The organism is Streptomyces sp. NPDC016851 (genome assembly GCF_055562795.1).
The window spans coordinates 54,906-109,976 of sequence record NZ_JBVHEP010000028.1; the positions used below are offsets into that span (position 1 = coordinate 54,906).

Below are 55,071 nucleotides of genomic sequence, written 5' to 3' on the forward strand. Positions count from 1 at the left end.
GCCACCACCGAGATCCCCGTCCACCTGCTGTTCCGCGACGACCCCGACCCGGCGCCGGTACCGCTGAAGCCGGCGGTCGTCGCCCGCCGGCAGGGCACGGGGGAGCAGCCGCGCCTCGGACGCCCGGCGGCCGCGGCACCGCGCCCGGCGCCGCAGGTCGACCCCGACCTGGCGGAGCGGCCCGCGCGGGTACTGCCCGGGGCGGCGGGTGTGCTGGCCGGGGCCTGCGGGGCCGCCGGGTGCGCGGTCACCTCCTGGTGGGCGGGGCTGCTCCCGCCGCTCGTGCTGGAGGCGCTGCGGCTGCCCGCGCAGGCCGGGGCCGGGCTCGGTCCCGCGCAGTGGGCGGCGTACGCGGGGGCCGGGGCGCTCGGGCTGTTCGGGTTCGGCGGGCTGGCCCGGGGCCGGACCGGGCGGGCCTGGGTGCTGGATCTGTTCGGCCGCTACCGGGGGACCGTCCGGCGCTCGGGTCTGCTGTGGGTCAACCCGCTGCTGCTGCGCCGCCGGGTGGACGTACGGCTGCGGCACTGGCGCAGCGAGCCGGTGCCGGCCGCCGACGCGAGCGGGGTCGCGCTGCGGGTGGTCGTCCTGGTGGTGTGGCGGGTGCGGGACACCGCGCGGGCCACGCTGGGTGTCGAGGACCACGAGACGTATCTGCGCGAGTGCGTCGAGGCGGCGCTGGCGCGGGTGCCGGTGGAGATGCCCGGTGGGACCAAGGGCGCGACGGACGCGGCGGCCGAGGCGCTGACCCGGCTGGTGGCGGCCGACGCGGCGCCGGTCGGCCTGGAGGTGTTCTCGGTGCAGCCGCTCCGGGTGGAGTACGCCCCCGAGGTCGCCGCGGCGATGCACCGCCGCCGCATCGCCGCGCTGGACGCCCAGCACCGGGCGAGCGTGCTCACCTCGGTCGTGGACTCGGTGGAGGACACGGTGACCCGGCTGACCATGCGGGGGCTGGTCGAACTCGACGACTACGAGCGGAAGGCGCTGGTGAAGGACCTCACGGTGGCGTTCTGCGCGGGCCGGGGAGAAACAGCTCCGTGATTGGTATGGACATGTTCAACTGACGTCCTTACTCTCAGACTTGGTCTAGACCTACCTGCACAGCTCACTGCACCTCCCCCACGTTCTCCAGGAGCGGCAGCATGCGCACTAGGACCAAGTTGTCCGCAGCCGCGGTGGGACTGGCCACGACCGGAGCCCTCGTACTCTCCTCCGGCGGCGCCAGCGGCCACGGCTACACCGACCTCCCCGTCAGCCGGCAGAAGCTCTGCCAGAACGGCACCGTGACCAACTGCGGTCCGATCCAATGGGAACCGCAGAGCGTCGAGGGCCCGAAGGGCTTCCCGGCCTCCGGCCCGGCCGACGGACAGATATGCAACGCCGGCCTCGGCCAGTTCAGCCAGCTCAGCGCACCGCGCACGCCGTCCGGCGGGGCCTGGCCCACCACCAGGGTGACGGGCGGCCAGACCTACACGTTCCGCTGGCAGTTCACGGCCATGCACGCCACGACCGACTTCAAGTACTACATCACCAAGCCGGGCTGGAACCAGAACCACAACCTGGCCCGGTCCGACCTCAACCTCACGCCGTTCTTCACCGTGCCGTACAACGGCCAGCGGCCCCCGTCCACGCTCTCCCACAGCGGCAGGCTGCCGTCCGGGCTGAGCGGCCACCACGTCATCCTGGCGGTGTGGACGATCGCCGACACGGGCAACGCCTTCTACGCGTGCTCGGACGTGACCTTCTGAACCTTCTGAGGTTCCCTTGAGTCACCGGTGCGGCCGGCGTGGGTAGGTTCCTCCCACGCCGGCCGATCGGGGCCGGCGCATCGACCTCGGGGGATGCGCGATGGACGTGATCTTCTACGTCGTGCCCGGCCTGATCACGGCCGGGGCGCTCTTCATGGCCTACCGGATCGTGTGGCGCTGGCTCCAGATCCGGGGTGCCTGGAACAGCGGACTGACGGCCGAGGGCCGGTGCCTGCGCGCGTACGCGACGGTCGGCGGCGGGCACGGCGACACATCCGTGCGGACAGCGCTCCATCACGTGTACGAGTTCATCACACGCGACGGCCGGGTCATCCGGTTCGAGGAGGAGGGCGGCCGAGGGACGATCGTCGAGGGCGACTACGTCACGGTCTACTACAGCGACGGCCGGCAGGTCGTGGCCACGGCGCAGCCGCCGAGCCGGGCGAAGCACACGGTGGCCGCCTTCGGCATCCTGGCGTTCCTCGGTGTGATCGTCGTCTTCTGCGCCGGTTTCGTCGTCACGTACGTCCAGATCTTCGGCCCGTACGGCGACTTCCTCTTCAGCGGCGGCAGCGGGACGAGCCCGATGCCGTGACCCTCCACATCTGACGGTCCGTCAGCTAACCTGCGCGCCCATGGACACCAGGGCGGCGGCGGGTACGGTCGCGAAACTCATGGCCGAGCGGTGGGGCGATCACCGGCCGGGACTGTGGTGCGGGGAAGAGGTCCTGACCCACCACGAGGTGGCGTCCGGAGCGGCGGCCCGGGCGGCCCTGCTCGCCGACCTGCTGCCGCCGGACGCCGAGCCCCACCTCGGGGTGCTCCTCGACAACACCCCCGAGTTCCCCCTGTGGCTGGGCGCGGCGGCCCTGGCCGGGGCGGCGGTCGCCGGTGTGAACCCCACCCGCAGGGGCGCCGAACTCGCCCGCGACATCCTGCACACCGAGTGCCGCGTCCTGGTCACCGAGCGGACCCACCTGCCGCTGCTCAGGGGCCTGGACCTGCCCGGCACCCGCCTGCTGGTGACGGACACCGAGGAGTACACCGACCTCCTGGCCCCCTACGCCGGCGCACACCCGGACGCCTCCCGCGCCACCCCGCGCGACCGCTTCCTCCTCTACTTCACCTCCGGCTCGACCGGCGCGCCCAAGGCCGCCCTCTGCTCCCAGGGCCGCCTGGTGGCCGCCGGGCGCTCCCTGGCCGGTCAGTTCGCCCTGGGGCCGCAGGACGTGCACTACCTCTGCATGCCCCTGTTCCACGGCAACGCGGTGATCGCCGGCTGGGCACCGGCACTCGTCACCGGGGCGGGTGTGGCCCTGCGCCGGCGCTTCTCGGCGTCCCGCTTCCTGCCGGACGTGCGCCGATACGGGGCGACGTACTTCACGTATGTCGGCCGGGCGATCCAGTACGTCCTGGCCACCGAGCCGCGCTCCGATGACCGTGACCATCCCCTCCGCCTGGGCTTCGGCACGGAGGCGGGTGCGGTGGACGCGGCGGCCTTCGAGCGGCGGTTCGGGGTGCGGCTGGTGGAGGGATACGGCTCCTCGGAGGGCGGGGCGGCGGTGCAGTGGTCGCCGGGGACACCGCCGGGCGCGGTCGGCCGGGCGGCACCCGGGCTCGTCGTCCTCGACCCGGAGAGCCGCAAGGAGTGCCCGCCGGCCCGCTTCGACGCGTCGGGGCGGCTGCTCAACGGGGACGAGGCGATCGGCGAACTGGTCAACCAGGGGCCCAGCCCCTTCGAGGGCTACTGGCGCAATGCGGCGGCGGAGGCGGAGCGGACCAGGGACGGCTGGTACTGGACGGGCGACCTCTTCTACCGGGACGCCGACGGCTACCTCTACTTCGCCGGCCGCACCGACGACCGCCTCCGCGTCGACGGGGAGAACCTGGCCGCCGCGATGATCGAGAACATCCTCGCCCGGTACGAGGGCGCCGCCGCCGTGGCCGTGTACGCGGTGCCGGATCCGGTGACCGGGGACCAGGTGATGGCGACGATCGCCGGGACCTTCGACCCGGAGGCGTTCGCGCGGTTCCTGCTCGTCCAGCCCGACCTGGGGACGAAGATGGCGCCCCGGTTCGTGCGGGTGGTGGGGCGGATGCCGGTGACGGCCACGAACAAGATCCATCGGGCGGCGTTGCGGAAGGAGGGCCCGCGGTGCCCGGACCCGGTGTGGTGGCGGCCGCCGGGGGAGCGTGCGTACCGCCTGCTGACCAGGGAGGATCTCGAACACGCCGAAGGGCCTCCCGCTCCCACGAGAGGCCCTTCACCGGTGCGCCGCCAGGGACTCGAACCCCGGACCCGCTGATTAAGAGTCAGCTGCTCTAACCAACTGAGCTAGCGGCGCATGACTCCCGCCGACCGCGTTCCGCATGGCGCGTTCTCGCGGCGGCGACGGAGAAAATAATACCCGGTCCTTCGGGGTGCTTCCGACCACCCGGAGCAGGAGCTAGATCGCCATCGAGAGCAGGACCGGTGCCGCGTTGCGGTTGAGGGCGTCCGCGGCCTGGCGGAGCCGGTGGGCGTGCTCGACCGGGAGGGACAGGGCCAGGCAGCCGACGGAGGAGCCGGCCGTGACGGGGACGGCCGCGCAGACCGTGCCGACCGCGTACTCCTGGAGGTCCAGGACGGGCACGGTGGGCGGCTGGGACTCCAGCCGGGAGAGCAGCAGCCGGTCGCTGGTGATGGTGCGCGAGGTGAGGCGGGCCATCTTGTGCCGGGCGAGGTGGTCGCGGCGGCCGGCGTGGTCGAGCTGGGTGAGCAGGCTCTTGCCGATCGCGGTGGCGTGGGCCGAGGAGCGGAAGTCGACCCACTCGTTGACCTTGGGCGTGGCCGGGCTGTCGGCGTACTGGGTGACGCTGATCTCGCCGTCGACGTACCGGCTCATGTAGACGGCGGCGCCGACCGAGTCGCGCAGCCGGTCGAGGGTGTGCTGGAGCTTGTCGCGCAGGGCCTGCTCACGGTGCTGGGCGGAGCCGAGGCGGGCCAGCGTCTCGCCCGTGACGTACGCGCCGTCGGCGATCTGCTCGACGTAGCCCTCGCGGCGCAGCATGCGCAGCAGCGCGGTCAGCCGCTCCGGTCCGATGCCGGTGTACCGGGCGAGCTCGGCGTCGGTGACTCCGGTGGAACTCCGCGCCACGGTCTCCAGGACGCGCAGGGCTTCCTGGGCCGCGTGGTACGGGGTGGTCGGCGGCTCGTGCTTCAGCGCCACGGTGGTCTCCCCCTGCGCTTGCTGTTAGGGCCGTAATCCGGTCAGTGAACCTCTTCCAGGTTAACCGGCAAACACCCTGCGGAGAGCGGGGGTTGACAAGATTCCCGGGCCTCCGGACTGGGGCATCGACCCTCTGGCATATGCCAGGAGCATGCCCCAGCCTTGAGGTCCGGACGTTCTGCCTGGTCACGCGGTGTAGTCAGAGCACTGCGCTGAGAAACTCCCGCGTGCGGTCGTTCTCCGGCTCGCTGAAGATCTTCTCCGGCGGACCCGACTCGATGACCCGGCCCGAGTCGAACATCAGCACCTGGTCGGAGATGTCCCGGGCGAAGTTCATCTCGTGGGTCACACAGAGCATCGTGATGTCCGTGGAACGGGCGATGTCCCGCAGCACGTCCAGGACGCCCGCGACCAGCTCCGGGTCGAGCGCGGAGGTCACCTCGTCCAGGAGCAGCACCTGCGGCCGCATCGCCAGCGCCCGGGCGATCGCCACCCGCTGCTGCTGCCCGCCGGACAGCTGCGCCGGGTGCGCGTCGCACTTGTCGGACAGGCCGACCATCTCCAGCAGGCCCTTGGCCCGCTCCACGGCCTCGTCCTTGGACATGCCGAGGACGGTGACCGGTGCCTCGGTGATGTTCCGCAGCACCGTCATGTTCGGGAACAGGTTGAACTGCTGGAAGACCATCCCGATCTTCTTGCGGACCTCCCGCACCTCCTTGTCGGAGGCCGGGAACAGCTTCTGCCCGTCGACCGTGATCGTGCCCTCGTCGGGCTTGAGCAAGGTCATCAGCAGCCGCAGGATCGTGGTCTTGCCGGACCCGGACGGCCCGATGAGGGTGACGTGCTTGCCGGCGTCGACGGAGAAGTCCAGGTGGTCCAGGACGGTGTTGCTCCCGAACCGCTTGGTGACCTGCTCCAGCCGGATCAGTTCGCCGGTGCTCCTGGCGGGGTTCTTCTCGGGATTGGGGAGAGTGTCAGTGGGCAAGGCGTCGCTCCAGGGCTCGCAGGAGAAGGGAGGCCAGATAGGAAATGACGATGAAGGCCACGCCGATCACCGTCAGCGGCTCGGTGAACTGGAAGTGCTCCTGCGAGAACAGGCGCGCGTGGCCGAGCATCTCCAGCACGGAGATCGCCATCAGCATGGGCGTGTCCTTGAGCATCGCGATGACGTAGTTGCCGAGCGCGGGGACGACCCGGCGCACCGCCTGCGGCAGGATCACCGCGGACCACGTCCGGCGCAGCGGCAGGTTCAGCGCCGTCGCCGCCTCCCACTGGCCGACCGGCACGGCCTCGATACCGGCGCGGTAGACCTGCATCGTGTACGTCGAGTAGTGCAGCCCGATCGCGAAGACGCCGGTGGCGAGCGCCGAGAAGGTCAGGCCCCACTCGGGCAGCACGTAGTAGAGGAAGAACAGCTGCACCAGCAGCGGGGTGTTGCGGACGAACTCCGTGACGACGCCGACCGGCCAGGTCACCCAGCGCGTCGGCAGCCGCATCAGCAGCGCCCACACCAGGCCCAGCACGAACGAGACCAGCGAACCGATCACCAGGATCTGAAGGGTGACCAGCAGACCCTTCCAGAAGTCCGGCATGAAGTCGGAGACCGCGCTCCAGTCCCAGTTCATCGGACCCCCTCCACCACGACCGGCTCAGGCGCCCGGGTCTTGGTGTCGGGCTTCTTCCCGACACCGGCCTTGAGCTTCTTCTCCAGGCCGCGCATGACCCGGGTGAGCAGGAAGGCGATCACGAAGTAGATGAGCAGGATGTACGTGTAGATCTCCGCGCTCTCCTGGAGCGCCAGACGCACCAGGTTGCCGCTGAACGCCAGGTCGCCCATGCCCATGATCGACACCAGGGCGGTGCCCTTGAGCAGCTCGATGAGCAGGTTGGAGAACGGCGGGATCATCTCCGGCACCGCCTGCGGCAGCAGGATCAGCCGCATCCGCTGCCAGGGCGTGAAGCTGAGCGCGATCCCGCCCTCCTTCTGCGCCGGGTCGACCGCGGTCAGCGCGCCGCGCACGATCTCGGAGCCGTACGCCCCGTAGGTCAGGCCGAGCGCCAGCGTGCCCGCCCACAGCGGCACCAGCTGCCAGCCGAAGGCCGGGGGCAGCACGAAGAACACCCAGAAGATCATCACCAGGGCCGAGGTCCCGCGGAACACCTCGGTGTAGAAGCCCGCCAGGAAGCGGACGATCCACAGCCGGTGGGTGCGTAGGACGCCGACCACGAAGGACACCGCAGCCGCCAGCAGCGCGCTGCACACGAGCAGCTGGATCGTGACCCAGACGCCCTTCAGTACGAGTTCCCAGAGTCCCGAGGTCATCCGCCGCAGAGCTCCTTCGCGGTCAGATCCGTCATCTCGGCCTCGGTGAAACCGAACGGCTTGAGGATGCGGAAGAGTTCACCGCTCTTCTTGAGCTTGCGCAGCTCGACGTTGAAGGCGTCGCGCAGCTTGGTCTCGGTCGGCCGGAACGCGAAGGCGCCCCCGTCGACGTGCGGCTTGCCGCCCACGATCGGCTTGAAGGGCTCGGTGGCCTCCGCCTTGGCGGACTTCTTCACCACCTCGCGCACGGTGAGCGCCGTACCCGCGAACACGTCCACGCGGCCCGCCTCGACGGCGTTCAGCCCCGCCACCTGGTCCGGGACGATGAGGATGTCGCTCTCCTTGTACCCCGCCTCGACGGCGTACTGGATCTCGGCGTATCCGGTCCCGGTGGCGAACTTCGCCTTCTTCTCGACGACGTCCTTGTAGTCGCGCAGCCCCTTCGGGTTGCCCTTGCGGACGATGAACGCGTCGAGCATCTGGTAGTCGGGGTCGGAGAAGATGACCTGCTCGCAGCGCTCGGGGTTGACGTACATCCCGGCGGCCACGACGTCGAACTGCTGGGAGTTCAGGCCCGGGATGAGCGAGCCGAACTCGGTCGGCACGGGCTGGACCCGGTCGACGCCGAGGCGCTTGAAGATCACCTTCGCCAGTTCCGGTGCCTCACCGGTCAACTCGCCGTTCTTGTCGATGAAACCGAACGGGATCTCACCGGCGATGCCGAGGCGGACGACGCCCGCCGCCCGGAGCCGGCCGAGCAGGTCACCGCCCTCGGTGCTCGACGCCGTGGCCACACGGCTGCATCCCGCGGCGCCCAGCGCGCCGAGCGCCGCGACCCCCGCGAGCAGCGACCGGCGTGTGGGCCTGGAGGCGGCCTGGGATATGGGTTCCGGACTTCTCAGTGGGCTTCTCTGTGGTGGAGCCATGGGCGCGCGGCTACCCGACCGCATCCGAGTTATGCCGATCTTTTCAAGCCCCGCACGTCTGCCCGTGCGCCCTTGACCGCGGGGGCGGCGGGCACTCCCATGGAGGCATGGCTGATCGCTATATCGAAGTCTCCCTGGTCAAGCGCGGCGTGACCTGCAGGGCCAGGCTCCTGGACGACCGCGCGCCGATCACCTGCGCGGCCGTCTGGGACGCCCTTCCGCTGGCCGGCGACGTCTACCACGCGAAGTACGCACGCAACGAGATCTACGCCCTTTTCCCGCCCTTCGCCGAAACCGAACCACCCCTGGAAAACCCGACCGTCACTCCCATTCCGGGCGATCTGTGCTATTTCGCCTTCGCGGGCACGGAGTTGGGGACCAAGTCCTACGGCTACGACCGCGAGGTCCGCGCCGGGACCACGCTCGTCGACCTGGCCCTGTTCTACGAGCGCAACAACCTGCTGCTGAACGCCGATGTCGGCTGGGTCCCCGGCATCGTCTGGGGCCAGATCGTCGAGGGCCTGGACAGCATGGCCGAGGCGTGCAACGACCTGTGGAGGTCGGGAGCGGCGGGGGAGACGCTCAGCTTCCGGAGGGCCTGATCCGGCCGGCGGACGCCACGCCGGCCTCGTACAGCGCGTGGGCCGCCCGCAGCACCAGATCGTCCCGGTGCCGGGCGGCCACGAGCTGGAGCCCGATCGGCAGGCCGTCCCCGTCGGCGCCGACCGGCACGCTCGCCGCGGGCTGCTGCGTCATGTTGAACGGGTACGTGAACGGCGTCCACCCCGTCCAGCGCCGATGGCCGGATCCTTTCGGTACCTCGACGCCCGCCTCGAACGCCGTGATCGGCAGGGTCGGCGTGACGAGCAGGTCGTACGTGTCGTGGAAGCGGCCCATCCGGCGCCCCAGGTCCATCCGGACGTCCACCGCGGCGAGATAGTCCAGCGCCGAGTAGCGGGCGCCTTGTGTGCAGATCTCGCGCAGGCCGGGATCCAGCAGCTCCCGCTGCTTCGGTCCCAGGTGCTGGGTCACCCGGGCCGCCCCGCTGAACCACAGGGTGTGGAAGGCCTCCACCGGTTCGGTGAGGTCCGGGTCGGTCTCCGTGACGTACGCGCCGAGCTCCGCCAGCCGCTCCACGGCGTGCCGCACCGCCCGCGCGACCTCCGGACGCACCGCCACCTGCCCGCCCAGCGACGGCGAGTACGCCACGCGCAGCCCGTGCACCCCGCCCGTCAGGCCGTCCGCGTAGGCACCGGGCGGCGGGGCGAGCGCCGACCAGTCGCGCGAGTCCGGGTGCCCGATGACGTCCATCAGCAGCGCCGCGTCCGCCGCGTCCCGGGTCATCGGCCCGACGTGCGCCAGCGTGCCGAACGCGCTCGCCGGGTAGAGCGGCACCCGCCCGTAGGTCGGCTTCAGCGCGAAGATCCCGCAGAACGACGCCGGGATGCGGACACTGCCGCCGCCGTCCGTGCCCAGCGACAGCGGTCCCGCGCCGAGCGCCACGGCCGCCGCGCTGCCGCCGCTGGACCCGCCGGCGGTGCGCGAGGGGTCGTACGGGTTGCGCGTCACCCCGCTCAGCGGCGAGTCCGTCACGCCCTTCCAGCCGTACTCGGGGGTCGTCGTCTTGCCGATGAAGACCGCCCCGTGCTCCCGCAGCCGGGCCACGGACGGGGCGTCCTCGTCCCAGCGCCCCGCCGGATCCACGGCCTTCGAACCGCGCAGGGTCGGCGCGCCGCGCAGCAGCAGGATGTCCTTGACCGTGACCGGCACCCCGTCCAGCAGCCCCTGCGGCTCACCGCGCCGCCATCGCTCCTCCGACTCCCGGGCCCGGGCCAGCGCGTCCTCGGCGGTCAGCCGGACGAAGGCGTTCACCTCCGGCTGGATCGCCTCGGCCCGCTCCAGCGCCGCGCGGGTCGCCTCCACAGGGCTCCACTCGCCCTTGCGGTAGCCGTCGAGGAGCCGTACGGCGGTCAGCTCGGTGAGCTCGGTCATGCACCCTCCAAGGAACGTCAGTGTCCGGGTACATACCCGCGCTGTTTGTCGACCACGTTCTCCAGCGGCTTTCCGGCGGCCCACAACTCGTACAGCTCAACGAACTGGGCGCCGAGCTCGTCCCGCCAGCCGACGATGTCGCCGCTCATGTGCGGGGACACGATCAGGCCCGGGACCTGCCACAGCGGGCTGTCGGGGGTCAGGGGCTCGGACTCGAAGACGTCCAGGGCGGCGCCCGCGATCCAGTGCTTGGCCAGGGCCTCGGCGAGCGCGTCCTCGACGACCAGCTGGCCGCGGCCGATGTTGACGAACCGGGCGGACGGCTGCATCACGCCGAAGCGGCGGGCGTCGAACATGCCGTGCGTCCGATCGGTGAGCGGTGCCGCCGCGATCACCCAGTCGGCGCGCGCCAGCAGCCGGTCCAGATCCTCCGGGCCGTGCACACCGGTGCGCGCGGCGCGGCCCACGAGGGCCGTCGTGATGTCCAGCGCCTCCAGCGTGCGGGCGATCGCCCGGCCGATCGGTCCGGTGCCGACCACGACGGCCCGGCTCCCGGCGACCTTCTGCGACTCCCGGTGCCGCCAGGTCCGCTCCCGTTGCAGCTGAAGCGTGCGCGGCAGGTCCTTGGCCATGGCCAGCACCAGCGCGGCGACGTACTCGGCGATCGGCTGGTCGAAGATGCCGCGCGCGTTCGTCACCACCGTGTCGGAGGCGGCGAGTTCCGGACACATCAGATGGTCCACACCGGCGCTCGCCGTATGCACCCAGCGTGGTCGTGGGCCCTCGCCGGGCCAGGCGTCCCGCACGGCGCGCGACGTGAAATCCCACACCAGGAGTACATCCGCACGCGGGAGGCGTGCGGCGAGACCCTCCGCGTCGGTGTGTTCGATACGGGCGCGGCCGGTGAGGCTCCCGAGGCGGGGGAGGGGCTCGGCGTCCAGGACGAGCAGAGTGGGGGTGGGCATGAGCAGCCGTTTCTCCAGCCGTGCGGCGGGGGCGGCCTGCCTTCGGGAGGCGGCCGGTGACGACGAGTTAACACGGTGTTGACCAGGGAATGATCCGGACGGATTGACCACGCTCGCACCCGAACCTACCGTCGTCAACACGGGCGTTCCCACGATCCGTTGCACACTCGTTGCCCAGTGTGAGGCCGGTGCCCTGCCATGGACGTCTCATTTCTCGGCGGGCCCAGCCCGCAGCGCGGGGTCGGCGTAGTCGCCCCCTTCGACTTCGCTCTCGACCGCGAGCTGTGGCGGTGGGTGCCGGACGAGGTCTCCCTGCACATGACACGAACACCGTTCGTGCCGGTCGAGGTCAGCCTCGATCTCGCCCGCATGGTCAGCGAACACGAGACGCTGAGCGAGGCGGTCGGCACGCTCAACGCGGTCGCCCCCGAGGTCATCGCCTATGCCTGTACGTCCGGCAGTTTCGTCGGCGGCGTCATGGGCGAGCGCGCGATGTGCGAGGCGATGAGCCGGGCGGGCTCCGTCCCGGCGATCACCACCTCCGGCGGGCTGCTGGAGGCCCTGGTGGAACTGGACGTACGGCGGGTGGCGCTGGTGACGCCGTACACGGTGTCGGTGACGCAGTCGCTGGAGGCGTACGTCGCCCAGGCCGGCGTCACGATCTCCGGCTGTGCCTTCATGGGCCTGACCCGGCACATCTGGAAGGTCCCCTACCGGGAGGTGGTGGACATGGCCCGGCAGGCCGTACGCGACGACGCCGACGCCCTGTTCATCAGCTGTACCAACCTGCCCACCTACGACGTCATCCCCCAACTGGAGGCCGAACTGCGCATCCCGGTGATCTCGGCCAACCAAGTGACGATGTGGGCGGCGCTGCGCCGACTGGGTACCCGTGCGGTGGGACCGTATCAAGCGCTGATCAATCCGGAGGCGCGTGTCGGTCTCGGATCGCCGGGGGCGGACCCCGGTCCCGTCGTGCCGGAAGAAGAGCAGCAGCAGGAAGGCTGGACATGACAGCACTGGGATTTCTCTACCCGGGCCACTCGGCCGAGGACGACTATCCGCGCATCGAGCAGTTGCTCGGCAGCGACATCCGGGTGGACCTGGTGCACACCGACATCGGTGAGGACGCGCACCGGGTGGACGCGCTGCTCGAGATGGGCTCCGCCGGGCGACTCGCGGCGGGCGTCCAGGAGCTGCGGCACGCCGGCGCGGACGCCGTGGTCTGGGCCTGCACCAGCGGCAGCTTCGTCTACGGCTGGGACGGCGCTCAGGACCAGGTGCGCACCCTGGCGCAGACCGCCGGCATGCCGGCCTCCTCGACGTCCTTCGCGTTCGTGCACGCGGTACGGGAGCTGGGAGTGCGCCGGGTCGCGATCGGCGCGACGTACCCGGACGACGTGGCGCAGTTGTTCGCCGAGTTCCTGCGGGCGGACGGCGTCGAGGTCGTCTCGGTGAAGAGCTCCGGCATCATCACGGCCGCCGAGGTCGGCACCTGGGGCGAGGCGGAACTCCTCGCCATGGCCCGGCACGCCGACCACCCCCAGGCCGAGGCCCTCCTCCTGCCCGACACGGCCCTGCACACGGCGGCCCACATCCCGGCCCTGGAGAAGGACCTCGGCAAGCCGGTCCTCACCGCCAACCAGGTCACGGTCTGGGAGGGCCTCCGCCTGGCGGACCGCCGCGTGAACGCGCCGGAACTGGGGGCGCTGTTCACGAGGGAGCCGCTCGTCCAGGCGTGAGCGCGCGTGCCGTTCTCGCCACCGACGCCCGGAATCGGTCCCACCTCTTCGGTGGGGCAGATCCGGGCATAAGGGGTGAACTACCCGCCAGGAGGTGAGGAATCCTCAACTCCGCCGTCTCGCGGGGCTCTTGAGTTGACCGAAAGCGCGTTCCCCTTCCGTTGTTCTCCCCGTGCACACTGGCCACGTCCGCAGCCAGTCGTGCCGTGAAGGACTCCCCGATGGCCGAAACGGGCCCGTTCAGATCTTCTGTAAGCGCTGTCCAGCTGTCCGGGCGCCTGCTGTGCTGGAGCCTGGCAGCGGCGATGATCACCGCCGCGGTGGACGCCGTCCTCGATCCGCGGGCGGACTGGTGGGGTGCCGTGTGGTCCCTGCCCTGGTGGCTCGCCTGCGGAGCCGTCCTCGCGTGGATCGTGCTCCGCGTCCGCGAGAAGGCCGCCCGGCAGCCCCCGTACGGCGGCGCGCGGAGCGACTGGGAGCAGGCCGCCTGACCCCGCGGCACCTCCCGGGAATAACCGGAGACAGTCCCCTGTTAGAGCCGGAACGACAGCACACGGCCCACAGCAGGAGGCACCCCACCGTGGCGGCAGACGAGATACGCGGCGCAGCGCAGGGCAGCGCCCCCGTCCCCCTCTCCGTACTGGACCTGGTCACCGTCGGGGCCGGCCGCACCGCATCCGACGCGCTGCGCACCAGCGTCGACCTGGCCCGCCTCGCGGAGGCCCGCGGCTTCCACCGCTACTGGGTCGCCGAGCACCACTCCATGCCCGGCGTGGCCTCCTCGTCCCCGGCCGTGATCCTCGCCCACCTCGCCGCCCACACCGGCCGCATCCGCCTCGGCTCGGGCGGCGTGATGCTGCCCAACCACGCCCCGCTCGTCATCGCCGAACAGTTCGGGACGCTGGAGGCCATGGCCCCGGGCCGCATCGACCTCGGACTCGGCCGCGCGCCGGGAACCGACGGTGCCACGGCCGCCGCCCTGCGCCGCACCGACCGCCTCAACGAAGGCGCCGACGACTTCCCCGAGCAGCTCGCCGAGCTGACCCGGTTCCTCGACGACGACTTCCCCGACGGGCATCCCTACCGCCGTATCCACGCCGTACCGGGGCCGGTCCAGGCCACCTCCCCCGGAGGCGTCCAGTCCCCGCACCGCCCGCCCGTCTGGCTGCTCGGCTCCTCCGGCTTCAGTGCCCGCCTCGCCGGTGTCCTCGGCCTGCCCTTCGCCTTCGCGCACCACTTCTCGGCGCAGAACACCGTCCCGGCCCTGGACCTGTACCGGGAGTCCTTCCAGCCGTCCGCCGTGCTCGACGAGCCCTACGCCCTCATCGGTGTCTCCGCGCTCGCCGCCGACGAGGAGAAGGAGGCCCGCCGCCAGGTCCTGGCCGCCGCCCTCAGCATGGTCCGGCTGCGCACCGGACGCCCCGGCCTCGTGCCCAGCCCCGAGGAGGCGGAGGCCTACGAGTTCAGCCCCATGGAGCGCGACTTCGTCGACTCCTGGAACGCCAACGTCATCCACGGCACCCCGGACGAGGTCCGCTCCGGCCTGGACGACCTGCAGAAGCGCACCGGCGCTGACGAGCTGATGATCACGGCCAACGCGCACGGCGGCGACGTACGCGTGCGCTCCTACGAACTCATCGCCGACGCCTACGGGTTGCCGACGCCCGCCTGAACGCCCGGCGTGCCCAGCAGCTCGGAGATGCGGTCCGGCGGCACCGGACGGGAGTAGAGCCAGCCCTGTCCGGTGTCGCAGCCGATGCGCCGCAGCCGGGTCGCCTGGTCCGAGGTCTCCACGCATTCGGCCGTGACCGTCAGCCCCAGCCGGTGGGCGAGCTGGATCATCGCCTCGACCACGACCTCGTCGGCCGGGTTCGGGCGGGTGGCCGTGCTGTCCCGGTCGTCGTACTGGAAGCCGCGGACGAAGGTGCCGTCCAGCTTCAGTACGGACACCGGCAGGCGGCTGAGGTAGGCCAGGTTCGAGTAGCCGGTGCCGAAGTCGTCGATGGCGATGCGCACGCCCATGTCGCTGAGGGCCTTCAGGGCCTGGAGCGGCCGGCCGGCCGAGCCCATCACCGCCGACTCGGTGAGCTCCAGCTGGAGCAGGTGCGGCGCGAGGCCCGTCTCGGCCAGGGTCTCCGCCACGTCCGCCACGAGGTCGGAGTCCCAGACCTGACGCACCGCCACGTTCACGCTCACGAAGATCGGCGGCTCGTCGGGATGGTCCAGCTGCCAGCGGCGGGCCTGTCCGCAGGCCGTGCGCAGCACCCAGCGGCCCAGCGGAACGATCGAACCGTCCTCCTCGGCAAGTCCGATGAACCGATTCGGCGTCAGTACGCCGAACTGAGGATGATTCCAGCGGATGAGCGCCTCGACCCCGTGCAGCCGGTCGTCCTCCATGCCGACCAGCGGCTGGTACTCCAGCTGGAACTCGCCCCGGTCGATGGCCGGCCGCAGTGTGGAGGCGAGCGCCTGGCGGGTCATGCGGTGGGCGTTGCGCTCCGGGTCGAACAGCGTCCAGCGGGACTTGCCGTCGGCCTTCGCCCAGTAGAGCGTGGTGTCCGCCGCCTGCATCAGGGCGGTCGGGGTCGTCCCGGCCGCGTGCCGCTCCACCACGCCGATCGACGCCGAGACCGACAGCCGCTGCCCGGAGATGTCGAACGGGTCCTGGACCGCCTCCAGCACCGACTCGGCCAGCTCGGCCAGTTGCTCCGTGCCGGTGGAGTCCTCGACGAGCAGCGCGAACTCGTCACCGCCGAGCCGGGCCACCAGCGGGATGCTGGGCCGGGACCGCCCGGCCTCGTCCGCGCAGCGCGTGAGGCGCTCGGCGACGGCGGCCAGCAGCCGGTCGCCCACGCGGTGGCCCAGGGTGTCGTTGATGGCCTTGAAGCCGTCCAGGTCCAGGTAGCACAGCCCGATCCGGCCCGTGCCGCTCTGCTCGTACGACTCCGCCTCCAGCGCGGCCGACAGGCGTTCGAAGAACAGCGTGCGGTTGGGCAGCCGGGTCACCGGGTCGTGCATCTGCAAGTGCCGCAGCCGGGCCTGGAGTTCGCGGCGTGAGCTGATGTCGGCGACGGTCAGCAGGACGGCCCGGTCCTCGGCGGGCAGCGGGGCGACCGTCACCTGCACCCACACGGAGTGCCCGTCGGGGTGCTTGAGCCGGCGCGTGCAGCGCAGCCGGGACTGCCGGCCGCGCAGCACCTCGCGGTACGCGTGCCAGGTGCGGGCGTCACCGGTGAGGTCGACCAGGTCGGCGGCGACGGCCCCGGCCAGATCGTCGGGTGGCGTACCGAGCAGCGCGGCGAGCGAGTCGTTGGCGCTGACGACCATCCCCTCGCGGTCGACGACGGCCATGGCGAGCGGGGCGGCCGCGAAGACGGAGCGATAGGGCGCGGGCGCCGGGGGCTCGGTACGGGGAGACGTGTCGATCTCACTCTCTGTGACGACCGGCCGGTCGAGGTCTGCCGCGGGCGCCGGCCCTTCGGAGGTTCCGCTCACCGCTCGCTCCCGCATGTATTCGATCTCTGTCCGTGCAGGAAAGGTCAGGAAAGTGTGCCGATCATAGAGGCTGGCCCCAGGGCCTTCCAGCCGGTGTCCAGTGTTCCGGACCAACCCGCCCTTCTGCCAGATCGTTTCTGCTCACGCCTGGACGGCTTCTTCAGGCCCCCGACCAGTTGTGACGTTCTGTGAGTGCTTCGCGGGTGTCGACGTCCGCGATGTTTCGGCTTCTTCACCCGACTGGTGCAAGCAAACAGGACGCAGTACGACAAATCATCACAGGCTGGGTGCGGTGTCCCGCGAACCGTACCCGGAGGTACCCGTGCCGCGTCAGTTCCCGCGCGCCCGACTGCGCAGCACCGCGGCCGTGTTCACCACCATGTCCGCGCTCGCCGCGACCTCCCTCGGCACCGGCCCGTCGGCCGCCGAACACGACTCGGCCGCGCCCTGCGCCCTGACCCGCACCGACGCCCACCACTCCGAGGGCCTGGACACCTGGAACGCCGCCTATCCGCGCCCGGCCCGGGCCCTGGACGCGGTCATGGTCTTCCTGTCCTTCCCGGACGCCCATCCGCTGACCACGCCGCAGGAGCTGACCGCCGACCACTTCCCGGCCACCACCCGCTTCTTCGAACGCGCCTCCTACGGCCGCTTCACCTTGCGCCCGCACTCGCTCGGGCACTGGATCCAGATGCCGCAGCCGTCCACGGCGTACGACATACAGCGCGACTGGAGCGCCACCCACCGGGCCGCGTATCTGCGGGACGCGCTCTCCGTGGCCGACCCGCAGGTCGACTTCTCCCGCTACGACGTCGTGTACTTCGTCGCCGACCCGGACGCGCCCGGCGTGGACTCCGACGCGACCAAGGTGGTGAACCTGACGAGTCCGATGCGGGCCGACGGCACCGATCTGCGCCGGGTCGTCACGGTGTTCGAGCAGCATCCACCGGACCGGCTCGTCCTCGCCCACGAGACCGGGCACGTGTTCGACCTGCCCGACCTCTACCACCGGCCCGTGGACGGCAAGGGCGACTGGGACACACACGTCGGCGACTGGGACCTGATGGGCAGCCAGTTCGGACTGGCGCCCGACCTGTTCGGCTGGCACAAGTGGAAGCTGGGCTGGCTGGACCAGCGGCAGGTGCGGTGCGTGCAGGACGCCGGGCCCGCCCGGCTGACCCTGGAGCCACTGGCGGCCGGGCCGGGGGTGCCGGTGACGGGCACCGCGGGGGCGCCGGCCTTCGGGCTCGGGCGGGGCACCAAGCTCGCGGTGCTGCGTACCGGCCGCGACAGCGTGCTCGCGTTCGAGGCGCGCGGGCCGGTGGGCAACGACGTGGCCGCGTGCCGGCAGGGGGTGCTCGTGTACCGGGTGCGGGGCGGGGCGCAGTCCGGGGGCGGGCCGATCGAGGTGATCGACGCCCATCCGCGCACCGAGGCCTGCTGGGAGGACTCGGTCTACCCGCCCCTCGCGGACGCGCCGATCGGCCCCGGGGAGAGCTTCACGGTGCCGGGGGAGGGCATCCGGGTGGAGGTGGAGGGCCGCACGGCTTCGGGGGCCTGGACGGTGCGGATCACGGCCGGGCGCTGAAGGCGCGCGATGCGGATGCCGGGCATGCAGAAGGCCCCTCGCTCTCGCGAAGGGCCTTTGCCGTCTGTGCGCCGCCAGGGACTCGAACCCCGGACCCGCTGATTAAGAGTCAGCTGCTCTAACCAACTGAGCTAGCGGCGCCTGCTGACGTCGTAGACCTTAGCACCCTGGTCGGCGGGAGGAAAAATCGATATCCGCACGGCCGAACGGGCCGCCCGGACGGCCGCCCACAGCAGTACCTCGGGGCCGGGCAGCCAGGGCTGACGGGTGTCGGGGGCGACGAGCCAGCGGGCGCCGGAGCGGCCGGGGGAGGCGTCGTCCGCCGGTGCCGGGACGGTCACCGCGTCGCCCGTGCCGTGGCACAGCAGGGGCGGGACCCCGCCCGTGCGGCCGGGCTCCCGGGTGTCCCCGCCGTGCTTGCCCCACTCCTCCCACTCCAGCAGCACCGGCAGCCGCTGGGCCGTGCCGGGCGCGCAGAACAGCAGCATCCGGCCGCGGAACTCCGCGACCGGGCCCGAGCCGGGCCCGTCGTCCCAGAGCCGGTCGAGCATCCGCCGTCCGAACATCGCGGGCGCGCTGACGACGTCGAAGACCGACCCGCAGGGCAGTACGACCGGTGCGTCCGGCCGCTCCTCCCAGAGGGCGAGCGTGCTTCGCGGATACGTTCCTGCCGAGGCGAGCCAGGCGGCCCCGTCCGGGGTGACATAGGAGGCGTTCCATGCGCTGCTCATGACGCCCATGTCTACCGGCCGTGCACGCGCGGTTCCCGAGGGTTGCGGGAAATCGGGACAGGAGGGGTGGGGAGGGAGTATCTTGCCCGCCTGGCATATGCCAGATAGATCGAGAACGTGCGGGTCTGCCGGTCTCACACCGGGTCGACGGACCCTCGGCCCTCGCCGCCGCCCCGCATCAGGTCCCGTCCGAACTCGACCATCTTCTTGGCGTAGTCCTCGGTCCACTCGGCCCGCTCGGCGATGTCCGCGGTCGTCAGCCGGTCGAACCGCCGCGGATCCGCCAGCTGCGCCGCCGCGATCGCCTGGAACTCCACCGCCCGGTCCGCCGCGGCCCGGAACGCCAGCGTCAGCTCCGTCGCGCGGGACAGCAGCGCGCGGGGATCGTCGATCGACTCGAGATCGAAGAAGTGCTCAGGGTCCGAGGCCGCCTCCGCGGGCTCGAAGAGCAGGGGCGCGGGGCGTAGCCGCGGTTCGTTCCGACGCGGCGTGGGCTCCGCCATGTCTTCTCCTCCTCGTACGTCGCGCTGGCCCTCCCGGTGGAGTGGGCCACCGTCCATTGTCTCGCGGGCGCGCAAGTGGGCATCGCGGTAGTGGATACGGCTGCGACACCACCTGGCGTTCGTCACGGCCTCCAGGCTGCGGCGTTCGTCACGGTCTCCAGGACACGCGATGTTCGGCCAGGTGTGCCAGTACCGCGTGGTTCGCCTCCCAGCCATCAGGAAACTTCACCACCGTCCCCAGCTGGACCGGCTCCGTCGACGGATAGTCGTCCAGCAGGTCGCCGACCCCTGCCCGGCAGACCACGACGCACGCGTGCCGGTGGCGGGAGGCCAGGACGCACAGGCGGCCCGTCTCCAGGTGGAAGGCCGTGGCGTCGGGGCGGCCGGAGAGGGGGTGGAGGACCACCGTGACGTCGTACTCGCGGCCCTGGAGCCGGTTCGCCGTGTCCACGACCACGTCGGTGACGCCGAGGTCGGCCAGGGCCGCGCGCACCGCCGCCGCCTGGTCGCGGTGTGCCGTGCCGACGGCGATCCGGTCCGCAGACAGGGGGGTGGGATCGGGTGAGCGTTCCGAGGTCGCCGCGCCGCCCCTGTCCAGCAGCCGCCGTACGACCGTCGCCACCGCTCGGACCGCCTCCGGGTCCGTGCGCGGGGTGTGCCGGGCGGGCAGCTCCAGCAGGCCCCAGCCCGACTCGGCCGCCTCGTCGATCACCCGGTCGGGGCCCGAGCCGTCCGACGGCACGGCGAAGGAGAGGCGGCGGTCGCCGTGGCCGGTGCCGCTGCGGAACGGGGTGTAGGGGTAGAACGCGTCCGACACCAGCGGTGCCGCGGACGCCGGGAGACGCCAGGACACCGGCAGGCGGTGCTGGGGCAGGTCCGGGTTGTGCGCGAGGAGCGTCGTCACCGCCGAGGCCGACGGGTCGTACGTGAGGCCCGCCCACTGCTCGCTGCCCACGATCGCGAACGGATCCAGTTGCCCCGGGTCGCCCACGAACAGCGCCCGCTCGAACAGCCCGGCCACGGCGAGCAGCGCGTCCGAGCGCATCTGGTACGCCTCGTCGACGATCGCGTACCGCCACGGCTCGTCGGCCTTCACATGCGCCCACTTCGCCGCCGTCGAGATCACCACGGCCAGCCCGGCGAGATCGGCCGCCTTCGCCGACTTGCGGACGTTCTCCAGGTCGTCGAGCGCCTTGTCGTACGGGTCGGCGTCGCTGCTGTGCAGCCGGCCCACCGGCAGCCCGGGGTTCTTCTCGGCGAGCCGCAGGACCAGGTCGTCGACCTGGGCGTTGGTCTGCGCCACCACCATCAGCGGATGGCCGGCCTCGGCCAGTTCCAGGGCCGCGCGGACCACGAGCGTGGACTTGCCGGCGCCGGGCGGGGAGTCGACGACGACACCGCGCGCGGTGCCGTGCAGCGTGTCGTGGAGGATCGCGTCGGTGGCCTGGGCCGCCGTGGCGGCGGGATCGAAGAGCGTCGTCACAGCAGGTCCTCCGCGGTCACCGGGTCGGCGGCCTCCAGGGTCGCCTCACCGGGCGGCCCGCCGTGCGTCCAGGGCGTCTCCTCCGGGTCGGGCAGCTTCGCGCCGCCCCGCTGCTCGTGCTCGAAGAGCGTGAAGCAGACGCGGTCGCCCTTCTCCGGCACCGACCCCGGCTCGGGTTCCTTGCCGCGGCCCATCTTGTCGAGGATCCGCAGCACGACGTACGCGCCGTCCTCCTCGGCCTCGACGAACTCCGCAGACTGCGGCTTCCCGCCCAGCGACCGGTAGACCTTCGTGCGCTCCCCGAGATGCGGCCGGTCGTCCGTGCGCACCGTGACCAGGGGGCGCGGGCTGGGCCGCTTGCCCTCGCTGTACGCCATCACGACGTCCGTGACCTCCCCCGCGAACGCCTCCCCGGACAGCCGCCGCCCCGCCATGACCAGCGGGTCGTCGAGGGCCTCCTGCGCCTCCAGCCGGGCCTGCTCGCGCTCGCGCGTGGCGAGCTTGTTCGCCGCCGTGACCGCGTCGTCGCGGCGCGGCTGCGGGGGCTCGCCGGCCAGGACCCGGTCGCGGTGGCCGGTGAAGGACCAGCGGTCGCGGGTCCACCGCTCCTCGACATGCGCCCCTTCGGGCAGCTCCCGCAGCAGGTCCAGGCCCTGCCAGACCTTCTCCCAGGTGGGCAGGGTGCGGCTGAGCACCAGGTCCCGGATCTCCCGCTCGGCGGCGGTCAGCGCGCCGAGCCGGTCGTCGGCCTCCAGGCCGTCCTCGGCGGCGGCCAGGGCCGTGCGGGCCCGGTCGTAGCGCTCGATGGCCGGGGCGAGCAGCTTGTTGTCGAACGCGGGGTCGGTGGCGGGACCGGCCGGGGGGCACGTCAGCTGGCCCTGCGCGTCCCGCTCCAGCTCGGCCCGCAGCGCCGCCTCGGCGCCGGTCAGGCCCTCCGGCGGGTCGATCCAGGCGAGCAGCGCCCCCAGGTGCTGGTCCTCCAGCGTGGACTGCCCGGTCGCCCAGTGCCGGCCCAGTACGTCGGTCATGGCCAGCAGCAGCGAGGAGCCGGGCACCCGGGCCCGCTCCCCGAAGTGCGTCAGCCACCGCCCGAGCAGCGGCACCCGGGGCGGCGCCGGATACGGGGCCTCCGGCTCCTGTTCCGCCGTCCGCCGGAACCGCATGGAACGCCCGAGCAGCCGCACCAGGTCGATGCCCCCGCGGCTCGGCACGATCAGCTGCGGCGCGTCCGCGCACAGGTCGACCTCGACCTTGACCCGCTTGCCGGTCTCCGGATCGGTCTCGGTGCGCTCGGCGGCCTCCACGACCTCGGCGTACGCGTCGACGTAGGGCAGCACCACGTCGGCCAGGTCCGCCAGGAACGCGAACCTCAGATCGCGGTCACGGGGCTGGGGGACGACCAGCAGCCGCGGCGCGTCCCGGTCGGTGCCGACCAGCGCGCCGAGCGGGGCGCCTGCCTCACCGGCGGTGGTCAGCGGCACGAACACCAGCGGACGGTCGGACAGGTGCCGGTGCCGGACGGTCGCGGCGGGCTGGGCGCGGCCCGTGCTGACCGCTTCGAGCCGGGCCAGGGTGGAGATCAGCGACATGCCGCCTCCAGGGCCTCGGCGCGCAGGGCCGCCGCCCGCCGGAGGGCCGCCACCGCCGGATCGCCGGGATCACCCGCCTCGCCGCGGGCCGCCGCGAGGACGTCCTCCACGGTCGTCAGCCCGCCCAGCTCCGCCCGCACCGGCCGCCCGAGCGAGGTCACCGCGCCCGCCTCGCGGGAGCGGCCCCGGCAGTGGAAGGCCAGCTCGCACGCGGACAGGCACTCCGGCGCGTACGTCGCCGGGACCGATTCGACGGCGGCCGTCAGCTCGTCGGCGGGCAGCTCGGGGGAGAAGCAGGTGCCCTCGGGGAGCGCCTCGGCGATGTCCTCGATGCGGGTCAGCCGGGTCAGCTGACGGGCCGTCACCGCACGCTGCTTGCGGATGTCCACGGCGGACGCGGCCGGCAGGTTGGAGAAGTCCCTGGGGCAGACGAGCAGGATCCGGTGCCGCACGCGCGGGGAAGGGTCCACTCGCGCGGCGAGCTCCTCCAGCGCCAGCACGTACACCGCTGCCTGCCGGGCCGCCGCCCCGACCTTCGCCGGGTCCGCCGAACCGTCCAGCAGCGGGAACGACTTGATCTCGACCACGGTCCAGCTGCCGTCCGGATGCACCACGACCGCGTCCGGTTCGAGGTACGCGGGGGAGCCCGCGACGTCCAAGGCGAGCATCGGGTGGTCGAGCAGCGTCCACGCGCCCGGGTGCGTGGCGGCCTCCCGCAGCTCCAGCGCCGTACGGGCCGTACGCCCCTGGGGGCCGGTCGCCGTCAGGTCGGGCACGCGCGCCTCGGCGGGCGGCTCGGCCGTCCGGTCCAGCTTCTCGTGCACCAGCCGCAGCAGCTCCGCGCCGCCGTCGGCCTTGACCTTCGCCTCGAACGCGTTGCCCCGCGTGAGCGCGAACTGGGACTGACCGAAGGCCGAGGGCGAGCCCAGCGCGCTCGCCAGTGCCGCCTTGTTCACCCCGGCGCCGTCGAGGATCGCTCTGCGCGCACAACCGGGGTTGGCGGCCAGCGCCGCCAATGCGCGCGCGTCCAGGGCCTTCGCCGGTACGTCGGGACCGCGCAGCTCAGCGAGCCGGTGCCGGAGCGCCGTCCCCCGCGTCCTTGGGGGAGGCACTCGGCTCGGCTCCTGCTCCGAGCCGCGACTCGCGCTGCCGTGGAATTCGCTCACCCGCGGAAGTCTGGCATCCGGCACTGACAATCGGGGAACCCGCGGCGGGAGATGCCGCCGTGACCGGTGCGACGCGCGGCACGAAACGCGCCTTGACCCGGTCCGCCGCGCGCATCACGACCGGGGCCAGCAACAGCCCGACGCCCATGACGGCCGCGCCCGCGACCGCGTCGAGGAAGTAGTGGTTGGCGGTGCCCATGACCACGATCGTCGTGATCAGCGGGTAGGCGACTCCCGCGATCTTCGCCGTGCGCGTACCGCCGTAGCGCCACAGCATCACCCCGCACCACAGGGCCCAGCCCACGTGCAGACTCGGCATCGCCGCGTACTGGTTGGTCATTCCGCCCATGCCGCGCGGGGCGCTCGCCGCGCCACCCCACCAGCCGTACGAGCTGTACTGGGCCATCGTGTCGACGAAGCCGTGGCTCGCGTCGAGGAGCCGGGGCGGGCAGGTCGGCATCAGTGTGAAACCGACCAGGCCTATGAGGGTGGACGTCATCAGCCACGTGCGCGCGGCGCGGTACCGCACCGCGTGGGAGCGGAAGAGCCACACGAGGATCGCCGGCGTGACCAGGTAGTGCAGCGACGCGTACCAGAAGTCCGCCGGTATGCCTATCCAGGCCTCGTGGGTGAAGAGGCGGTTGAGCGGGTGCTCGAAGTTGAGATACAGGGCCTTCTCGGCGCGCAGGAGCGCCAGGCCGTTGTCGACCGCACCTGAGACGTCGCCCCGGGCGAGGAGGCGGCCCGCCGTGTAGCACGCGTACACCAGCAGGATCAGCGGCAGTTCCGTCCACCAGCGCAGCCGGCGTGCAGGGGCCGCCTCGGTGCCCGGTATCTCGGTGTGCGGCATCCGATCGCCCTCCCCCTTCGTCTCCACACGGCGCGCCCGGCCGGTCGGTCGTGTCACTTTACGGCGTACGTGCGCCCCCTGGGGGCGCCCTCCGGACCTCAAAGACGCTGAGATCGCCCCCCGGGTTGCCCGCGACCAGCGTGCGCGATGATGGTGGAGTTCCGCTCGCGTCTTTCTCCCGGAAAGGTCCCCCATGGCTCCGCGCATCCTGCTGGCCCGGCACGGACAGACCGCGTGGTCGCTGTCCGGCAAGCACACGGGCAGGACGGACGTGCCGTTGCTGGAGGAGGGCCGGCGCGGGGCCGAGCTGCTCGGGGAGCGCCTGCACCGGGCGCCGTACGACGGCCTGCCCGGGGTCGAGGTGCGCACCAGCCCGCTGGCACGCGCGCGTGAGACGTGTGAACTGGCCGGCTTCGGCGACCGCGCGCGGACCTGGGACGCGTTGCTGGAGTGGGACTACGGGGCGTACGAGGGCATGACCCCGGCGGACATCCAGGCCGTCCGGCCCGGCTGGCTCATCTGGCGCGACGGTGTCCCCGAGGGCGAGACCCTCGCCGGGATCACGGCCCGGGCGGACGAGGTGGTCTCCTGGGCGCGCGCCGAGGACCGGGACGTCCTGGTCTTCGCCCACGGGCACATCCTGCGCTCCATCGGGGCGCGTTGGCTGGGCCTGCCGATCGACTTCGCGGCGCGGATACGGCTGAACCCGACGTCGCTGTCGGTGCTGGGGTGGGCTTACGGGGAGCCGGCGATCGAGAGCTGGAACGATCTCGGGCACCTGGCCGCCGTGGCCGCCTAGCCGCGGGCCTCTCGCTACTGGGTGCGGCGCGTCACACCACCCTCGGCGTCGACGCGTGCCTCTCCAGGAACGCCGACACCCCCGACGCCCGCCGGTGCGGCGAGAGCACCCGCGCCGTAGCCGACAGCATCGTCTGGATCCGGGAGGACTGGACCTCCTCCAGCAGATCCAGCACCCGCATCCCCGCCACGGCGGCCTCGTCCGGCCGCCCGCCCCGCGCGAGGTCGTCCGCCAGCTCCGCCGTGTACAGCGCGATGTTCCGTGTGAAGTGCGGATCCTGGAGCTCCGCCGCCCGCCGCGCGTGCCGGGCCGCCCGGCGCCAGTCGCCGAGCGTGGACCAGCACTGCGCCTCCAGGCCCTCCAGTTCGGCCTCACCGTAGAAGCTCATCCACTCGGGGTCCTCGTCCGAGGGGCCCCGGTCGAAGAGGGCCTGCGCCCGGGCCAGTGCCTGCTCGCAGCCGACGCGGTCGGCGAGGCCCGCCCAGCCGCCCGCCTCGCGCAGTGCGAGCAGCGACATCAGCCGGGCCGAGCCGACGGGCCGGGCGACGCGCTGTGCGGCCTGGGCCGCCCGGACCGCCTCGCGCGGCCGGCCCGCGTCGCGCGCGAGGAAGGCCGTGTTGCAGAAGGCGTGCGCCTCCAGGCCCGGGTCGCCGGTCATCCGGGCGGTCGCCAGGGCCTCCGCGTAGTGGGAGCGGGCGTCGTCGAAGCGTCCCGAGTCGTGGGCCAGCCAGCCCACGGAGATGGCGAGTTCACCGGCGCCCGAGTAGAGCCGGTCCGCCGTCGTCTGCCGGGTCGTCCCGGCGTCCAGCAGGGCGTAGGCGGCACGCAGCGGGGCCGCCGCACGGCGGTAGAGGCCGTCGGCCCCGTGCCGGTCGTCGAGCAGCCGGATGCGGCGGACGGCGTCTTCAAGAGCACCCGCGTCACTCGCCCCGGCGCGGCGCGCGGGGCGCTGTGCCGCCGCGGCGTCGAGGGCGAGGCCGACGGGCCCCAGCGAGGCGGCGGCCACCGTGGCGCCTCCGCCGGTCATGAATGCGCGACGTAGCACGTCGCTCTCCTCGTAGGTGTCGTGCGGGTGGTACGGGTCGTACGGGTTCGGCGTTTCATACGGCTCGCACGCCCCGTTGGTCTCACGGGTGGCGTTCGCCGGGTTCGGGGTGCACGTCAGGGGCGCGTCCTCGGTGTCGCGCGCCCGGCGTCCGCGTACCGATGAGCGGGGCGCGAACCCCAGGTCGGTGAGCGTGCGGCCAGGGAACATGTGCAGGAACACCCGTTCGTATGCGTAGTTGGGGCAGCGGATCTCGCCCGCCTCGACCCGGCCGATGTACCGCGCGTCACAGCAGACCTGCTCGCCGATCTCCAGGGCCGCCCGGCGGATCGCCGCGGCGAACTCGGCCGGCGAGCGCTGTCCGCGCAGCTGCCGGAAGGCGAGGTTGGGCCGTGCTGGCCGGTTGGGTTGAGACGAGGTCACCGCTGACGACGCCATGGCCGGGTCCTCTCGTGCGAACCGTCGAACCATGCCGGGTTCGGGGCGAGTTGTACGTGTTGTCCCGTATGGCCTGCCCTGTGTCCGGCGGGCAAGAACGTACCTGCTGTGTCGGAGTCCTCACGCTGGGTTTGACTACAAACCGGATATCTCATCCGTGATCTGCCATGAAGTGCCATCCTTTGCGGCTGACTTCCGCCGTAGCCGTTGACGGTCCGCCGCGTTGAACCCCGTGGACCGGGAGGCCCCCGACTCCCGACCGCTCGTCCAAGCAGGGGTTCCGTGGTGGAGGCCGGGATGGAGACCAGCCAGATCAACGATCCTCGTACACCGCCGGGTACGCAGCCGAGCACGCCGTCGGCCGGCTGCGAGGTCGTGACGGTGCCGGCGCGGCAGGGGCTGGAGGCGGTCGACATCCTGCGGCGCGGGGCCGGGGAAGCGGTCGGGCCCGTTCTGCACGACGACGGCGGTGACACGCTGGGCTTCCTGGTGCCGCCGGGGACGGCCGCGGCGTGGGACGTGCCCGGGAGCACCTGCACTGAGACCGACGGACGCGGACTGCCCCTGGCCCCCGAACCTCCGGTGGAGGGCTCGGACTGGCTGCTGCCGCCCGGCGAGGCGGACCTCGCGACGGACCCGGTGGTGCTGCGCAAGGCCCTCGGGGAGGCGGCCCGGACGATCAGGGCGGCGGACAGCTGCCGCTAGGGCCGCCGATTGGAACAGGTCCCAGACGCGGGGTGGGCGGTGGCGCCCGGGGAACCGTACGTCCTGCTTAGCAGCCCGCCCCCGATAATGACCCCATGGGAAAGTCCAGGAGCGGTCGGCGCAGGCAGGCCGGTGCGGAAGCCGTCGTCGAGAGTGTCGACGGCGGGCTCGCCGAGCTCATCCCCGACCGTGACCGGGCCCGGGCCTGGACCCTGGTGATCGACGGGGCCCCGCAGTCGCACGTCGACCTGGACGACCCGGCGTACCTCTCCTTCGAGTACCAGCGCCGGCTCGGGCATGTCATCGACCTCGTCGCCCCGCCGGGCCGGCCCGTGCACGCCGTGCACCTCGGCGGAGGGGCGTTCACCCTCGCCCGGTACGTCGCCGCCACCCGGCCCCGCTCCACCCAGCAGGTCGTCGAACGGGACGCCGGCCTCGTCCGACTGGTCCGCCGCGAGTTGCCGTTGGACGCGAACGCGCGCATCAGGGTGCGGTCCGTCGACGCCCGTGAAGGGCTCGCCAAGGTTCCGGACGGCTGGGCCGACCTGGTCATCACCGATGTGTTCAGCGGCGCCCGGACCCCGGCCCATCTGACCTCCACCGAGTTCCTCGACGACGTGCGCAGGGCCCTCAAGCCCGGCGGGATCTACGCCTCCAACCTCGCCGACGGGCCGCCGCTCGCCCACCTGCGCGGCCAGATCGCCACCGCCGCAGCCCGTTTCGAGCAGCTCGCGCTGGTCGCCGACCCGACGGTGCTGCGCGGCAAACGCTTCGGGAACGCCGTCCTGGTCGCCTCCGACCAGCCGCTGCCCGTCGCCGAACTGACCCGCCGTGCCGCCTCCGACCCGCATCCCGGCCGGGTCGAGCACGGCAGGACGCTCACCGACTTCACCGGCGGGGCCGCACCCGTCACGGACGTCGCGGCCGTGGCGTCCCCCGCGCCGCCCGCTTCGGTGTTCCGGTGAGCCCCTGCGGCACGCACGCCTAGGCCCTCACCGGTACGGCGCTCAGTAGGTCCCGATCTCCACGCGCGGCGGTCCGTCGTGCCAGGTGCAGAACACCGACACCCGGTCCGCGCCCGAGGAGAACTCCACGCGGATCCAGGACTCCGTCTTCCATACCTGCATCGACCAGCCCGCGCCGGGAGTGGCCGAGACGAGGGAGGCGGAGGTCCTGCCCAGGTCGAAGACCGCCCGGCCGCCCTCAGTGTCGTAGCTCTTGACCTGGCCGGTGGCCGTGGGGGAGGGACTGGGTGGTGTGGGGGTCGGGCTCGGCATTCCGGCCGGGGGCGGTGGCGGTGGACTCGACGTCCGGCGCGGTCGAGGACTCGTTCGTTCCGAAGGCGTCGGCGGCGGCTTCGACTCCAGCCGGGGCGCATCGGCGGCCTTGACGGGCAGGGCGCGCGGCGGGTCGTAGGCCGTGCCCGCCATCACCGTGTGGACACCCCACCACGACAGCGTGACCGCCGCGCCCGTGGCGAGCAGCCATGCCAGTACGTGTAGGAGTCCTCTGCGCATCGCCGGTCATACTGCCTCACGCGTCCCACGCGTGGTCCACAAACGGGCGTCTCGCGGGGCCGGTTGTCCCCAGGCGCGGAGTTGTCCACAGGCCCGCACCCGGCTGTTCGAGATGGCGTACGGTGCGGCGCATGGCAAGTGTGCTCGTGGTCGAGGACGACCAGTTCGTACGCTCGGCGCTCATCCGGCACCTGACCGACGCCTCGCACACCGTACGCAGCGTCGGGACGGCACTGGAGGCGCTGCGCGAGGTCGCCCATGTCCGCTTCGACGTGGTGATCCTGGACCTCGGACTGCCCGATCTCGACGGCTCCGAGGCCCTGAAGATGCTGCGCGGCATCACGGACGTGCCGGTGATCGTCGCCACGGCCCGGGACGACGAGGCGGAGATCGTCCGGCTGCTGAACGCCGGGGCGGACGACTACCTGACCAAGCCCTTCTCGGTCGAGCACCTGTCGGCCCGCATGGCGGCCGTGCTGCGCCGCGCCCGCTCCGGCTCGGGTGAAGGGGAGCCGTCCCAGGTGATCCGGGTGGGCGGCCTGACCGTCGATCCGCTGCGCCGCCAGGCCGAGCTGGACGGCGCGCGGCTCGACCTCACCCGCCGCGAGTTCGACCTGCTCGCCTTCCTGGCCCGCCGCCCCGGGGTCGTCGTCCCCCGCAAGGAACTGCTCGCCGAGGTCTGGCAGCAGTCGTACGGCGACGACCAGACCATCGACGTCCATCTGTCCTGGCTGCGCAGGAAACTGGGCGAGACGGCCGCCAACCCCCGCTATCTGCACACCCTTCGGGGTGTCGGAGTGAAGCTCGAACCGCCGGGGGCGGAGGCGCCGCGATGAGGTGGGCCCTGGTCAAGGTGTCGCTGGCGGTGACCACCATGGTCGTGCTCGCCTTCGCGGTGCCGCTCGGACTCGTCATCCGCGAGATGGCCCGGGACCGCGCCTTCTCGAACGCCGAGCGGGAGGCCGCGGCCGTCGCCCCGGCGCTGTCCATCACCACCGACCGCGATCAGCTCGAACGGGTCGTGGCCTCCGCCGGCTCCGACGCCGGGATGGCCGTGCACATACCGGCGGGCGACGGCCAGGAGGCCCTGGAGCTCGGGCGGCAGCGCGCGGCCGACGAGGACATCGCCGCCGTGCGGAAGCTGGGCCGTGCCTCCACCACGGCAGTGGCCGGCGGTTCGACGCTGCTCCAGCCGGTCGCGCTCAGCACCGGCGAGATCGCGGTCGTCGAGGTGTACGTGCCGGAGGCCGAGGTCACCAACGGCGTGGGCACGGCCTGGGCGGTGCTCGCCGGGGTCGGTGTCGCGCTGGTCCTCGGCTCGGTCGCGGTCGCCGACCGGCTGGGCGTGCGGATGGTCCGGCCCGCCAAGCGCCTGGTCGAGGGGGCCCGCGACCTGGGGGAGGGCAGGCTCGGCGCCCGCGTGCCCGAGGAGGGCCCGACCGAACTGCGGCTCGCCGCTGTCGCGTTCAACTCGATGGCCGACCAGGTCGTCCAACTGCTGGCGAACGAACGGGAACTGGCGGCCGACCTGTCCCACCGGCTGCGCACGCCCCTGACCGTGCTGCGGCTCAACGCCGCCTCGCTCGGCGAGGGACCGGCCGCCGAGCAGACCCGGACCGCGGTCGAGCAGCTGGAGCGCGAGGTCGACACCATCATCCGTACGGCCCGGGAGGCCAAGCCGCAGACGGCCGCGGCCGGCCCGGGCGCCGGGTGCGACGCGGCCGAGGTGGTCCGGGAGCGGATGGCCTTCTGGTCGGCGCTCGCGGAGGACGAGGGCCGCAAGTGGCGGGTGTCCGGGGCCGACCGGCCGGTGCGCATACCCGTGGCCCGCACCGACCTGGCCGCCGCGCTCGACGCGCTGCTCGGCAACGTCTTCCGGCACACCCCGGAAGGCACCGCCTTCGCGGTCGACGTGCACAACGGCGAGGACGCGGTGATCGTCCTCGTCTCCGACGCGGGCCCCGGCATACCCGACCCGCAGGCCGCCATGGCGCGGGGCCGGGGCTCCGGGACCGACGGCTCGACCGGGCTCGGGCTGGACATCGTGCGCCGGCTCGCGGAGTCGACCGGCGGGGACGTACGGATCGGTTCGTCGGTGCTCGGCGGGACCGAGGTGCGGATCTGGATCCAGCCGGCCGGGCGGGCGCCGGCGAGCAGGGGACGACACGGACAGGTGCGGCGACGGCGTCGGGGCAGGCTGCTCGCTGCATACAACCGCTCCCGCTCCGCCTGACGGCTTCCGCTCTCTCCGGCAGGCCCCCGGCCCCTCCCGGGGCGCGTGAACGCTCACGGGTCGGTCACGTTTCGACAAATCGACGCGACGGCCCTTGACGCATGACCGGACATACGGCTGTTATTGCGCCACCGTGTTCGGTCAAGTTGATTTCTGGTCGATTAAGACCGGATTTCGCGCCACACCCTCGGTGGCCGAACCCTGCCCTCAGGAGCCGTTCATGCACGACCTCTCTCCTTCCGGACTCTCCCTCCCCGCTGCCAGCCGCCGCTCCGTCCTGCGCGGCATAGGCGGCGCGGCCCTGCTCGGCGCCGGCATACCCCTGCTGAGCGCCTGTGGCGGCAGCGGTGCGGCCGCCGACCCGAAGACGGTCAGCCTCGGCTCGAACTCCTCGGACGCGGTGCCGAAGAAGGCGTTCGCCGAGATCTACGCCGCCTTCACCAAGAAGTCCGGCATCAAGGTCGACGTGAACACCAAGGACCACAACACGTTCCAGGAGCAGATCAACTCCTACCTCCAGGGCACGCCCGACGACGTGTTCACCTGGTTCGCCGGGTACCGCATGCAGTTCTTCGCGTCGAAGAAGCTGGCCACCCCGATCGACGACGTGTGGCAGAAGATCGGCGGGAACTTCCCCGACGCGATGAAGAAGCTCAGCAAGGGCGAGGACGGCAAGTACTACTTCGTGCCGCTGTACACGTACCCCTGGGCGGTCTTCTACCGCAAGAGCGTCTTCGCCCAGCACGGCTACGAGGTCCCCACCACCTGGGACGACCTCGTCGCCCTGTGCAAGCGGATGCAGAAGGACGGGCTGGTCCCCATCGCCTTCGGCGACAAGGACGCCTGGCCCGCGATGGGCACCTTCGACCAGATCAACTTCCGCACCAACGGCTACGACTTCCACGTCGAGCTGATGGCGGGCAAGGCCTCCTGGACCGACCCCAAGGTGCGCAAGGTCTTCGACCACTGGACGGAGATCCTCCCCTACCACCAGGAGGGCGCGGTGGGCCGCACCTGGCAGGACGCGGCCCAGACCCTGGTGGCGAAGAAGGCCGGCATGTATCTGCTGGGCACCTTCGTCGGCCAGCAGTTCACCAACAAGGCCGACCTCGACGACCTCGACTTCTTCGCCTTCCCGGAGATCGACCCGCAGTTCGGCCAGGACACCGTCGAGGCGCCCACCGACGGCTTCATGCTCTCCAAGGCCCCGAAGAACCGCGACGGCGCCGCCAAGCTGCTGGAGTACCTGGGCACCCCCGAGGCCGAGGAGATCTACCTCAAGGCCGACTCGAGCGTGGTGGCCGCCTCCACCAAGGCCGACACCGCCGCCTACACCGCGCTCCAGAAGAAGTCCTTCGAGATGATCTCCAGCGCGAAGAGCCTGACGCAGTTCATGGACCGCGACTCCCGCCCGGACTTCACCTCCACGGTGATGCAGCCCGCCCTCCAGAACTTCGTCCGCAACCCCAAGAACGTCGACAGCATCCTCTCGTCGATCGAGCGTCAGAAGAAGACGATCTTCGCCTCCTCCTGACCGAACGGAGAATCGACGACTCGGATCCGACATGACTGCCACCCCCGCCAAGGTCCCGGAGACGGCCGACGAGCCGGCTCCGGGGCCCGCCCCCGCGTCCACGCCCGCCAAGGTGCCCCACGGGCACAAGCGCCTGCTGACCCGCCGCGACCGCATCACGCTCGGCCTGATGGCGGGCGTGCCGACGATCCTGCACGTCGCCCTGGTGTGGCTGACGGCCCTCGCCTCCATCGCGCTGGCCTTCACCAGCTGGGACGGCATCGGCTTCGACACCATCCACTGGGTCGGCCTGGAGAACTTCAGGCAGCTGTTCACCAGCAACCCGCAGTTCTGGCCCGCCGTCGAGCACAACGTCGTCTGGTTCGTCGTGCTCATCCTGCTGCCCACGCCCTTCGGCCTGTTCCTGGCCGTGCAACTGGACAAGCAGATCCGCTTCAGCCGCGTCTACCAGACCGCGTTCTTCCTGCCGGTCGTGGTGTCGATGGCGGTCATCGGCTTCGTCTGGCAGCTGGTCTACAACCCCGACACCGGCCTGATCAACAGCCTCATCGGAGCCAACAAGCCCGGCCACTACATCGACTGGATCGGCGACCCGGACCTCAACCTCTGGGCCATCCTGGTCGCGGCCTCCTGGCGGCACGCCGGCTACATGATGATCCTCTACCTGGCCGGCCTGAAGGGCGTCGACCCCGCCCTGCGGGAGGCGTCCTCGCTGGACGGCGCCAACGAGTGGCAGACGTTCAAGAACGTCGTCTTCCCGACCCTGCGGCCCACCAACACCGTCGTTCTGGTCGTCACGATCATCGAGGCCCTGCGCGCCTTCGACCTGGTCTTCGTCTTCAACAAGGGCGCCCAGGGCACCGAGCTGCTGTCGATCCTCGTGACCAACAACATCATCGGCGAGTCCAGCCGGATCGGATACGGCTCCGCCATCGCCGTCGTCCTGCTGGTGATCTCGCTCGCGGTGATCATCCCGTACCTGATCGCCACCTTCCGGAAGGAGCGGCGCGCATGAGCACCGTCGCCGGCGCTCACAAGCAGCGCACCCCCATCCGCCCCGCCCGGATCCTCCTGCACACCTTCCTCGCCGTCACGGCGCTGGCCTGGCTGGCGCCCCTGCTGTGGGCCCTGCTCGCGGCGATGCGGCCGTACGCGGAGACCAGCGACAAGGGCTATGTCTCCTGGCCCGACAAGCTGACCTTCGACAACTTCACCAACGCCTTCACGCAGTCGGACATGCTGCACTACTTCGGCACCACGCTGATCGTCGCCGTGCCGGCCGTGCTGCTGACGCTGCTGCTGTCGTCGATGGTCGCCTTCTACGTCAGCCGCTTCGACTTCCGCGTCAACCTGTTCCTGCTGCTGGTCTTCACGGCCGGCAACCTGCTGCCCCAGCAGGTCATCATCACCCCGCTGTACCGGCTGTACCTGCTGATCGACCTGCCCGGCATCACGATGTCCGGCAAGCTCTACGACTCCGCGCTCGGCCTGGTCCTGATCCATGTGGCGTTCCAGTCCGGCTTCTGCGCGTTCGTGCTGAGCAACTACATGCGCTCGCTGCCGCACGAACTGACGGAGGCCGCCCTGGTCGACGGTGCCTCCGTGTGGCGTCTGTACTGGCAGATCGTGCTGCCGCTGTGCAAGCCCGCGATGGCCGCCCTCGCCACCCTGCTGTCCATCTGGATCTACAACGACTTCTTCTGGGCCATCGTCCTGATCTCCACCGGCGAGAACATGCCGATCACCTCGGCGCTGAACAACCTCTCCGGCCAGTACTTCACCGACCCCAACCTGGTCGCGGCCGGAGCCCTGCTCACGGCCATCCCCACCCTCATCGTCTACTTCGTGCTCCAGCGCCAGTTCGTCAGCGGCCTGACGCTGGGCGCCAACAAGGGCTGACCCTTCCCGAAAGAGATCACCGTGCAGCACCCCTTCACGCCGCTGGCCTCCGTGCCGGTCGACCGCCGCCGCGCCCGCGTCCACGAGGAGGGCTGGCAGTCCTGGAGCCCGAGCGGCGCCTACGCCCTCGGCGCGGCGCCCCATCGTCCGGCCAACGCCAACTGGGCCACGGTCTGCTACCGCCCCGGCGTCACCGTCCCCGACGGCGTCTTCCAGGGCGAGGGCCTGCTCGCGCTCGACCCCGGCGACGGCTCACCGGTCCGGCTGTGGGCGGCGGCGGAGCCGACGCGCGAGGTGCCGTCGATCCGGCTCGCCGTGCGGGGCGGAGTCGCGGAGGCCTGCGCTGACGGCCCGGTGAAGGAGTGGACGGGCGAGGACATCCAGTCCGTGCTGGGCGACTGGGCCTCCGGCCTCGGCATCGCGGCCCCGCGCCCGGCGCCCACCGTCTGGTGCTCCTGGTACGAGTACTTCACGCAGGTCACCGAGGACGACATCCACGAGAACCTCCGCGCGATGGACACCCTCGACCTGCCCGTCGACGTCGTCCAGATCGACGACGGCTACCAGCGGGCCCTCGGCGACTGGCTCACCCTCTCCGGCCGCTTCCGCTCCCGTGCCTCAATCGCCGAGAAGATCCGCTCCCGCGGCCGCCGCGCCGGTATCTGGACGGCCCCCTTCCTCGTCGACCCGGCGAGCGACCTGGCCGCCGAGCACCCCGACTGGCTGGTCCGCGACACCGCCGGCGGCTTCGCCCACGCCGGCCGCAACTGGGGCCACGACCTGCGCGTCCTGGACACCACCCACCCGGACGCGGCGGCGTACCTGACCGAGGTCTTCACCACCCTGCGCGCGGAGGGCTACGACTACTTCAAGACCGACTTCCTCTACGCGGGCGCCCTGGACGGCATCCGCCACGCGGACGTCGACCCCCTCACGGCCTACCGCTCCGGCATCCGCCTGATCCGCGACGCGATCGGCCCGGACTCCTACCTCCTGGGCTGCGGCGCCCCGATGCTCCCCTCCATCGGCCTGTTCGACGCCATGCGCGTCAGCCCCGACACGGCCCCCCACCGCCGCCCCGAGGCCGACGACTACTCCCAGCCGGGCCAGGATCCGGCCGAGTTCACGGGCGCGGCCCGCCAGTGGCAGCACGACCGCCTCTGGACCAACGACCCCGACTGCCTGATGGCCCGCCCGGCCGTCGAGACCCGCGCACAGTGGGCGGCACACGTGGAGTCCACCGGAGGCCTGATGGCCTCCAGCGACCGCCTGCTGTCACTGGACGAGTGGGGCGTGACGACGACTCGCCGGCTCCTGACACCACGCGGCGTCTCCTGACATGCTGCCGGGGCGCGGCACTCCCCTATCAGTGCCGCGCCCCGTCCCCCCGCCCCCGCAGTGGCTAGACCGCCTGCGCCTCCGGCAGCGTGCCCGTCCGGGCCGCTCGGGCGTACCAGTGGGCGCTGGACTTCGGGGTGCGTTCGAGCGTCGCGTAGTCCACGTACACCGCGCCGAAGCGCTTGCCGTAGCCGTACGACCACTCGAAGTTGTCCATCAGGGACCACAGGAAGTAGCCGCGGACGTCCGCGCCGTCGGCGATCGCGCGGCGGACCGCCGACAGGTGGCCGTGCAGGTAGGCGACGCGCTCCGGGTCGTGCACCCGGCCGTCCGAGTCGATCTTGTCGTCGTAGGCCGCGCCGTTCTCGGTGATGTACAGCGGCAGGCCCGGCGCCTCCCGGGTGTAGCGCATGATCAGCTCGTGCAGGCCGGTCGGGTCGATCGTCCAGCCCATCTCGGTGCGGTCGCCGGGCGTCTGGTGGAAGGCGACGTCTTCCGCGGCCGGCCAGGGCGAATGGTCGCTGGAGCCGTGGCCGTCGGCGCGCGGCCCCTTGGCCGCCGGGTCGGCCGCCGAGACCAGCGCGGGCGTGTAGTAGTTGAGGCCCAGCGCGTCCAGCGGCTGGTTGATCAGCGCCAGGTCGCCGTCGAGGACGTAGTTCCAGTCCGTGAGCTCCGCCGTCGCCACGTACAGCGACTCCGGGTACGCGCCGTGCAGGATCGGGCCGTGGAAGACGCCGTTGGCCAGGTCGTCGATCTTGCGGGCCGCCGCCAGGTCCGCCGGGGTCTGCGAAAGCGGCCTGGCGACCGTGGAGTTGAGGCTGATCGCGACCGTGTTGCGGGCCGGCATCACCGAGCGCAGGGCGGACGCGCCCAGCCCGTGCGCCAGGTTCAGGTGGTGCGCGGCACGCAGCGACGCGGCAGGATCCGTCCTGCCCGGGGCGTGCACCCCGGAGGCATAGCCCAGGAACGCGCTGCACCACGGCTCGTTGAGCGTCATCCACTGCTCGACCCGGTCGCCCAGCGCCTCGCCGACGATCTGCGCGTACTCCGCGAAACGGTACGCCGTGTCCCGCTCCGGCCAGCCGCCCGCGTCCTCCAACTCCTGCGGCAGGTCCCAGTGGTAGAGCGTGACGGCCGGCTTGATGCCCTTGGACAGCAGCTCGTCGACCAGCCGGCGGTAGAAGTCCAGGCCCTTCTGGACGGCCGGACCCCGCCCGGTCGGCTGCACCCGCGACCAGGAGACGGAGAAGCGGTAGGCGCCCAGGCCCAGCTCCGCCATCAGCGCCACGTCCTCGCGATAGCGGTGGTAGTGGTCGACAGCGATGTCACCGGTGTCGCCACCGGCCGTCTTGCCCGGCGTATGGCTGAAGGTGTCCCAGATCGACGGCGTACGGCCGTCCTCCCGCACCGCGCCCTCGATCTGGTACGCGGAGGTCGCCGCGCCCCAGAGGAAGGCGGGAGGGAAGGTCACGGCAGTGGCCGGGTTCTCGGAGTCAGGCATGGAAGCGCTCCCATTGGGGGTCGTGGAGACCGATGACGGAGGGGGAGGGGGAGGGGAGAACACAGGGGCCGGAGCGGCGGCGGTCCGGCCCCCGGAGGGAGATCAGCCCTTGACGGCGCCCTGCATGATGCCGCCCACGATCTGCTTGCCGAAGATCGCGAAGACCAGCAGCAGCGGCAGCGTACCCAGCAGCGCGCCGGCCATGATCAGGGACTGGTCGGGCGTGTAGCCGCGGCCCAGTCCCGCTACCGCGACCTGCACGGTCGGGTTGCCCATCTGGGTCAGCACCAGGAACGGCCACATGAAGTCGTTCCAGGTCTGCACGAACGTCAGCATCCCGAGCACGGCCATCGCCGGCCGCGCCGCCGGGAACACCACGTGCCACACCACGCGCCAGCTGCTCGCCCCGTCGACCCGGGCGGCCTCGATGATCTCGTCGGGCAGCGCCTGGATCAGGTACTGCCGCATGAAGAACACACCGAACGCGCTCACCAGCGACGGCAGGATCACCGCCTGCAACTGGTCCGTCCAGTCGAGCTTGGCGACCATCATGTACAGCGGGATCACGCTCAGCTGCGGCGGCACCATCATCGTGCCGATCACGATCAGCATCAGCGCGCCACGGCCCCTGAACCGCAGCTTGGCGAAGGCGAAACCGGCGATCGTCGACAGCAGGACGATGGTCGCCGCCGAAACCCCCGCCACGATCGTGGTGTTGAGGAACGCCTCACCCAGATTGGCGTCCTTCCAGGCGATCTCCAGCTTGTCGAACAGACCCGAGCCGAACCAGAACGGCGGCGGCGTCTGCGCGAGGCGCTGGTTGTCACGCGAGGCGGCGATCGCCGTCCACACCAGCGGGAACAGCGAGACGATCGTGAACACGATGAGGACCGCGTACGCGATCGGACCGCCGTGCAGCGTCCCGCCGGCCCGCGCGGACTTCGGCAGGCGGGGGCGTTTGGACTCCTTCGCGGGCGCCGCGCCGGGCGGCGGGGCGTCCTGGGGTGTCACAGTCGTCGTCACGGCCGGAACTCCTTAACTACTGGCGCGCAGCCGGCGCGAGATGACGTAGTTGACGATGCCGATGACGATCAGGATGAGGAACATCGTCCAGGCGATGGCCGAGGCACGGCCCAGGTGGTGGGCGACCCAGCCCTGCTCGTACAGATACAGACCGAGCGTCTGGAACTGGTGCTCCGCGCCGCCGGAGGTGCCCTGGTTGGCGTCGAACAGCAGCGGCTCGCCGAAGACCTGACTCGCGCCGATCGTCGACACGACACAGGTGAACAGGATCGTCGGGCGCAGCGCCGGCAGGGTCACATGGATGAACTGCTGCCAGCGGTTGGCCCCGTCCAGCGCCGCCGACTCGTACAGGTCCTGCGGGATCGCCTGCATCGCGGCCAGGTAGATCAGCGCGTTGTAGCCGGTCCAGCGCCAGATGATGATCGACGAGACGGCGATCTGAGAGAACCACTTGTCGTTCTGCCAGTCGACCGGGTTGATGCCGACCATGTCGAGCGCCCAGTTGATCATGCCGTAGTCACGGCCGAAGAGCAGCACGAACACCAGCGAGGCGGCGGCGATCGACGTCGCGTACGGCGCGAGCATCGCGACCCGGAAGAAGGTCGACGCCCGCAGCTTGTAGTTGAGGATGTGGGCGATGCCCATCGCCATCAGCAGCTGCGGGACGGTGGAGATGATGCCGATGGTCAGGGTGTTCTTCGCCGCGTTCCAGAAGAACTCGTCGTCGAAGATCCGGGTGTAGTTGCGCAGCCCGACCCAGTCCATGTCGGTCGGCGCGGTCAGCTCCACCTGGTGCAGCGAGGCCCAGCCCGTGTAGATCAGCGGGAACAGACCGAACGCGACGAACAGCAGGAAGAACGGCGAGACGAAGGCGTACGGGCTCCAGCGGATGTCCCGCTGCCAGCGGCGGGACAGCCGGTCCCGGCGGCGCCGCTCCTTCTCCAGGGACACGGGGTCCGCGGGCGGGCGGCCCGGGGCCGCGCCCCCCTCGGCGGGGGGCGCGGCGGTGTCGTGGCGGGTGGCCATACGGGTCACTGGTCCAGCTTGTTGTCGATGGTCTTGGTGGCGGAGTCCCAGGCCTCCTTGGCCGACTTGCCCTTCGTCGCCAGGATCACGCCGTTGTCCGTCAGGCCCTGCATGATGATCTGGTCCTTCGGGCCGATCACCTGTTCCGGGGCGCCCTTGGCGGCCTCCGCGAAGACCGGGCCGATCTTCTGGTCACCGGTCATCTCGTTCGTCGCGCCGGTCACCTCGGGCATGGTGTAGGTGGACGGGGCGCTCGGGAAGCTGGCCTGCACCTTGAACAGCTTCGCCTGCTGCTCCGGCGCGGTCAGCCAGGCCACGAACTTCTGGGCTTCCTTCACGTTCTTGCCGCTCTTCGGCACGGTGAGGAAGGTGCCGCCCCAGTTGCCGCCCTTGGGCGCGGTGGCCACGGCCCACTTGCCGGCCGCGTCCGGCTTCGAGTAGCCCTTGATCGTGCCGAGCATCCACGGCGGGCAGGCGATGGTGGCGAACTTGTTGTTGGCGATCGAGGAGTTCCAGGCCGGCTGGAACTGCGTCTGCGGCTGGACGAGGCCCTTCCCGGCGGCATCCGCGGTCAGGTCGAAGGCGGCCTTGACGGCCGGGTTCGTCTTGTAGATGACCTCGCCGGAGGAGTTGTAGAACTTCTCCTTCTCGCTGCCCAGGACCGCCTGGATCAGACCGCCGGGGGAGTCCATGAAGTAGGTGCCCTTGGGGGCCTTCGCCTTGTAGCGCTCGCCGGTCTCGACGAGCTTGGCCCAGTCACCCGCCCACAGCTTGCCGACCTCGGCCGGGTCGGTGGGCAGACCGGCCTGCTTGAAGAGGTCCGTGCGGTAGCAGATCGCCATCGGCCCGACGTCGGTGCCGAGGCCGATGGTCTTGCCGTCCTTGGTCGTGGCCTGCTTCCACTTCCAGTCCAGCCACTTGCTCTTGTCCACGCCCGGAGCCTTGGACATGTCCTCGAGCTTGTCGGCCTGGGTGGCCGTGACCTCGGCGATGTTGGCGACTTCGACGGCCTGGACGTCCAGCAGACCGCTGTTGGTGGTGAGGTGGTTCAGCAGCGCCGGGTAGTAGTTCTCGTTCCGCTGGACGGAGTTCTCGGCGATCTTGATCTTCGGGTTGAGCTTCTCGTACTCGGCGTAGAGGCCGGCTTCCTTGAAGCCCATGGTGCCGAAGAGCCCCACCGAGATCGTCGTCTTGCCCTTGGCGTCACCGTCCGACGAGCCGGAGTTGTCGTCGCCGCCGTCGTCGGCACAGCCGGCCAGCAGCCCGGCGCCCAGCGACGCGACGGCCGCGAGGACCATCGCCTTGCGGGCGGTTCGGATGCGTGCTCGCATGTCGTCCTCCTGTTGCCCTGACGTGCCGACCCCCCGGCCAACTGCATTGTTGGACCCGTTTTTACTCGCTGCGGCTCGGGCGGGGAACGTGCGGGTTGTGTATGTGTCAGGTACTGTGGGAGCGCTCCCACCAGTGATGTGTTGAAGGTTCTCCGGTCGAGGCGGGGGTGTCAAGGGACCGGACAGGGAGAGATGCGTTCAGTTATCGGGCTGTTAACTGGACCCGGGCCGCAGTCCATTGCGGCCACGGGCGGCGTTATCGAGCCAGTCGGACCGGCCGCCGGGCCTGGGGCGTGCCCTAAGCGGAAGCCCGGGGGCGGCGGGCCCCGGTAGCGGTCACTCCAACCGACAAGCCTGTTAAATTCCAGGCCAGCCGCAGAGTGCGGGTGTGGACGGGAAGGCGGAGCCCATGGCAAGCCACGGAGCGCGGGGCCGAAGCGGTGGCCGGCCCACCCTCGAAGAGGTGGCGGCGCGCGCCGGTGTCGGCCGCGGCACGGTGTCCCGGGTGATCAACGGCTCGCCCCGGGTCAGCGACGCGACCCGCGCGGCCGTCGAGGCGGCGGTCGCCGAGCTCGGCTACGTCCCGAACACCGCCGCCCGCGCCCTGGCCGCCAACCGCACGGACGCGATCGCCCTGGTCGTGCCCGAGCCGGAGACCCGGTTCTTCGCGGAGCCGTACTTCTCGGACATGCTGAAGGGCGTCGGGGCGGAACTGTCCGACACCGAGATGCAGCTGCTGCTGATCTTCGCGGGCAGCGACAAGGAACGCCGCCGCCTCGCCCAGTACCTGGCCGCGCACCGGGTGGACGGCGTCCTGCTGGTCTCGGTCCACGCGGACGATCCGCTGCCCGACCTGCTGTCCCAGCTGGACATCCCGGCCGTCATCAGCGGCCCGCGATCGGCGGGGGAGACCCTGGCGTCGGTCGACTCGGACAACTACGGCGGCGCCCGCCAGGCCGTCGAGCACCTGCTGTCCCGCGGCCGCCGCCGGGTGGCCCACATCACCGGCCGCCTCGACGTCTACGGCGCCCAGCGCCGCATCGACGGCTACCGCGACGCGCTGAGCGACGCGGGCCACGAGGCCGACGAGGCCCTCATCGAGCCGGGCGACTTCTCGGAGGAGGGCGGCAGCCGTGCCATGGCGGCCCTGCTGGAGCGCCGGCCCGACCTGGACGCGGTCTTCGCCGGCTCCGACGTCACCGCGGCCGGCGCCCGCCAGGCGCTGCGCGACGCGGGGCGCCGCATCCCCGACGACGTGGCGCTCGTCGGCTACGACGACTCCGCCATCGCCCGCCACATGGACCCGCCCCTCACCAGCGTCCGCCAGCCCATCGAGGAGATGGGCCGCCGGATGATCGACCTCCTCCTCACGGAGGTCGCCGACCGCCGCCCGCTGGCGTCCCGGGGCATGGACCGACGGCAGGTGGTCCTGGCGACGGAGCTGGTGCCCCGGCTGTCGTCGTGACCCCGCATCCCCGAATACCGCCCGGGCCCGTTCGTGCTCCAGGCCGACCGCCTGCCCGGCTCACGGCGCTTCATGGCCCGGAGGAATGGCGACGCGGCGCGACGATCGACACCCGCACCACCGTGCACGCCCTGGGCCGCGCCGTCCGCCTCCTGCTGAACACGGCCGGCGAGAAGCCCGTCTGGCGGGGCACGGAGGCTCAACTGGCGCTCGTGGAACGGGCCCACGCACCAGGACCCGGCCGAACGGTTCACGCGTGTGGCGGAGCTGACGGCGGCGTGGCGGAGCTCGGCGCACGGCGCCCCAAGAGACGCCGCAGACTGAGGGACTCGGCGACGACGGCCTCGTGCACGCCGAGCCGGCAGAGGCTGATCACCTCTCGGCAGCGGGCGGTCACGTCCTCGCGACCGCCAACCGCCGGACCAGGTAAGCGGCCGCCGTGGACACCAGCACCGCCATGCACGCGATGAACACCAGGCCCGCGCCCTCCAGGCCGATCGGGCCCGTCAGCAGGCCGACGCCGATCACCGGGACCGAGATGCCCGCGTAGGCGACCACGAACAGCGTCGAGATCACCGCCGCCCGCCGGTGCTCGGGAGACGCCCCGGCGACCTCAGACAGCGCGCCGCGGAAGGCCAGGCCCTGCCCGACGCCGCCCACGAGTGCGCTAAAGACCACCAGGGACATCAGGTCCCACCGCAGCGCGCCCGCGAGCAGCGCCAGCCCGGCGAGGAGTCCGGCACAGCCCAGCGGGAGAGAGCGCCGCACCCCCACTCCGCCGACCGCCAGTTGCCCGGCGGTCGACGCGAAGAAGGCCAGCGCGACGACCAGCCCGCTCACGGCGTGATTGTCCACGTGCAGGGACTCGGCGAGGAATTCCGGGCTGACGGAGGTGAACACCCCGAAGAGGGCGAACCCCGCGAACGAGGCGATCGCCGCGGGGGCGAACACCGCCCGCACCTGCGCGGGCAGCGCGGGTCGCTGCGGCCGTACGGTGCCCAGCGGTTTCCGTTCCCGTACGGTCTCCTCCAGCCGCAGCAGGACGACGGCCGACCCGGCCAGCAGCACCAGGTGTGTGACGAACGGCAGGTACAGCGGCCAGTCGGCGTACTGCGCCAGCAGCCCGGACAGCAGCGGACCGCAGCCCAGTCCGCCCATGTTGGCGGCCGTCGCCACGAACGTGGCCCGGGAGGCGCCGCCGTCCGGCGCCAGCTCCATGACGTACGCGGTGGCGGCCCCCGTGAACAGACCGGCCGAGAGTCCCGACAGCAGCCGTCCCGCGTACAGCCAGCCCAGCCCGGTCGCGCACAGGAAACAGACGGCGCTCGCCGCCGCGAGACCCAGCCCGCACAGCAGCACCGGGCGCCTGCCCACGGCGTCCGAGGCGTTGCCGGCCAGCATCAGAACCCCGATGACCCCGAAGGCGTACACGGCGTACACCACGGTCACCGTCAGCTCGGAGAACCCGAACTCGTCCTGGTAGAGGGGATACAGGGGAGTCGGCAGCGTGGTGCCGGCCATACACACGGCGAACACCGCCCCGCTGAGCACACACGCACGCCACCCTCGGCGCTCACCGTCCATGCCGCCGACCGTAGTGCCGGCCGCTGCCCGGCCGCGGACCGGCGCGCGAACGACATCACCGTCGCCGGCACTCTCGGCCGAGCTGCGCCCTTGACCTCAACTTTGGTTCAGGTATGACACTTGACGCATGAAGATCACGAACAGCAGCACCATTCTCTTCCGCAACACCATGCGCATCACCGACGGCCACCTCGACGGCTTCCGACATGCCATCGCGCGGGCGGTGGCATTCACTCAAGAGCACGGCCCCCAGATCATGGTGGAGGTCTTCATCGATGAGGAGCGGATGCTGGCGCACAGCTTTCAGCTCTACCGCGACTCCGATGCGATCCGCGCCCACTGGCGGTTGTCGGACCCGTACATCCGCGAGGTGATGGAGCACTGCACCGTGCAGCACTTCGAGATATTCGGTGAACCGGACCACGACATCGTGGCGGCCCTCAAGACCCCCGACGGTGAATCATTCCCCTTCACCGTCTCGCCCCGCCTCGCCGGCTTCAACCGACTTTTAGGCGCCTGACCAGGAGTGAATATCCCCCTTAGAGGGATCCGCGAACTGATGTCCGCTGCCCACCGCCTGGCCCCTCGATGAGCTCGGCGCCCGCGGCGAGTTGGACTGGTCCCCGCTGCAGTTGAGGCATGTGTGTGGAACTCGTGTATGTCTCATGGATACGCTGTGCTGCCCGACTCTTGGCGCAGTAGAGGATGCCGGTCGGGCTCTGAGGGGGAGTGCCGTGAGACGGGTTCGGTACCGGTGGCGAGACGAGTACGACAGCGATCCGGAGTATCAGCGCATCCTGACGGCGATGGAGCGACCTTGGTGGAAGCGGCCGGCGGCCCTGTGGGGCGGCGTCGTCGCTGTGGCCGTCGCCTCGTTCTTCCTGGGTGGTGCGGTCCTGGGCTCTGACAGCAGCTCGGACGCCCCTTCACAGGACTCCTGGGTGCGGGATCAGGTGAACGAGCAGTCGCAGAACAACCAACCCGTTGGGGTGTCCGCCGCGCAAAAGAGTCGGATCCTGAGTCGGTATTGCAATCAACAGGCCGGCGGCCCGTACAACGTGTCGGAGGCTGCGTACCTGGAGTGCTTGCAAAGCTACGAGGTGACGGACCAGGGGATGGTCATGCCGAGGTAGAGGCAGAACTCTTCTCAAGGTCCCGAGTGGCCACCGGTGTGGCCACGGCGGATACGAAAGAGGCCGGTGACCTGAATACTCAGGTCACCGGCCTCTCCAGTGAGGGTGAGTGACGGGACTCGAACCCGCGGCATCCTGGACCACAACCAGGTGCTCTACCAGCTGAGCTACACCCACCATGACCGGCTTGGAGGTCAGTGATTTCCCCGACCGGCCGAGAAAAAGTGTACAGGGTCCGAAGGGGTGCTCGCGCCCGGCTTTCGCGGCGCCCCTCCACGGGCCCCCGGCACGGCTACTGCGCAGGCAGCACGTGCTTCGCGGCGATCTTCTTCGCGGTGTCCGAATCGGGGCCGGGCTGCGGGACGAAGACGGCCTCGCGGTAGTAGCGCAGCTCCGCGATGGATTCGCGGATGTCGGCGAGCGCCCGGTGGTTGCCGTTCTTCTGCGGGCTGTTGAAGTACGCCCGCGGGTACCAGCGGCGGGCCAGCTCCTTGATCGACGACACGTCGACGATCCGGTAGTGCAGGTAGTCCTCCAGCGTCGGCATGTCACGCAGCAGGAAGCCGCGGTCCGTGCCGACGGAGTTGCCGCACAGCGGGGCCTTGCCCGGCTCCTTGACGTGCTCCCTGATGTACGTCAGGACTTGCTCCTCGGCGTCCTTCAGCGTCGTGCCGTCCGGCAGCTCGGCGAGCAGCCCGGACGAGGTGTGCATCTGACGCACCACCTCCGGCATCGTCTCCAGCGCCCGGTCCGGCGGCCGGATGACGATGTCCACGCCTTCGCCGAGCACGTTGAGCTCGGAGTCGGTGACGAGGGCGGCCACCTCGATGAGCGCGTCGTCCGACAGCGAGAGGCCGGTCATCTCGCAGTCGATCCACACCATGCGATCGTTCATGTGTCTAACCTTACGGTGAGCTGCCACGGGCCGGACCGGCCGTGCGGTGACCTTGTGGCCGCCGGGTGCATCCGTCCCCGAAACGGCACCGGGCCCGCACGGAGGGTCACCCCCGCGCGGGCCCGGTCACCGGCTCACGTCACCTCACGTCGCGCTGCGCTGCCCCGGCAGACTCGCCCGGCTCGGCACGTACGACTCCCGCCCGTTGTCCGACGCGGCCGACGCCGACGCGGACAGGGCCGGGGACGATCCGACCGCGCTCGCCGCCGCCGTACGGCGGGACTGCATCGGGACCGGGTGCTCCGGATGCAGCGGGGCGGGCGGCTGGCCGGGATGCCCCGGGTGCCCGGACATGCCGGGCCCGGTACCGCCCTGGGCGGCCTCGGTGTCCTGCGGCCGCTCGCCCTGCGGGCGCCGGGCGCGGTAGGCCGCCCGGTACGCGGCCGGCGACGAGCCCAGCTGGCGCCGGAAGTGCCCGCGCAGGGCGACCGGCGACCGGAAGCCGCAGCGTCCCGCCACCTCGTCCACCGAGTAGTCCGACGTCTCCAGCAGGCGCTGCGCCTGGAGCACCCGCTGTGTGATCAGCCACTGCAGCGGGGCACTCCCGGTCAGCGAGCGGAAGCGGCGGTCGAACGTACGACGGCTCATGTACGCGCGTGCCGCCAGCGTCTCCACGTCGAACTGTTCGTGGAGGTGCTCCAGCGCCCAGGCGACGACCTCGGCGAGCGGGTCGGCGCCGATCTCCTCTGGTAAAGACCTGTCGAGATAGCGCTCCTGGCCGCCGCTCCGGCGCGGGGGGACGACGAGACGCCGGGCCAGGGCCCCTGCCGCCTCGTTGCCGTGGTCCGTGCGCACGATGTGCAGGCACAGGTCGATGCCCGCGGCGGTGCCTGCCGACGTCAGCACGTCGCCGTCGTCGACGAACAGCTCCCGCGGATCGACGTGCACCGACGGATAGCGTTTGGCCAGCGTCGGCGCGTACATCCAGTGTGTCGTCGCGGGCCGGCCGTCCAGCAGGCCCGCCGCCGCGAGGACGAAGGCACCGGTGCACAGCCCGACGATGCGGGCGCCCTCCTCGTGTGCGCGGCGCAGCGCGTCGAGCGCTTCGTCCGGTGGCGGAGAAGTGATCGAACGCCAGGCCGGTACGACGACCGTGCCCGCGCGTGAGATCGCTTCCAGGCCATGTGGCGCGGTGAGTTCCAGGCCCCCTGTGGTCCGCAGTGGGCCGTCCTCGCCGCCGCACACCAGCAGTCGGTAGCGCGGCACGCCGGCGTCCTGGCGGTCGATCCCGAACACCGACAAAGGTATGGAACTCTCGAAGATGGGGCCGCCGCTGAACAGCAGCACCGCGACGATCTCCTTGCGACGTCGCCCGGAAAGCTTCCGGGCTGCGGCTTCCGGCGCGGCAGTGGAGTCGTGGCTCATACTGCTAAGCCCCCCTCGGTGGTCGCGGCTCCTCGGTTGTGTCGCTCCTGCACGTTTCCCCTCGGTCCTGCACGAGTCCCCCGCCGTAGACAGTCAAGATCGAATCTACTGTGTCCCGTTGCGCCGCAGTGGCCGGTTCGGCACTCGGCACATTGTCGACTTGGCAACTTGGCGTGAAGCATTCGATCACGAAGCGTTGCACTCGTGGGGCGTGCAGGGAAGTGCGCCTTGTCGCAGTGGCCAATCCGCGTAGGGTGCGCAACACCCCGGAGGCCCTTTCCGTGCAGGTCGAACGGGGGTTGGGGGGTGGTCAGGGAGGGTGATGCACGGGTGTGAGAAGTTGGCTGAAAAGCAGCGTGCGTGTGCGCGGAAACCGGTCAGCCGACCGGTGTATCCCCGCCAGTGTGCCGTCCGCCGCGGTGGGACCCCGTTCCGGTGCGGTGGTGGCGGCCCCGGTGGGGCGCCCGGTCCTCGGCTGCCAGCCGGGCCGCGCCGCGCTCGGACTGCCGCAGCAGCACCCGGCACGCGCCCGTGACGGCCGCGAGCCCGAGGGCCGTGCCGGCGGCACCGGCCAGGGAGGCGCCGTACCCGAGGAGCACGAGGGGGACGAGCAGGCAGCTGAAGGCCGCCCAGCGAACCACATCCGTCGCGGTGCCCCGCGGCGGCGGGGCCGCGCGGTCCGCCTCGGCGGCGGGGCGGGGTCCGGGCATGCGTGCTCCCTGTGGCGTGACTCACGGAGTTCAACGCGCGGCCGGTGAGCAGGTCACTGTGTGACCCGATCACCCCCACGGGTAAGTGAATCCTGTGCAAACCGCCTGTACAGCGCAGCAACCATTGCGTTACGGGCGCCGCCTCGTGCATGCTCCCTGGAACCCGCACGCACGGCGGGCGGGATCTGGGCTAAGGAGGCGTGCCGCCGTACCCTTGGGGGTATGGGGTTGGGAAGACCATTCCCGGACACAGCTCCGCCGCTCACCGCTGCACTCGTCAGCGAGCTCCGCTCGCGGGCCCACCCATAAAGGATCACAACGCCGAGACAGCCATGGCCGGTCACGAATTCTTCGAACCCGCGGACCGCAAGCGGCCCGTCGCCGATCCCACGGCGGCCGAGCCCCTGGCGGCGGAAGAGCCACGCCACTCCTGCGATCCCGCCTTCAAGCACGGGGTCGTCGTCGGCTTCGACGGCTCCACGTCCAGTGAGCGCGCCCTGGCGTACGCGATCGGCATGGCCCATCGCTCCGGGTCGGGCCTGATCATCGTCCACGTCGCCAACCGGCTGCCGACCACAGTGTGGGCCGGCTGTGAGCCGCCCGTGTTCGTGGACGTGCCGGACCACCGGACCGAGGTGCTCGGTCTTGAGCTGGCCTGTGCGGACTACCTCGCCGAGGTGCCCTGGATCCTGGTCGAGCGCGGCGGTGACATCTGCCACGAACTCGAGGAGGTCGGCCGGGAGTACGAGGCCGACGCGATCGTCGTCGGGTCGACCCACGGCCTCGTCGGGCGGATCTTCGGCTCCGTCGCCGGGCGGCTCGCCAAGCGCGCGCAGCGGCCCGTCATCGTCATTCCCTGAGCATTCCCTGAACACCCCCTGAGTGCCAACTCCCTTGCTGCCCCTGTGCGGTGCGTAAAACTACTAGCGCGTAGAGGTGTTTGTGCCCTTGTGAAGGGCATATACGGAACACCGCACAACTGCACATGCACGAAGGGAGCCCGCCGTGGACAAAGACGTCTCCGCGGGAAGCGGAATCACGACCGTGGCCGGTCGACTCGCCCTCGGAATCACCCTGTTGGCCTTCGGGCTCGGCAACACCGCCGTCATGGACGGGGTGTCGGCCGCCGATGCCACGTCCCTCGCTCAATACGTGGGCGGAGTCGCCCTCTTCGTCGCCGGAATGGTGGCCCTGCGCGAGGGTGACGCCGCCGGTGGTACGGCGTTCTCGGTACTCGGGGCGCTGTGGTTCACCTGGGCCGTGTCCGACGCCGCCGCCGGCAACGAGGCAGGGTTGTTCCTGCTGTTGTTCGCCCTGGTGGCGCTGTCTCTCACGCTGGCGGGCGGGGATCAGCTCGGGCGGGGCGTGTACGGCCTGTTCTGCGTGTCGCTGCTGCTTCTCGCGGTCGCGGCGTTCGCGGAGAACGACGGGCTCGCGAAGGTCGGGGGCTGGTTCGCCGTCGCCGCGGGCGCGGTGGCTTGGTACGCGGCGACCGCGGCGCTGGCGCACTGGCCCACGGCGCTTCCGCGACGCGCTGCCGGCCGGGGAGTGACGGCCACCGGTTAGCTGCGCAGGCTGGGGAGTTGGGCGGCTTCCCGGCGATGAAAACGGACCCCCCGTGCTTGGTGGCAGCATGTGGGGGTCCGTCCTCTTTGTTTGGCCTGTGCGGGTGCGTGGGGGTTGTTCGCGCAGTTCCCCGCGCCCCTTAAAAGAAGGCCTCTACTCAACCGTTACTGACTTGGCCAGGTTCCTCGGCTTGTCGATGTCGCGGCCCAGGGTCAGGGCCGTGTGGTAGGCGAGGAGTTGGAGGGGGATGCCGAGCAGGATGGGATCGAGTTCGTCCTCGTTCTTCGGGACGACGATGGTTTCGTCGGCCTTCTCCTGGTGCTGGTGGGCCACCGCGAGGATCTTGCCGCTGCGGGCCTTGATCTCCTCCATGGCCGCGCGGTTCTTCTCCAGGAGGTCGTCGTCGGGGACGATCGCGACCGTGGGGAGGGCCGGCTCGATCAGGGCCAGTGGGCCGTGCTTGAGCTCGGAGGCGGGGTAGGCCTCGGCGTGGATGTAGGAGACCTCCTTGAGCTTCAGGGAGGCCTCGCGGGCCACCGGGTAGCCCCGCACCCGGCCGATGAAGAGCATCGAGCGGGCCTCGGCGAACTGCAGGGCCAGCTTCTTGACGTCCTCCTCGTGCTCCATGATCTCGGCGATCTGCGCGGGCAGCTTGCGCAGGCCCGCGATGATCCGCTTGCCGTCGCGGACCGACAGGTCGCGGGTGCGGCCCAGGTGCAGGGCGAGGAGCGCGAAGGCCACCGTGGTGTTGGTGAAGCACTTCGTGGAGACGACGCAGACCTCCGGGCCGGCGTGCACGTAGATGCCGCCGTCGGCCTCGCGGGCGATCGCGGAGCCGACCACGTTCACCACGCCCAGGACCCGCGCGCCCTTGCGCTTGAGCTCCTGCACGGCCGCGAGGACGTCGTAGGTCTCGCCGGACTGGGAGACGGCGATGTAGAGGGTGTCGGGGTCGACGACCGCGTTGCGGTAGCGGAACTCCGAGGCCGGCTCGGCGTCGGCGGGGATGCGCGCCAGTTCCTCGATCATCTGGGCGCCGATCATGCCCGCGTGGTAGGAGGTGCCGCAGCCGAGGATCTTCACGCGGCGGATCCGCCGGGCCTCGCGGGCGTCGAGGTTGAGGCCACCCAGGTGCACGGTGGAGAAGCGGTCGTCGATGCGGCCGCGCAGCACGCGGTCCACGGCATCGGCCTGCTCGTGGATCTCCTTGTGCATGTAGGTGTCGTGGCCGCCCATGTCGTAGGAGGCCGCCTCCCACTCCACGGTCGTGGGCTCCGCGGTGGTGCGGGTGCCCTCCGTCGTGTACGTGCGGAAGTCGTCGGCCTTCAGGGTGGCCATCTCGCCGTCGTCCAGTGTGACGATCTGGCGGGTGTGGGCGACCAGCGCGGCTATGTCGGAGGCGACGAACATCTCCTTCTCGCCGATGCCGAGGACGACCGGGGAGCCGTTGCGGGCGACGACGATCCGGTCGGGGAAGTCGGCGTGCAGCACGGCGATGCCGTACGTGCCCTCGATGAGCCGGAGGGTCTCGCGGACCTTGTCCTCCAGCTTCGTCGCCTGCGAGCGGGCGATGAGGTGGGTGAGGACCTCGGTGTCGGTCTCGGAGAGGAACTCGACGCCGTCCGCCTCCAGCTTGCGGCGCAGGTCGGCGGCGTTGTCGATGATGCCGTTGTGGACGACGGCGACCTTGCCCTCGGCGTCGAGGTGCGGGTGGGCGTTGGCGTCGGAGGGGGCGCCGTGGGTGGCCCAGCGGGTGTGGGCGATGCCGGTGGTGCCCTTGAAGCGGGCCGGGACCTTGGCCTCCAGATCGCGGACGCGGCCCTTGGCCTTGACCATCTTCAGACCGGAGGCCTTCGGGGACGTGATGACGACGCCCGCGGAGTCGTACCCGCGGTACTCCAGGCGCTGGAGGCCCTCCAAGAGGAGGGGAGCGACGTCACGCTTCCCGATGTAACCGACGATTCCGCACATGTATACGTAGTCCTAGCCGTAGACGATGCGCCGCAGCTGCCGGAGCGAGAGCTCCGGCGGTGCCACCGCGCGGTATTTGAGATCCGCCTCGATCCGCTCGAAGATCGCCGCGTTCACCAGGCCCTGGGCCTGGAGCTCGCGGTGGCGGCGACGGACGTACTCCTCGGTCGTCTCGTCGAAGTAGGCGAGCACGTCCTGGATCACGCGCAGCGCCTCGCCCCGGTTCAGGGGCGTGGACCGCGTCAGATGATCAACGAGTTCGTCGTGCACCCGGTAGATCCTGAGGCACCGGCGGCGCTTACGCAAGAATTCTGCCCGTTTCCGGGCAGACGGCTGTGGGAATCCCTTGGGGGAACGTTGAACCTGTCATGAGTGCCTGTTCGTGAAGCGTCCACCGGGCGGCCGGTGTCCCGTTGCCCGAGGCGTCGATTTTTGGACGCCATGGACACTCCTCGTATGGGCGTACCCGAGCGGCTCGCCGAGCGCATGAGCATGGCCGAGCAGCACGAGTACCTGCGCGCCAGGTTCTCCCGGCGCACGATGATCAGAGGCGGTGCCGTCACGCTCGGCGCCGTCACCGGTGGCGCGTTCGTACCGGGCGCCACCGCCCAGGCCGCCGTTCCGAGCGGACGGCCCAGCACCGAGACCGCCGACGGTGCGCACGTGGCCCCCTTCGGCCGCCACCTCGCCTACGGAACCGACCCGCGCACCGAGATGACCGTCTCCTGGCAGGTCCCGGTCGCCGTCAAGCAGCCGTTCATCCGGATCGGCGCCCACCCCACCGACCTCTCCCGGAAGATCGACGCCGAGGTCCGCACCCTCTTCACACCGGCCGGTGTCGGCGCGAGCGGCAACCACACCCAGTACTACGTCCACGCCAGGCTGACCCACCTGCGCCCGGGCCGGACGTACTACTACGGCGTCGGCCACCAGGGCTTCGACCCGGCTGAACCGCACCTGCTGGGCACCCTCGGCACCTTCACCACCGCCCCCGCGCACAAGACGCCGTTCACCTTCACGGCCTTCGGCGACGAGGGTGTCAGCTACCACGCGCTCGCCAACAACAGCCTCCTCCTCGGCCAGAACCCGGCCTTCCATCTGCACGCCGGCGACATCGCGTACGGCGATCCCACCGGCCAGGGCCGGACCGACGACACCGGCTTTGACTCGCGCGTGTGGGACCAGTTCCTCGCCCAGACCGAGTCCGTCGCCAAGTCCGTCCCGTGGATGCCCGCCTACGGCAACCACGACATGGAGGCCTGGTACTCACCCAACGGCTATGGCGGCGAGGAGGCCCGCTGGACCCTCCCGGACAACGGCCCCGACAAGAAGAACCTCCCCGGCGTCTACTCCTTCGCCTACGGCAACACGGCCGTCATCTCGCTCGACGCCAACGACATCTCCTTCGAGATCCCGGCCAACCTCGGCATCTCGGGCGGCACGCAGACCACGTGGCTGGAAGACCGGCTGAAGAAGTACCGGGCCGCGCCCGGCATCGACTTCATCGTCGTGTTCTTCCACCACTGTGCCTACTGCACCTCCACCTCCCACGCCTCCGAGGGCGGGGTCCGGCAGGAGTGGGTGCCGCTGTTCGAGAAGTACACCGTGGACCTGGTCATCAACGGCCACAACCACCAGTACGAGCGCACCGACGTGATCAAGGGCGACAAGGTCACCAGGAAGCTCCCGATCGGCGGCACGGCCTACCCGGAGACCGACGGTGTGGTGTACGTGACGGCCGGCGCGGCGGGCCGCAGCCTCTACGCCTTCAGCGCCCCGCTGTCGTACGAGGGCAACGAGCACGACGTGGACTCCGTGTCCTCGTTCGTCAACGTCAAGGGCGGCAAGCAGAACGAGACCGTCACCTGGTCCCGGGTGCGTTACCTCGACTACTCCTTCCTGCGCGTGGACGTCGCCCCCGCGCCGAAGGGCCGCCTGGCCACGCTGACGGTGCGCGGCATCGCCGAGACCGGTGACCAGGTGGACCACTTCACGGTGGCGCGCCGGGCGAAGTAGCGGCCGCAGGCAGCCCCAGGGGGTCCCAGGGGGCCCATGGGGGCCCAGGCTGCTACATCCGCTTGAGGATCGCCTGCTTGGCCAGTGCGAACTCGTCGTCCGTCAGGACGCCCGTGCGGTGCAGGTCGCCGAGCTCGCGCAGACGGCGCAGGAGGGCGTCGTGATCGTCCTCGGCGGACGCGACCGGGGGAGAAGGCAGTTCCGGTCGCGCGTCCGGGACGTCGGCGGCGGCCCGGGCCGGGTGCGGAAGCCTGGCCTGGACCGCCGCCGCGACCAGCGCCATCAGCGGGTCCTTCTTGAAGCCCCACAGCTCCACGGCGTTGGGGTCGTACTTGGGCGGGGCCTTGGTGGGGGCGTGCCGCACGGTGAAGCGGAGGTAGCCGTTCTCCAGGCCCGCCGCCGGCTGCCACTCCACGCCCGTGATGTCGGTGATCGCGAGCGTGCGGACACCGGCGGCGGCCTTGGCGTCCTCCGCCTTCCAGTTCCACTCCAGGCGTATGCGCTCGCCGTCGAAGGCGGCGGTGCCGTCCCCGGCGGAGACCGACAGGGGGACGGAGGGGCCCGGCAGCAGGTAGGCGTCGACCGGTTCGCTCGGCACCTGGTCCAGGAGCAGCGCGTTACGGACCTCGTCCGTCAGGTACTCGGCGACGCCGTAGCGGTCGGACTCGACGATCAGCTGGTACGGGTCGTGGGGCTCGGTGAGCCGCCCGCCCGTGGCGTGCAGCAGCGGATCGGCGCCGTCGCGCAACCGGAGCCTGAGCCGCCCCGCCTTCTTGCCCTGCTCGAAGGAGATCCCGGCCAACGCCCCGAGCGGGACGACCAGTTCACCCAGCTCCCTGCGCAGCAGACTGACGTTCCTGTCCCGCCCGGGGGTCAGCCGCAGGGCGTCGCCGTCGAAGGCCCATGTGCCGTCCTTCTGGATGATTTCCGCCATGGGGTGGATTGTTCCACCGGTCTCACGAGAGAGTGGTCCAGACCTCTTGGGGCTCAACGGCTCATGGAAGGGACACGCTTGTGAGACACGGCCGTACCAGACCGCGCCACAGAACGCTTCGCCTGCTCGGTTCCCTGCTGCTGGTCGGGGTGGGCCTCTCCATGACCGGGGTCGGCCCGGCGCAGGCGGCAGCGCCCACGCCGCTCGACCGGGTGGTCCCCGCGCCCGCCTCGGTCGCCCCGGGCGGCTCCCCCTACCGGATCACCCGCGGCACCCACATCCACGTCGACGGCTCGCCGGAGGCACGGCGCGTCGCCGAGTACCTCGCGGCCGTCCTGCGGCCGTCGACCGGCTACCGCCTCCCGGTCACCGGCCACGGTGCCGGGGGCATCCGGCTGCGCCTCGCCGAGGGACCCTTCGGCGCCGAGGGCTACCGCATCGACAGCGGCCGGGGTGGCGTCACCATCACCGCGGCCCGGCCCGCCGGTCTCTTCCACGGCGTCCAGACCCTGCGCCAGCTCCTCCCCGCGGCCGTCGAGAAGGACACCGTCCAGCCCGGCCCCTGGCTGATCGCCGGCGGCACCATCAAGGACCGTCCGCGCTACGGCTGGCGCGGTGCGATGCTCGACGTCTCCCGGCACTTCTTCAGCGTCGACCAGGTCAAGCGCTACATCGA

At 71.3% G+C, this 55,071-nt stretch carries 53 protein-coding genes and 3 tRNA genes (2 of these 56 running past the window's edge); 26 read left to right on the top strand and 30 right to left on the bottom strand.

Annotated features, from left to right (window positions below; genetic code table 11):
- The 4 genes from ACZ3I3_RS34260 to ACZ3I3_RS34275 all read left to right on the top strand — a co-directional run.
- Positions 1-1,038 carry the 3' portion of an SPFH domain-containing protein gene (locus tag ACZ3I3_RS34260; RefSeq protein WP_467371437.1) on the top strand. Its footprint begins 84 nt before the window's first position, so only the last 1,038 of its 1,122 coding nucleotides appear in the window; its start codon lies off the left edge, out of view; its stop codon occupies positions 1,036-1,038.
- A gap of 101 nt (positions 1,039-1,139) precedes the next feature.
- Positions 1,140-1,745, top strand: a complete 606-nt coding sequence (locus tag ACZ3I3_RS34265) for a lytic polysaccharide monooxygenase auxiliary activity family 9 protein (RefSeq protein WP_020271731.1) — start codon at positions 1,140-1,142, stop codon at positions 1,743-1,745.
- Between the two features lie 100 nt (positions 1,746-1,845).
- Complete coding sequence (locus tag ACZ3I3_RS34270; RefSeq protein WP_467371438.1) at positions 1,846-2,340, top strand: hypothetical protein; 495 nt, start codon at positions 1,846-1,848, stop codon at positions 2,338-2,340.
- Positions 2,341-2,380: 40 nt separating this feature from the next.
- Positions 2,381-4,051, top strand: coding sequence for a long-chain-fatty-acid--CoA ligase (locus tag ACZ3I3_RS34275; protein WP_467371439.1), 1,671 nt, complete (start codon positions 2,381-2,383; stop codon positions 4,049-4,051).
- Here ACZ3I3_RS34275 and ACZ3I3_RS34280 read toward each other — a convergent pair.
- The 6 genes from ACZ3I3_RS34280 to ehuB all read right to left on the bottom strand — a co-directional run bounded on the left by ACZ3I3_RS34280 (position 4,017) and on the right by ehuB (position 8,203).
- Positions 4,017-4,090 (bottom strand) — tRNA-Lys (locus ACZ3I3_RS34280). The genes ACZ3I3_RS34275 and ACZ3I3_RS34280 overlap by 35 nt on opposite strands.
- Before the next feature lie 102 nt (positions 4,091-4,192).
- The gene (locus ACZ3I3_RS34285; protein ID WP_467371441.1) at positions 4,193-4,954 is read right to left on the bottom strand and encodes an IclR family transcriptional regulator; all 762 of its coding nucleotides are present in this window, start codon (positions 4,952-4,954) and stop codon (positions 4,193-4,195) included.
- Between the two features lie 199 nt (positions 4,955-5,153).
- Entirely contained in the window at positions 5,154-5,939 is a 786-nt protein-coding gene (ehuA, locus tag ACZ3I3_RS34290; RefSeq protein ID WP_356024039.1) for an ectoine/hydroxyectoine ABC transporter ATP-binding protein EhuA, read from the bottom strand.
- Complete coding sequence (ehuD, locus tag ACZ3I3_RS34295; protein WP_086851289.1) at positions 5,929-6,579, bottom strand: ectoine/hydroxyectoine ABC transporter permease subunit EhuD; 651 nt, start codon at positions 6,577-6,579, stop codon at positions 5,929-5,931. Before ehuD ends, ehuA begins: the two co-directional genes overlap by 11 nt.
- Entirely contained in the window at positions 6,576-7,277 is a 702-nt protein-coding gene (ehuC, locus tag ACZ3I3_RS34300; RefSeq protein ID WP_467371443.1) for an ectoine/hydroxyectoine ABC transporter permease subunit EhuC, read from the bottom strand. The genes ehuD and ehuC overlap by 4 nt, the downstream gene beginning before the upstream one ends.
- Positions 7,274-8,203, bottom strand: a complete 930-nt coding sequence (gene ehuB, locus ACZ3I3_RS34305; protein ID WP_467371444.1) for an ectoine/hydroxyectoine ABC transporter substrate-binding protein EhuB — start codon at positions 8,201-8,203, stop codon at positions 7,274-7,276. Before ehuB ends, ehuC begins: the two co-directional genes overlap by 4 nt.
- Positions 8,204-8,310: 107 nt before the next feature.
- Between ehuB and ACZ3I3_RS34310 the strand changes: the two genes are divergently transcribed.
- Complete coding sequence (locus ACZ3I3_RS34310; protein ID WP_467371446.1) at positions 8,311-8,805, top strand: DUF3830 family protein; 495 nt, start codon at positions 8,311-8,313, stop codon at positions 8,803-8,805.
- Here the strand turns inward: ACZ3I3_RS34310 and ACZ3I3_RS34315 are convergent.
- Positions 8,786-10,195, bottom strand: coding sequence for an amidase (locus ACZ3I3_RS34315; protein ID WP_467371448.1), 1,410 nt, complete (start codon positions 10,193-10,195; stop codon positions 8,786-8,788). The genes ACZ3I3_RS34310 and ACZ3I3_RS34315 overlap by 20 nt on opposite strands.
- Before the next feature lie 17 nt (positions 10,196-10,212).
- Positions 10,213-11,160: a D-2-hydroxyacid dehydrogenase gene (locus ACZ3I3_RS34320; protein ID WP_467371449.1), complete on the bottom strand. Its 948-nt coding sequence runs from the start codon at positions 11,158-11,160 to the stop codon at positions 10,213-10,215.
- Positions 11,161-11,358: 198 nt separating this feature from the next.
- On the opposite strand from ACZ3I3_RS34320, the gene ACZ3I3_RS34325 reads away from it, so the two are divergent.
- The 4 genes from ACZ3I3_RS34325 (at position 11,359) to ACZ3I3_RS34340 (ending at position 14,574) form a co-directional block, all read left to right on the top strand.
- A complete protein-coding gene (locus ACZ3I3_RS34325) occupies positions 11,359-12,174 on the top strand; it encodes a maleate cis-trans isomerase family protein (protein WP_467371451.1) in 816 nt (271 codons plus the stop codon).
- A complete protein-coding gene (locus tag ACZ3I3_RS34330; RefSeq protein WP_467371453.1) occupies positions 12,171-12,902 on the top strand; it encodes a maleate cis-trans isomerase family protein in 732 nt (243 codons plus the stop codon). Before ACZ3I3_RS34325 ends, ACZ3I3_RS34330 begins: the two co-directional genes overlap by 4 nt.
- A 221-nt stretch (positions 12,903-13,123) precedes the next feature.
- A complete protein-coding gene (locus ACZ3I3_RS34335) occupies positions 13,124-13,393 on the top strand; it encodes a hypothetical protein (RefSeq protein ID WP_467371454.1) in 270 nt (89 codons plus the stop codon).
- 89 nt (positions 13,394-13,482) lie between these two features.
- Entirely contained in the window at positions 13,483-14,574 is a 1,092-nt protein-coding gene (locus tag ACZ3I3_RS34340) for an LLM class flavin-dependent oxidoreductase (protein WP_467371456.1), read from the top strand.
- On the opposite strand, the gene ACZ3I3_RS34345 is transcribed toward ACZ3I3_RS34340, so the two are convergent.
- A complete protein-coding gene (locus tag ACZ3I3_RS34345) occupies positions 14,550-16,412 on the bottom strand; it encodes a putative bifunctional diguanylate cyclase/phosphodiesterase (RefSeq protein ID WP_467371458.1) in 1,863 nt (620 codons plus the stop codon). The two genes, ACZ3I3_RS34340 and ACZ3I3_RS34345, sit on opposite strands and share 25 nt — an antisense overlap.
- 277 nt (positions 16,413-16,689) lie before the next feature.
- Between ACZ3I3_RS34345 and ACZ3I3_RS34350 the strand changes: the two genes are divergently transcribed.
- Positions 16,690-17,985, top strand: a complete 1,296-nt coding sequence (locus ACZ3I3_RS34350; RefSeq protein WP_467371460.1) for a M6 family metalloprotease domain-containing protein — start codon at positions 16,690-16,692, stop codon at positions 17,983-17,985.
- Positions 17,986-18,052: 67 nt separating this feature from the next.
- On the opposite strand, the gene ACZ3I3_RS34355 is transcribed toward ACZ3I3_RS34350, so the two are convergent.
- From ACZ3I3_RS34355 to ACZ3I3_RS34385, 7 genes are all read right to left on the bottom strand, one after another.
- Positions 18,053-18,126, bottom strand: a tRNA-Lys gene (locus ACZ3I3_RS34355).
- The gene (locus ACZ3I3_RS34360; RefSeq protein WP_467371461.1) at positions 18,117-18,716 is read right to left on the bottom strand and encodes a bifunctional DNA primase/polymerase; all 600 of its coding nucleotides are present in this window, start codon (positions 18,714-18,716) and stop codon (positions 18,117-18,119) included. The genes ACZ3I3_RS34355 and ACZ3I3_RS34360 overlap by 10 nt, the downstream gene beginning before the upstream one ends.
- A 134-nt stretch (positions 18,717-18,850) precedes the next feature.
- Entirely contained in the window at positions 18,851-19,219 is a 369-nt protein-coding gene (locus tag ACZ3I3_RS34365) for a hypothetical protein (protein ID WP_467371463.1), read from the bottom strand.
- A 148-nt stretch (positions 19,220-19,367) separates the two neighbouring features.
- On the bottom strand, positions 19,368-20,702 hold the full coding sequence (locus ACZ3I3_RS34370; RefSeq protein ID WP_467371464.1) for an AAA family ATPase: 1,335 nt from the start codon (positions 20,700-20,702) through the stop codon (positions 19,368-19,370).
- Positions 20,699-22,291 carry a hypothetical protein gene (locus ACZ3I3_RS34375; protein WP_467371466.1) on the bottom strand — a complete coding sequence of 531 codons (1,593 nt, stop codon included), beginning with the start codon at positions 22,289-22,291 and terminating at the stop codon, positions 20,699-20,701. Before ACZ3I3_RS34375 ends, ACZ3I3_RS34370 begins: the two co-directional genes overlap by 4 nt.
- Positions 22,282-23,403: a hypothetical protein gene (locus tag ACZ3I3_RS34380; protein ID WP_467371468.1), complete on the bottom strand. Its 1,122-nt coding sequence runs from the start codon at positions 23,401-23,403 to the stop codon at positions 22,282-22,284. Before ACZ3I3_RS34380 ends, ACZ3I3_RS34375 begins: the two co-directional genes overlap by 10 nt.
- On the bottom strand, positions 23,354-24,307 hold the full coding sequence (locus tag ACZ3I3_RS34385; protein ID WP_467371470.1) for a phosphatase PAP2 family protein: 954 nt from the start codon (positions 24,305-24,307) through the stop codon (positions 23,354-23,356). The genes ACZ3I3_RS34380 and ACZ3I3_RS34385 overlap by 50 nt, the downstream gene beginning before the upstream one ends.
- Before the next feature lie 193 nt (positions 24,308-24,500).
- On the opposite strand from ACZ3I3_RS34385, the gene ACZ3I3_RS34390 reads away from it, so the two are divergent.
- Positions 24,501-25,106, top strand: coding sequence for a histidine phosphatase family protein (locus ACZ3I3_RS34390; protein WP_356929721.1), 606 nt, complete (start codon positions 24,501-24,503; stop codon positions 25,104-25,106).
- Between the two features lie 31 nt (positions 25,107-25,137).
- On the opposite strand, the gene ACZ3I3_RS34395 is transcribed toward ACZ3I3_RS34390, so the two are convergent.
- Positions 25,138-26,589, bottom strand: a complete 1,452-nt coding sequence (locus ACZ3I3_RS34395; protein ID WP_467371473.1) for a hypothetical protein — start codon at positions 26,587-26,589, stop codon at positions 25,138-25,140.
- Positions 26,590-26,886: 297 nt separating this feature from the next.
- On the opposite strand from ACZ3I3_RS34395, the gene ACZ3I3_RS34400 reads away from it, so the two are divergent.
- Entirely contained in the window at positions 26,887-27,294 is a 408-nt protein-coding gene (locus ACZ3I3_RS34400) for a hypothetical protein (protein WP_467371475.1), read from the top strand.
- 95 nt (positions 27,295-27,389) lie between these two features.
- Entirely contained in the window at positions 27,390-28,259 is an 870-nt protein-coding gene (locus tag ACZ3I3_RS34405) for a spermidine synthase (protein WP_467371477.1), read from the top strand.
- Positions 28,260-28,301: 42 nt separating this feature from the next.
- On the opposite strand, the gene ACZ3I3_RS34410 is transcribed toward ACZ3I3_RS34405, so the two are convergent.
- On the bottom strand, positions 28,302-28,811 hold the full coding sequence (locus tag ACZ3I3_RS34410) for a hypothetical protein (protein WP_467371479.1): 510 nt from the start codon (positions 28,809-28,811) through the stop codon (positions 28,302-28,304).
- A 131-nt stretch (positions 28,812-28,942) separates the two neighbouring features.
- Here ACZ3I3_RS34410 and ACZ3I3_RS34415 point away from each other — a divergent pair, with 131 nt between their 5' ends.
- The 6 genes from ACZ3I3_RS34415 to ACZ3I3_RS34440 all read left to right on the top strand — a co-directional run bounded on the left by ACZ3I3_RS34415 (position 28,943) and on the right by ACZ3I3_RS34440 (position 35,815).
- A complete protein-coding gene (locus tag ACZ3I3_RS34415) occupies positions 28,943-29,647 on the top strand; it encodes a response regulator transcription factor (protein WP_467371480.1) in 705 nt (234 codons plus the stop codon).
- A complete protein-coding gene (locus ACZ3I3_RS34420) occupies positions 29,644-31,044 on the top strand; it encodes a sensor histidine kinase (RefSeq protein ID WP_467371482.1) in 1,401 nt (466 codons plus the stop codon). The genes ACZ3I3_RS34415 and ACZ3I3_RS34420 overlap by 4 nt, the downstream gene beginning before the upstream one ends.
- 220 nt (positions 31,045-31,264) lie before the next feature.
- Complete coding sequence (locus tag ACZ3I3_RS34425; protein ID WP_467371484.1) at positions 31,265-32,578, top strand: ABC transporter substrate-binding protein; 1,314 nt, start codon at positions 31,265-31,267, stop codon at positions 32,576-32,578.
- A 31-nt stretch (positions 32,579-32,609) separates the two neighbouring features.
- Positions 32,610-33,593, top strand: coding sequence for a carbohydrate ABC transporter permease (locus ACZ3I3_RS34430; RefSeq protein WP_467371486.1), 984 nt, complete (start codon positions 32,610-32,612; stop codon positions 33,591-33,593).
- Complete coding sequence (locus tag ACZ3I3_RS34435; protein ID WP_467371488.1) at positions 33,590-34,477, top strand: carbohydrate ABC transporter permease; 888 nt, start codon at positions 33,590-33,592, stop codon at positions 34,475-34,477. Before ACZ3I3_RS34430 ends, ACZ3I3_RS34435 begins: the two co-directional genes overlap by 4 nt.
- A gap of 21 nt (positions 34,478-34,498) precedes the next feature.
- Positions 34,499-35,815 carry a glycoside hydrolase family 36 protein gene (locus tag ACZ3I3_RS34440; RefSeq protein ID WP_467371490.1) on the top strand — a complete coding sequence of 439 codons (1,317 nt, stop codon included), beginning with the start codon at positions 34,499-34,501 and terminating at the stop codon, positions 35,813-35,815.
- A gap of 64 nt (positions 35,816-35,879) precedes the next feature.
- Here the strand turns inward: ACZ3I3_RS34440 and ACZ3I3_RS34445 are convergent, their stop codons facing one another.
- The 4 genes from ACZ3I3_RS34445 to ACZ3I3_RS34460 form a co-directional block, all read right to left on the bottom strand.
- Complete coding sequence (locus ACZ3I3_RS34445) at positions 35,880-37,316, bottom strand: GH1 family beta-glucosidase (RefSeq protein WP_467371492.1); 1,437 nt, start codon at positions 37,314-37,316, stop codon at positions 35,880-35,882.
- 102 nt (positions 37,317-37,418) lie between these two features.
- On the bottom strand, positions 37,419-38,339 hold the full coding sequence (locus tag ACZ3I3_RS34450) for a carbohydrate ABC transporter permease (RefSeq protein ID WP_467371494.1): 921 nt from the start codon (positions 38,337-38,339) through the stop codon (positions 37,419-37,421).
- Positions 38,340-38,351: 12 nt separating this feature from the next.
- Positions 38,352-39,365 carry a carbohydrate ABC transporter permease gene (locus tag ACZ3I3_RS34455; protein ID WP_467371546.1) on the bottom strand — a complete coding sequence of 338 codons (1,014 nt, stop codon included), beginning with the start codon at positions 39,363-39,365 and terminating at the stop codon, positions 38,352-38,354.
- A gap of 5 nt (positions 39,366-39,370) precedes the next feature.
- On the bottom strand, positions 39,371-40,696 hold the full coding sequence (locus ACZ3I3_RS34460) for an ABC transporter substrate-binding protein (protein ID WP_467371496.1): 1,326 nt from the start codon (positions 40,694-40,696) through the stop codon (positions 39,371-39,373).
- Between the two features lie 409 nt (positions 40,697-41,105).
- Between ACZ3I3_RS34460 and ACZ3I3_RS34465 the strand changes: the two genes are divergently transcribed.
- Entirely contained in the window at positions 41,106-42,161 is a 1,056-nt protein-coding gene (locus ACZ3I3_RS34465) for a LacI family DNA-binding transcriptional regulator (protein ID WP_467371498.1), read from the top strand.
- Between the two features lie 393 nt (positions 42,162-42,554).
- On the opposite strand, the gene ACZ3I3_RS34470 is transcribed toward ACZ3I3_RS34465, so the two are convergent.
- Positions 42,555-43,745, bottom strand: coding sequence for an MFS transporter (locus ACZ3I3_RS34470; RefSeq protein WP_467371500.1), 1,191 nt, complete (start codon positions 43,743-43,745; stop codon positions 42,555-42,557).
- A gap of 127 nt (positions 43,746-43,872) precedes the next feature.
- On the opposite strand from ACZ3I3_RS34470, the gene ACZ3I3_RS34475 reads away from it, so the two are divergent.
- Both ACZ3I3_RS34475 and ACZ3I3_RS34480 read left to right on the top strand, forming a co-directional pair.
- Positions 43,873-44,265: a hypothetical protein gene (locus ACZ3I3_RS34475; protein ID WP_467371502.1), complete on the top strand. Its 393-nt coding sequence runs from the start codon at positions 43,873-43,875 to the stop codon at positions 44,263-44,265.
- Between the two features lie 214 nt (positions 44,266-44,479).
- Positions 44,480-44,878 carry a hypothetical protein gene (locus tag ACZ3I3_RS34480; RefSeq protein ID WP_467371504.1) on the top strand — a complete coding sequence of 133 codons (399 nt, stop codon included), beginning with the start codon at positions 44,480-44,482 and terminating at the stop codon, positions 44,876-44,878.
- 104 nt (positions 44,879-44,982) lie between these two features.
- On the opposite strand, the gene ACZ3I3_RS34485 is transcribed toward ACZ3I3_RS34480, so the two are convergent.
- From ACZ3I3_RS34485 to ACZ3I3_RS34500, 4 genes are all read right to left on the bottom strand, one after another.
- Positions 44,983-45,055, bottom strand: a tRNA-His gene (locus ACZ3I3_RS34485).
- A 115-nt stretch (positions 45,056-45,170) separates the two neighbouring features.
- Positions 45,171-45,773 (bottom strand): oligoribonuclease, encoded by a 603-nt coding sequence (gene orn, locus ACZ3I3_RS34490; protein WP_356929701.1) that lies wholly within the window; start codon positions 45,771-45,773, stop codon positions 45,171-45,173.
- 144 nt (positions 45,774-45,917) lie between these two features.
- Positions 45,918-47,198, bottom strand: a complete 1,281-nt coding sequence (locus ACZ3I3_RS34495; RefSeq protein WP_467371506.1) for a GlxA family transcriptional regulator — start codon at positions 47,196-47,198, stop codon at positions 45,918-45,920.
- Between the two features lie 377 nt (positions 47,199-47,575).
- A complete protein-coding gene (locus ACZ3I3_RS34500; protein ID WP_467371508.1) occupies positions 47,576-47,908 on the bottom strand; it encodes a hypothetical protein in 333 nt (110 codons plus the stop codon).
- A gap of 332 nt (positions 47,909-48,240) precedes the next feature.
- On the opposite strand from ACZ3I3_RS34500, the gene ACZ3I3_RS34505 reads away from it, so the two are divergent.
- Both ACZ3I3_RS34505 and ACZ3I3_RS34510 read left to right on the top strand, forming a co-directional pair.
- Positions 48,241-48,768: a universal stress protein gene (locus ACZ3I3_RS34505; RefSeq protein ID WP_062927012.1), complete on the top strand. Its 528-nt coding sequence runs from the start codon at positions 48,241-48,243 to the stop codon at positions 48,766-48,768.
- 145 nt (positions 48,769-48,913) lie between these two features.
- Positions 48,914-49,474, top strand: a complete 561-nt coding sequence (locus ACZ3I3_RS34510; protein WP_467371511.1) for a GPR1/FUN34/YaaH family transporter — start codon at positions 48,914-48,916, stop codon at positions 49,472-49,474.
- A gap of 153 nt (positions 49,475-49,627) precedes the next feature.
- Here ACZ3I3_RS34510 and glmS read toward each other — a convergent pair whose 3' ends face one another.
- Positions 49,628-51,445 carry a glutamine--fructose-6-phosphate transaminase (isomerizing) gene (gene glmS / locus ACZ3I3_RS34515; RefSeq protein WP_467371512.1) on the bottom strand — a complete coding sequence of 606 codons (1,818 nt, stop codon included), beginning with the start codon at positions 51,443-51,445 and terminating at the stop codon, positions 49,628-49,630.
- Between the two features lie 12 nt (positions 51,446-51,457).
- Positions 51,458-51,715 (bottom strand): hypothetical protein, encoded by a 258-nt coding sequence (locus ACZ3I3_RS34520; RefSeq protein WP_037673904.1) that lies wholly within the window; start codon positions 51,713-51,715, stop codon positions 51,458-51,460.
- A 186-nt stretch (positions 51,716-51,901) separates the two neighbouring features.
- On the opposite strand from ACZ3I3_RS34520, the gene ACZ3I3_RS34525 reads away from it, so the two are divergent.
- A complete protein-coding gene (locus ACZ3I3_RS34525) occupies positions 51,902-53,461 on the top strand; it encodes a purple acid phosphatase family protein (protein WP_467371514.1) in 1,560 nt (519 codons plus the stop codon).
- 52 nt (positions 53,462-53,513) lie between these two features.
- On the opposite strand, the gene ACZ3I3_RS34530 is transcribed toward ACZ3I3_RS34525, so the two are convergent.
- Positions 53,514-54,395, bottom strand: a complete 882-nt coding sequence (locus ACZ3I3_RS34530) for a DUF4429 domain-containing protein (protein ID WP_467371516.1) — start codon at positions 54,393-54,395, stop codon at positions 53,514-53,516.
- Positions 54,396-54,556: 161 nt separating this feature from the next.
- Between ACZ3I3_RS34530 and ACZ3I3_RS34535 the strand changes: the two genes are divergently transcribed.
- A protein-coding gene (locus ACZ3I3_RS34535) for a beta-N-acetylhexosaminidase (RefSeq protein ID WP_467371517.1) crosses the window boundary here: on the top strand, positions 54,557-55,071 show its 5' end (the start). Its footprint extends 1,009 nt past the window's final position; only the first 515 of its 1,524 coding nucleotides appear in the window; the start codon lies at positions 54,557-54,559; its stop codon lies beyond the right edge, outside the window.

Coding starts and splice junctions, on each gene's coding strand:
- ACZ3I3_RS34415 (WP_467371480.1), top strand. CDS start 28,943: ATGGCAAGTGTGCTCGTGGTCGAGGACGACCAGTTCGTACGCTCGGCG.
- ACZ3I3_RS34525 (WP_467371514.1), top strand. CDS start 51,902: ATGGGCGTACCCGAGCGGCTCGCCGAGCGCATGAGCATGGCCGAGCAG.
- ACZ3I3_RS34315 (WP_467371448.1), bottom strand. CDS start 10,195: ATGACCGAGCTCACCGAGCTGACCGCCGTACGGCTCCTCGACGGCTAC.
- orn (WP_356929701.1), bottom strand. CDS start 45,773: ATGAACGATCGCATGGTGTGGATCGACTGCGAGATGACCGGCCTCTCG.
- ehuB (WP_467371444.1), bottom strand. CDS start 8,203: ATGGCTCCACCACAGAGAAGCCCACTGAGAAGTCCGGAACCCATATCC.
- ACZ3I3_RS34425 (WP_467371484.1), top strand. CDS start 31,265: ATGCACGACCTCTCTCCTTCCGGACTCTCCCTCCCCGCTGCCAGCCGC.
- ACZ3I3_RS34495 (WP_467371506.1), bottom strand. CDS start 47,198: ATGAGCCACGACTCCACTGCCGCGCCGGAAGCCGCAGCCCGGAAGCTT.
- ACZ3I3_RS34385 (WP_467371470.1), bottom strand. CDS start 24,307: ATGCCGCACACCGAGATACCGGGCACCGAGGCGGCCCCTGCACGCCGG.
- ACZ3I3_RS34320 (WP_467371449.1), bottom strand. CDS start 11,160: ATGCCCACCCCCACTCTGCTCGTCCTGGACGCCGAGCCCCTCCCCCGC.
- ACZ3I3_RS34475 (WP_467371502.1), top strand. CDS start 43,873: ATGAAGATCACGAACAGCAGCACCATTCTCTTCCGCAACACCATGCGC.
- ACZ3I3_RS34345 (WP_467371458.1), bottom strand. CDS start 16,412: ATGCGGGAGCGAGCGGTGAGCGGAACCTCCGAAGGGCCGGCGCCCGCG.
- ACZ3I3_RS34365 (WP_467371463.1), bottom strand. CDS start 19,219: ATGGCGGAGCCCACGCCGCGTCGGAACGAACCGCGGCTACGCCCCGCG.
- ACZ3I3_RS34460 (WP_467371496.1), bottom strand. CDS start 40,696: ATGCGAGCACGCATCCGAACCGCCCGCAAGGCGATGGTCCTCGCGGCC.
- glmS (WP_467371512.1), bottom strand. CDS start 51,445: ATGTGCGGAATCGTCGGTTACATCGGGAAGCGTGACGTCGCTCCCCTC.
- ACZ3I3_RS34530 (WP_467371516.1), bottom strand. CDS start 54,395: ATGGCGGAAATCATCCAGAAGGACGGCACATGGGCCTTCGACGGCGAC.
- ACZ3I3_RS34275 (WP_467371439.1), top strand. CDS start 2,381: ATGGACACCAGGGCGGCGGCGGGTACGGTCGCGAAACTCATGGCCGAG.
- ACZ3I3_RS34430 (WP_467371486.1), top strand. CDS start 32,610: ATGACTGCCACCCCCGCCAAGGTCCCGGAGACGGCCGACGAGCCGGCT.
- ACZ3I3_RS34470 (WP_467371500.1), bottom strand. CDS start 43,745: ATGGACGGTGAGCGCCGAGGGTGGCGTGCGTGTGTGCTCAGCGGGGCG.
- ACZ3I3_RS34375 (WP_467371466.1), bottom strand. CDS start 22,291: ATGTCGCTGATCTCCACCCTGGCCCGGCTCGAAGCGGTCAGCACGGGC.
- ACZ3I3_RS34395 (WP_467371473.1), bottom strand. CDS start 26,589: ATGGCGTCGTCAGCGGTGACCTCGTCTCAACCCAACCGGCCAGCACGG.
- ACZ3I3_RS34420 (WP_467371482.1), top strand. CDS start 29,644: ATGAGGTGGGCCCTGGTCAAGGTGTCGCTGGCGGTGACCACCATGGTC.
- ACZ3I3_RS34360 (WP_467371461.1), bottom strand. CDS start 18,716: ATGAGCAGCGCATGGAACGCCTCCTATGTCACCCCGGACGGGGCCGCC.
- ACZ3I3_RS34390 (WP_356929721.1), top strand. CDS start 24,501: ATGGCTCCGCGCATCCTGCTGGCCCGGCACGGACAGACCGCGTGGTCG.
- ACZ3I3_RS34505 (WP_062927012.1), top strand. CDS start 48,241: ATGGCCGGTCACGAATTCTTCGAACCCGCGGACCGCAAGCGGCCCGTC.
- ACZ3I3_RS34405 (WP_467371477.1), top strand. CDS start 27,390: ATGGGAAAGTCCAGGAGCGGTCGGCGCAGGCAGGCCGGTGCGGAAGCC.
- ACZ3I3_RS34310 (WP_467371446.1), top strand. CDS start 8,311: ATGGCTGATCGCTATATCGAAGTCTCCCTGGTCAAGCGCGGCGTGACC.
- ACZ3I3_RS34400 (WP_467371475.1), top strand. CDS start 26,887: ATGGAGACCAGCCAGATCAACGATCCTCGTACACCGCCGGGTACGCAG.
- ehuC (WP_467371443.1), bottom strand. CDS start 7,277: ATGACCTCGGGACTCTGGGAACTCGTACTGAAGGGCGTCTGGGTCACG.
- ACZ3I3_RS34330 (WP_467371453.1), top strand. CDS start 12,171: ATGACAGCACTGGGATTTCTCTACCCGGGCCACTCGGCCGAGGACGAC.
- ehuD (WP_086851289.1), bottom strand. CDS start 6,579: ATGAACTGGGACTGGAGCGCGGTCTCCGACTTCATGCCGGACTTCTGG.
- ACZ3I3_RS34335 (WP_467371454.1), top strand. CDS start 13,124: ATGGCCGAAACGGGCCCGTTCAGATCTTCTGTAAGCGCTGTCCAGCTG.
- ACZ3I3_RS34325 (WP_467371451.1), top strand. CDS start 11,359: ATGGACGTCTCATTTCTCGGCGGGCCCAGCCCGCAGCGCGGGGTCGGC.
- ACZ3I3_RS34435 (WP_467371488.1), top strand. CDS start 33,590: ATGAGCACCGTCGCCGGCGCTCACAAGCAGCGCACCCCCATCCGCCCC.
- ACZ3I3_RS34270 (WP_467371438.1), top strand. CDS start 1,846: ATGGACGTGATCTTCTACGTCGTGCCCGGCCTGATCACGGCCGGGGCG.
- ACZ3I3_RS34265 (WP_020271731.1), top strand. CDS start 1,140: ATGCGCACTAGGACCAAGTTGTCCGCAGCCGCGGTGGGACTGGCCACG.
- ACZ3I3_RS34500 (WP_467371508.1), bottom strand. CDS start 47,908: ATGCCCGGACCCCGCCCCGCCGCCGAGGCGGACCGCGCGGCCCCGCCG.
- ACZ3I3_RS34410 (WP_467371479.1), bottom strand. CDS start 28,811: ATGCGCAGAGGACTCCTACACGTACTGGCATGGCTGCTCGCCACGGGC.
- ACZ3I3_RS34445 (WP_467371492.1), bottom strand. CDS start 37,316: ATGCCTGACTCCGAGAACCCGGCCACTGCCGTGACCTTCCCTCCCGCC.
- ACZ3I3_RS34455 (WP_467371546.1), bottom strand. CDS start 39,365: ATGGCCACCCGCCACGACACCGCCGCGCCCCCCGCCGAGGGGGGCGCG.
- ACZ3I3_RS34465 (WP_467371498.1), top strand. CDS start 41,106: ATGGCAAGCCACGGAGCGCGGGGCCGAAGCGGTGGCCGGCCCACCCTC.